At 52.7% G+C, this 57,671-nt stretch carries 53 protein-coding genes (1 of these 53 running past the window's edge); 39 read left to right on the top strand and 14 right to left on the bottom strand.

Features of this window, described 5'->3' with window-relative positions; translation table 11 throughout:
* Window positions 1-1,303, top strand: partial view of a glycogen/starch/alpha-glucan phosphorylase gene (locus EVJ29_RS13680; protein WP_131466197.1) — the 3' portion only. Its footprint begins 1,130 nt before the window's first position; 1,303 of the gene's 2,433 nt are visible here — the last part of the coding sequence; its start codon lies off the left edge, out of view; its stop codon occupies window positions 1,301-1,303.
* A 13-nt stretch (window positions 1,304-1,316) separates the two neighbouring features.
* Here EVJ29_RS13680 and EVJ29_RS13675 read toward each other — a convergent pair whose 3' ends face one another.
* A complete protein-coding gene (locus EVJ29_RS13675) occupies window positions 1,317-2,135 on the bottom strand; it encodes a sulfurtransferase (protein ID WP_236633552.1) in 819 nt (272 codons plus the stop codon).
* 97 nt (window positions 2,136-2,232) lie between these two features.
* Here EVJ29_RS13675 and EVJ29_RS13670 point away from each other — a divergent pair, with 97 nt between their 5' ends.
* The 3 genes from EVJ29_RS13670 to EVJ29_RS13660 all read left to right on the top strand — a co-directional run bounded on the left by EVJ29_RS13670 (window position 2,233) and on the right by EVJ29_RS13660 (window position 5,492).
* Complete coding sequence (locus EVJ29_RS13670; RefSeq protein WP_131466195.1) at window positions 2,233-3,960, top strand: phospho-sugar mutase; 1,728 nt, start codon at window positions 2,233-2,235, stop codon at window positions 3,958-3,960.
* A gap of 126 nt (window positions 3,961-4,086) precedes the next feature.
* The gene (locus EVJ29_RS13665) at window positions 4,087-4,845 is read left to right on the top strand and encodes a transporter substrate-binding domain-containing protein (protein ID WP_071399206.1); all 759 of its coding nucleotides are present in this window, start codon (window positions 4,087-4,089) and stop codon (window positions 4,843-4,845) included.
* Window positions 4,842-5,492 carry an amino acid ABC transporter permease gene (locus tag EVJ29_RS13660; RefSeq protein WP_131466193.1) on the top strand — a complete coding sequence of 217 codons (651 nt, stop codon included), beginning with the start codon at window positions 4,842-4,844 and terminating at the stop codon, window positions 5,490-5,492. The genes EVJ29_RS13665 and EVJ29_RS13660 overlap by 4 nt, the downstream gene beginning before the upstream one ends.
* A gap of 42 nt (window positions 5,493-5,534) precedes the next feature.
* On the opposite strand, the gene EVJ29_RS13655 is transcribed toward EVJ29_RS13660, so the two are convergent.
* Together EVJ29_RS13655 and EVJ29_RS13650 are read right to left on the bottom strand one after the other, a co-directional pair.
* On the bottom strand, window positions 5,535-6,635 hold the full coding sequence (locus tag EVJ29_RS13655; RefSeq protein ID WP_070327880.1) for an ABC transporter ATP-binding protein: 1,101 nt from the start codon (window positions 6,633-6,635) through the stop codon (window positions 5,535-5,537).
* A 104-nt stretch (window positions 6,636-6,739) separates the two neighbouring features.
* Window positions 6,740-7,591, bottom strand: coding sequence for a PucR family transcriptional regulator (locus EVJ29_RS13650; RefSeq protein WP_070327879.1), 852 nt, complete (start codon window positions 7,589-7,591; stop codon window positions 6,740-6,742).
* A gap of 75 nt (window positions 7,592-7,666) precedes the next feature.
* On the opposite strand from EVJ29_RS13650, the gene EVJ29_RS13645 reads away from it, so the two are divergent.
* The 4 genes from EVJ29_RS13645 to EVJ29_RS13630 all read left to right on the top strand — a co-directional run bounded on the left by EVJ29_RS13645 (window position 7,667) and on the right by EVJ29_RS13630 (window position 11,624).
* Entirely contained in the window at window positions 7,667-8,758 is a 1,092-nt protein-coding gene (locus EVJ29_RS13645) for a DUF445 domain-containing protein (RefSeq protein ID WP_131466215.1), read from the top strand.
* A gap of 37 nt (window positions 8,759-8,795) precedes the next feature.
* Window positions 8,796-9,167: a YlbF family regulator gene (locus EVJ29_RS13640; protein ID WP_016510204.1), complete on the top strand. Its 372-nt coding sequence runs from the start codon at window positions 8,796-8,798 to the stop codon at window positions 9,165-9,167.
* Window positions 9,168-9,295: 128 nt separating this feature from the next.
* A complete protein-coding gene (locus EVJ29_RS13635; RefSeq protein ID WP_236633551.1) occupies window positions 9,296-11,071 on the top strand; it encodes an SLC13 family permease in 1,776 nt (591 codons plus the stop codon).
* A 64-nt stretch (window positions 11,072-11,135) separates the two neighbouring features.
* Complete coding sequence (locus EVJ29_RS13630; protein WP_131489972.1) at window positions 11,136-11,624, top strand: hypothetical protein; 489 nt, start codon at window positions 11,136-11,138, stop codon at window positions 11,622-11,624.
* A gap of 35 nt (window positions 11,625-11,659) precedes the next feature.
* Here the strand turns inward: EVJ29_RS13630 and EVJ29_RS13625 are convergent, their stop codons facing one another.
* The 3 genes from EVJ29_RS13625 to EVJ29_RS13615 are packed head-to-tail and all read right to left on the bottom strand — an operon-like array spanning window position 11,660 to window position 13,981.
* Window positions 11,660-11,872, bottom strand: coding sequence for a YhzD family protein (locus EVJ29_RS13625; RefSeq protein WP_269089669.1), 213 nt, complete (start codon window positions 11,870-11,872; stop codon window positions 11,660-11,662).
* Window positions 11,873-11,917: 45 nt separating this feature from the next.
* Window positions 11,918-13,009: a DNA polymerase IV gene (dinB, locus tag EVJ29_RS13620; RefSeq protein WP_236633549.1), complete on the bottom strand. Its 1,092-nt coding sequence runs from the start codon at window positions 13,007-13,009 to the stop codon at window positions 11,918-11,920.
* A gap of 60 nt (window positions 13,010-13,069) precedes the next feature.
* A complete protein-coding gene (locus tag EVJ29_RS13615) occupies window positions 13,070-13,981 on the bottom strand; it encodes a magnesium transporter CorA family protein (RefSeq protein ID WP_131466185.1) in 912 nt (303 codons plus the stop codon).
* Between the two features lie 83 nt (window positions 13,982-14,064).
* Between EVJ29_RS13615 and EVJ29_RS13610 the strand changes: the two genes are divergently transcribed.
* Entirely contained in the window at window positions 14,065-15,024 is a 960-nt protein-coding gene (locus EVJ29_RS13610; protein WP_070327873.1) for an HD domain-containing protein, read from the top strand.
* Between the two features lie 36 nt (window positions 15,025-15,060).
* Here the strand turns inward: EVJ29_RS13610 and EVJ29_RS13605 are convergent, their stop codons facing one another.
* Complete coding sequence (locus EVJ29_RS13605; protein ID WP_131489969.1) at window positions 15,061-16,062, bottom strand: peptidylprolyl isomerase; 1,002 nt, start codon at window positions 16,060-16,062, stop codon at window positions 15,061-15,063.
* A gap of 142 nt (window positions 16,063-16,204) precedes the next feature.
* On the opposite strand from EVJ29_RS13605, the gene EVJ29_RS13600 reads away from it, so the two are divergent.
* Window positions 16,205-16,549, top strand: a complete 345-nt coding sequence (locus EVJ29_RS13600; protein ID WP_131505295.1) for a DUF1878 family protein — start codon at window positions 16,205-16,207, stop codon at window positions 16,547-16,549.
* Here the strand turns inward: EVJ29_RS13600 and EVJ29_RS13595 are convergent.
* Both EVJ29_RS13595 and EVJ29_RS13590 read right to left on the bottom strand, forming a co-directional pair.
* On the bottom strand, window positions 16,536-17,099 hold the full coding sequence (locus EVJ29_RS13595; protein WP_070327870.1) for an HTH-type transcriptional regulator Hpr: 564 nt from the start codon (window positions 17,097-17,099) through the stop codon (window positions 16,536-16,538). The genes EVJ29_RS13600 and EVJ29_RS13595 overlap by 14 nt on opposite strands.
* Window positions 17,100-17,159: 60 nt before the next feature.
* Complete coding sequence (locus tag EVJ29_RS13590; RefSeq protein ID WP_233589624.1) at window positions 17,160-17,516, bottom strand: hypothetical protein; 357 nt, start codon at window positions 17,514-17,516, stop codon at window positions 17,160-17,162.
* Between the two features lie 168 nt (window positions 17,517-17,684).
* Between EVJ29_RS13590 and EVJ29_RS13585 the strand changes: the two genes are divergently transcribed.
* Window positions 17,685-18,020, top strand: coding sequence for a hypothetical protein (locus EVJ29_RS13585; protein WP_071399216.1), 336 nt, complete (start codon window positions 17,685-17,687; stop codon window positions 18,018-18,020).
* Window positions 18,021-18,072: 52 nt separating this feature from the next.
* Here EVJ29_RS13585 and EVJ29_RS13580 read toward each other — a convergent pair whose 3' ends face one another.
* Entirely contained in the window at window positions 18,073-18,501 is a 429-nt protein-coding gene (locus EVJ29_RS13580) for an HIT family protein (protein WP_131441620.1), read from the bottom strand.
* A 132-nt stretch (window positions 18,502-18,633) separates the two neighbouring features.
* On the opposite strand from EVJ29_RS13580, the gene EVJ29_RS13575 reads away from it, so the two are divergent.
* Window positions 18,634-19,686 carry a hypothetical protein gene (locus tag EVJ29_RS13575; RefSeq protein ID WP_131489968.1) on the top strand — a complete coding sequence of 351 codons (1,053 nt, stop codon included), beginning with the start codon at window positions 18,634-18,636 and terminating at the stop codon, window positions 19,684-19,686.
* A gap of 51 nt (window positions 19,687-19,737) precedes the next feature.
* On the opposite strand, the gene EVJ29_RS13570 is transcribed toward EVJ29_RS13575, so the two are convergent.
* A complete protein-coding gene (locus tag EVJ29_RS13570; RefSeq protein WP_070327866.1) occupies window positions 19,738-19,992 on the bottom strand; it encodes a GlsB/YeaQ/YmgE family stress response membrane protein in 255 nt (84 codons plus the stop codon).
* A 168-nt stretch (window positions 19,993-20,160) separates the two neighbouring features.
* Here EVJ29_RS13570 and EVJ29_RS13565 point away from each other — a divergent pair, with 168 nt between their 5' ends.
* Entirely contained in the window at window positions 20,161-20,898 is a 738-nt protein-coding gene (locus EVJ29_RS13565; RefSeq protein ID WP_070327865.1) for an ABC transporter ATP-binding protein, read from the top strand.
* Window positions 20,895-22,025, top strand: a complete 1,131-nt coding sequence (locus EVJ29_RS13560) for an ABC transporter permease (protein ID WP_131489967.1) — start codon at window positions 20,895-20,897, stop codon at window positions 22,023-22,025. The genes EVJ29_RS13565 and EVJ29_RS13560 overlap by 4 nt, the downstream gene beginning before the upstream one ends.
* A 48-nt stretch (window positions 22,026-22,073) precedes the next feature.
* Here the strand turns inward: EVJ29_RS13560 and EVJ29_RS13555 are convergent, their stop codons facing one another.
* A complete protein-coding gene (locus EVJ29_RS13555; protein ID WP_131489966.1) occupies window positions 22,074-23,372 on the bottom strand; it encodes an ammonium transporter in 1,299 nt (432 codons plus the stop codon).
* Window positions 23,373-23,500: 128 nt separating this feature from the next.
* On the opposite strand from EVJ29_RS13555, the gene EVJ29_RS13550 reads away from it, so the two are divergent.
* The 16 genes from EVJ29_RS13550 (at window position 23,501) to EVJ29_RS13475 (ending at window position 40,991) form a co-directional block, all read left to right on the top strand.
* On the top strand, window positions 23,501-23,806 hold the full coding sequence (locus EVJ29_RS13550; protein ID WP_071399222.1) for a MerR family transcriptional regulator: 306 nt from the start codon (window positions 23,501-23,503) through the stop codon (window positions 23,804-23,806).
* A gap of 116 nt (window positions 23,807-23,922) precedes the next feature.
* Complete coding sequence (hemE, locus tag EVJ29_RS13545; RefSeq protein ID WP_070327861.1) at window positions 23,923-24,972, top strand: uroporphyrinogen decarboxylase; 1,050 nt, start codon at window positions 23,923-23,925, stop codon at window positions 24,970-24,972.
* The gene (gene hemH / locus EVJ29_RS13540) at window positions 24,969-25,898 is read left to right on the top strand and encodes a ferrochelatase (protein WP_070327860.1); all 930 of its coding nucleotides are present in this window, start codon (window positions 24,969-24,971) and stop codon (window positions 25,896-25,898) included. Before hemE ends, hemH begins: the two co-directional genes overlap by 4 nt.
* Window positions 25,891-27,276, top strand: coding sequence for a protoporphyrinogen oxidase (gene hemG, locus EVJ29_RS13535; protein ID WP_131489965.1), 1,386 nt, complete (start codon window positions 25,891-25,893; stop codon window positions 27,274-27,276). Before hemH ends, hemG begins: the two co-directional genes overlap by 8 nt.
* Before the next feature lie 84 nt (window positions 27,277-27,360).
* Window positions 27,361-28,254, top strand: coding sequence for a Cof-type HAD-IIB family hydrolase (locus EVJ29_RS13530; protein ID WP_071399224.1), 894 nt, complete (start codon window positions 27,361-27,363; stop codon window positions 28,252-28,254).
* Between the two features lie 71 nt (window positions 28,255-28,325).
* Complete coding sequence (locus EVJ29_RS13525) at window positions 28,326-29,315, top strand: lipoate--protein ligase (protein WP_131441598.1); 990 nt, start codon at window positions 28,326-28,328, stop codon at window positions 29,313-29,315.
* 155 nt (window positions 29,316-29,470) lie between these two features.
* Window positions 29,471-29,944: a PTS sugar transporter subunit IIA gene (locus EVJ29_RS13520; RefSeq protein WP_236633547.1), complete on the top strand. Its 474-nt coding sequence runs from the start codon at window positions 29,471-29,473 to the stop codon at window positions 29,942-29,944.
* A 103-nt stretch (window positions 29,945-30,047) separates the two neighbouring features.
* Complete coding sequence (locus EVJ29_RS13515) at window positions 30,048-31,592, top strand: long-chain-fatty-acid--CoA ligase (protein WP_131489963.1); 1,545 nt, start codon at window positions 30,048-30,050, stop codon at window positions 31,590-31,592.
* A gap of 96 nt (window positions 31,593-31,688) precedes the next feature.
* The gene (locus EVJ29_RS13510) at window positions 31,689-31,991 is read left to right on the top strand and encodes a metal-sensitive transcriptional regulator (RefSeq protein WP_070327854.1); all 303 of its coding nucleotides are present in this window, start codon (window positions 31,689-31,691) and stop codon (window positions 31,989-31,991) included.
* A 12-nt stretch (window positions 31,992-32,003) separates the two neighbouring features.
* A complete protein-coding gene (locus EVJ29_RS13505; RefSeq protein WP_131505293.1) occupies window positions 32,004-34,115 on the top strand; it encodes a heavy metal translocating P-type ATPase in 2,112 nt (703 codons plus the stop codon).
* Window positions 34,112-34,318, top strand: coding sequence for a cation transporter (locus EVJ29_RS13500; RefSeq protein ID WP_131441594.1), 207 nt, complete (start codon window positions 34,112-34,114; stop codon window positions 34,316-34,318). Before EVJ29_RS13505 ends, EVJ29_RS13500 begins: the two co-directional genes overlap by 4 nt.
* A gap of 340 nt (window positions 34,319-34,658) precedes the next feature.
* The gene (locus tag EVJ29_RS13495) at window positions 34,659-35,321 is read left to right on the top strand and encodes a response regulator transcription factor (RefSeq protein WP_070327853.1); all 663 of its coding nucleotides are present in this window, start codon (window positions 34,659-34,661) and stop codon (window positions 35,319-35,321) included.
* Window positions 35,318-36,697: a sensor histidine kinase gene (locus EVJ29_RS13490; protein ID WP_131505292.1), complete on the top strand. Its 1,380-nt coding sequence runs from the start codon at window positions 35,318-35,320 to the stop codon at window positions 36,695-36,697. Before EVJ29_RS13495 ends, EVJ29_RS13490 begins: the two co-directional genes overlap by 4 nt.
* 121 nt (window positions 36,698-36,818) lie before the next feature.
* The gene (locus tag EVJ29_RS13485; RefSeq protein ID WP_131505291.1) at window positions 36,819-37,289 is read left to right on the top strand and encodes a competence protein ComK; all 471 of its coding nucleotides are present in this window, start codon (window positions 36,819-36,821) and stop codon (window positions 37,287-37,289) included.
* An 87-nt stretch (window positions 37,290-37,376) separates the two neighbouring features.
* Entirely contained in the window at window positions 37,377-40,445 is a 3,069-nt protein-coding gene (locus tag EVJ29_RS13480; protein WP_131466155.1) for an efflux RND transporter permease subunit, read from the top strand.
* 135 nt (window positions 40,446-40,580) lie between these two features.
* A complete protein-coding gene (locus EVJ29_RS13475) occupies window positions 40,581-40,991 on the top strand; it encodes a hypothetical protein (protein WP_070327850.1) in 411 nt (136 codons plus the stop codon).
* Between the two features lie 26 nt (window positions 40,992-41,017).
* Here EVJ29_RS13475 and EVJ29_RS13470 read toward each other — a convergent pair whose 3' ends face one another.
* Both EVJ29_RS13470 and EVJ29_RS13465 read right to left on the bottom strand, forming a co-directional pair.
* Entirely contained in the window at window positions 41,018-41,371 is a 354-nt protein-coding gene (locus EVJ29_RS13470) for a hypothetical protein (protein ID WP_131489960.1), read from the bottom strand.
* A 55-nt stretch (window positions 41,372-41,426) separates the two neighbouring features.
* Complete coding sequence (locus EVJ29_RS13465) at window positions 41,427-41,807, bottom strand: truncated hemoglobin (protein WP_070327848.1); 381 nt, start codon at window positions 41,805-41,807, stop codon at window positions 41,427-41,429.
* Between the two features lie 156 nt (window positions 41,808-41,963).
* On the opposite strand from EVJ29_RS13465, the gene addB reads away from it, so the two are divergent.
* The 9 genes from addB to EVJ29_RS13420 all read left to right on the top strand — a co-directional run bounded on the left by addB (window position 41,964) and on the right by EVJ29_RS13420 (window position 57,524).
* Window positions 41,964-45,404 carry a helicase-exonuclease AddAB subunit AddB gene (gene addB / locus EVJ29_RS13460; RefSeq protein WP_131505290.1) on the top strand — a complete coding sequence of 1,147 codons (3,441 nt, stop codon included), beginning with the start codon at window positions 41,964-41,966 and terminating at the stop codon, window positions 45,402-45,404.
* Window positions 45,388-48,990, top strand: coding sequence for a helicase-exonuclease AddAB subunit AddA (addA, locus tag EVJ29_RS13455; RefSeq protein WP_131505289.1), 3,603 nt, complete (start codon window positions 45,388-45,390; stop codon window positions 48,988-48,990). The genes addB and addA overlap by 17 nt, the downstream gene beginning before the upstream one ends.
* Window positions 48,991-49,104: 114 nt before the next feature.
* Window positions 49,105-49,467, top strand: coding sequence for a response regulator (locus tag EVJ29_RS13450; RefSeq protein WP_070327845.1), 363 nt, complete (start codon window positions 49,105-49,107; stop codon window positions 49,465-49,467).
* On the top strand, window positions 49,464-52,022 hold the full coding sequence (locus EVJ29_RS13445; RefSeq protein ID WP_131466146.1) for a sensor histidine kinase: 2,559 nt from the start codon (window positions 49,464-49,466) through the stop codon (window positions 52,020-52,022). Before EVJ29_RS13450 ends, EVJ29_RS13445 begins: the two co-directional genes overlap by 4 nt.
* 137 nt (window positions 52,023-52,159) lie before the next feature.
* Window positions 52,160-52,540 (top strand): YisL family protein, encoded by a 381-nt coding sequence (locus EVJ29_RS13440; RefSeq protein ID WP_070327844.1) that lies wholly within the window; start codon window positions 52,160-52,162, stop codon window positions 52,538-52,540.
* A 101-nt stretch (window positions 52,541-52,641) separates the two neighbouring features.
* Window positions 52,642-53,643, top strand: coding sequence for a class I SAM-dependent methyltransferase (locus EVJ29_RS13435; protein ID WP_131505288.1), 1,002 nt, complete (start codon window positions 52,642-52,644; stop codon window positions 53,641-53,643).
* Between the two features lie 104 nt (window positions 53,644-53,747).
* A complete protein-coding gene (locus EVJ29_RS13430) occupies window positions 53,748-55,241 on the top strand; it encodes a phytoene desaturase family protein (RefSeq protein ID WP_131458099.1) in 1,494 nt (497 codons plus the stop codon).
* Window positions 55,238-56,716: a phytoene desaturase family protein gene (locus EVJ29_RS13425; RefSeq protein ID WP_131505287.1), complete on the top strand. Its 1,479-nt coding sequence runs from the start codon at window positions 55,238-55,240 to the stop codon at window positions 56,714-56,716. The genes EVJ29_RS13430 and EVJ29_RS13425 overlap by 4 nt, the downstream gene beginning before the upstream one ends.
* The gene (locus EVJ29_RS13420) at window positions 56,685-57,524 is read left to right on the top strand and encodes a phytoene/squalene synthase family protein (protein ID WP_131489956.1); all 840 of its coding nucleotides are present in this window, start codon (window positions 56,685-56,687) and stop codon (window positions 57,522-57,524) included. The genes EVJ29_RS13425 and EVJ29_RS13420 overlap by 32 nt, the downstream gene beginning before the upstream one ends.
* The last annotated feature ends 147 nt before the right edge of the window (window positions 57,525-57,671 follow it).

The following is a 57,671-nucleotide window of genomic DNA, read 5'->3' as shown; positions in this document are numbered from 1 at the left end:
CTATCAAATCATTAATGAGATTAATACCCGGTTCTGTAAAGACGTGCTCGTCAATTATCCACACCTTGAACCGCATATGGGTGAGATTGCGATCGTCTCGAACAATTACATTAATATGGCAAACCTTGCCGTTGTCGGATCACATTCGACGAACGGGGTCGCCCGTATTCATACAGATATTTTAAAACAACGCGAGATGCGCCACTTGTATGAAATGTTCCCGCTTCGTTTCAATAACAAGACGAACGGCATCACGCATCGCCGTTGGCTCTTGAAATCAAATCCGCGTCTGTCGAACTTGATCACGGACGCAATCGGTCCGTCATGGATCGAGCACCCGAACGATCTTGAGAAGTTGATGGACGTCTCGAAAGATACGAGTTTCCAGGAGCAAGTGATGGAAGTGAAACAACAAAATAAACTCGACTTAGCGGCTTACATTCAAGATGAGACGGGAATCAGTGTCGACCCGAACTCGATTTTCGATGTTCAAGTCAAACGTCTGCATGCGTATAAGCGTCAGCTCATGAACGCGATGCATATTCACGCGCTCTATCAAAAGATTCAAACAGACCCGACGTTCACGATGGTTCCACGGACGTTCATCTTCGGAGCGAAAGCGGCGCCAGGTTATTATTACGCGAAAGAAGTCATTCGCTACATCAATGCCCTCGCGTCGATGATTAACAACGACAAACGGGCGAGTCAGTTCATCAAGATCGTGTTCCTTGAGAACTACCGCGTCTCGATGGCAGAACGAATCTTCCCGGGCTCGGATGTTAGTGAACAGATTTCGACGGCGAGCTACGAGGCGTCAGGAACCGGAAACATGAAGTTCATGATGAACGGAGCGCTCACAATCGGTACGCTTGACGGGGCGAACATCGAGATTCGCGATGCGGTCGGTGATGACCATATCTTCATTTTCGGATTGACGCCGCAAGAAGTCATGAACTATAAAAAATTCGGCGGGTATCATGCGGCCGACATTTATCATGCCAACACCGAAGTACGTAACGTCGTCGACGGTCTCGTCAACGGGACGTTCGATAAAGTCGGAGAATATCAGTTCCAAGCGATCTTTGATTCGCTTCTCGTCTATAACGATGATTTCCTCGTCTTGAAAGACTTTATGTCCTACATGCAGGCACAGCGACGCGTCGATGAAGTGTTCGCAGATAAGGCGCGTTGGGCGGAAAGTTCAATCGTCAATACGGCCAAGTCTGGTATTTTCTCGAGCGACCGCACAATCACGGAATATGCGAACGCGGTTTGGAACATCAAGCCGACGAGTGTGAAATAAAAAAATCCACCCGTTATGGGTGGACCTTATTTTCTGGATAACTGATCCAGTCAGAGTATGAACCGGGATAGAGACGGACATCGTCTTTACCGAGCGCGTGCAATGCCAAAATGTTCACGCAAGCGGTGACACCGCTGCCGCAATAAAAGATCGGGTTCGGGACATCGAGCACGTTGGCGTAAAGTTCGCGCAAATCGTGAAAGTCTTGAAGCGTCCCGAGCTCCGTGACGGCGTCTACGTATGGGCAGAGCAGGGCGTTCGGGATATGCCCGGCTTTTTTATCGATCGGTTCGTGGCTTCCGTCGTAACGGTCGGCCGTCCTTGAGTCATACAGGTCGCCTGTTGTCGTTGCGGCGCGCACGTCTTCGATCGTGGCGATCATATCGTCGTGGAAATCAGGGACGTATGTCGAAGCAGGGTACGTCGGAACCTCGGTCGTTGTCTCACCAGAGTAAGTGATGCCGGCCTGGATTCCGCCTTCGAGCACGATGACGCGCTCATGGCCGGCCCACTTGAATAACCACCAAGCACGTGCGGCGTATGGGAAACCGTCGTCGTAAATAATGATCAAGTCGTCCTTTTGGATGCCGATGCGTCGGAGCGTCTCCGTCCACGCTTCTTTTGACGGGAGCGGGTGACGTCCGCCGTGAACGGACACAGGGCCTGACAAGTCTTCCATCAAGTCGAGATGGACGGCATTCGGGAGATGTCCTTGACGGTACACGTATTTTCCGTATGAAGCGTCGTTCAATGAATAGCGGCAATCAATAAATCGGATTGAGTCCGTATGGACGATTTGTTTCAATTCTTGGGCACGCATAGTTGGAAACATAGTATCACCTCGAAGTTTCGTTACTCCCATCGTATACAAGATGGAACAAATTGGCGAGTACTTCGATTGAATTTGAACGTCGAAAGGGGAATTGACCATGGCATGGCAACAAACATATGAGCGTTGGAATCAATATGAGGAACTTGAACCTTATCTTCGGACCGAATTAGACGAGATGGCACAAAATGAGACGACACTCGAAGAAGCGTTTTATAAGACGCTTGAATTCGGAACGGGTGGTATGCGCGGTGAGATCGGACCAGGTGCCAATCGAATGAACGTCTATACGATTCGTAAAGCGGCGCAAGGATTTGCCGACTTTATTTCGGCGTCAGGCGAGGAAGCGAAACGGCACGGAGTCGTCATCGCCCATGATCCACGTCACTACTCACCTGAATTCGCGCTCGAGGCGGCACGGACGTTTGCATCGAACGGGATCAAGACTTACTTGTTCCCGAGCTTACGGGCAACGCCAGAACTGTCATTCGCCGTCAGACACCTAGGCGCGTTTGGAGGAGTCGTCATCACGGCGAGTCATAACCCGCCTGAGTATAACGGCTTCAAAGTATATGGCGCCGACGGCGGGCAACTACCGCCGGCCGAGGCGGACGAGCTCGTGTCTTACGTCAACGCGATCGAGGACGAGTTAAGCATCCCGGTCCAAGACGAAGCAACGCTCCGCGCCGACGGGACACTCGTCAACGTCGATGCGTCTGTCGATGCGGCTTACATGGAAGCTCTTCAATCGATTCGAATCCATAAGGACGTCCCAACAGACGCCCTCAAAATCGTCTTCTCGCCCCTTCACGGGACGGGTCGCCGACCGGTCATGGAAGGACTCAAGGCGTATGGGTTTGACCATGTCACGATCGTCGAAGAACAAGCCGAACCAGACGGCGCGTTCCCGACGGTCAGTTCTCCGAACCCGGAAGAGCGGGCGGCGTTCAAGCTGGCGATGGAATATGGTGACCGTGTCAGCGCTGATTTGCTCATGGCGACCGATCCGGACGCCGACCGCGTCGGCTTCACCGTGCGTGACCGCGACGGGGAATGGTTCGTCTTGACAGGGAACCAGACCGGAGCGCTCTTGATGGATTACATCCTATCGCAAAAAGTCGAGACCGGCACGCTGCCAGCGAACGGATTCGTCGCGAAAACGATCGTCACGTCCGAGCTTGGGGCGGCCATCGCCAAAGCGTATGGCGTGCATCTCGAGAACACGCTCACCGGCTTTAAATTCATCGGTGAGAAGATCAAACAGTACGAGGAGTCAGGCGAGTACGAGTTCTTGTTCGGCTACGAAGAGAGCTACGGCTATTTGATCGGTGACTTCTGCCGTGATAAAGACGCTGTCCAGGCGTGCGTGCTCGGCGCCGAGATGGCAGCTTTCCATAAGCAGCAGGGACGAACGTTGTATGACGCGCTCCAAGCGATTTATGAGAAGTATGGCTTTTATGAGGAATCGCTTCAATCGATGACGTTGAAAGGGAAAGCCGGGCTTGAACAGATCGGCCGGATGATGGAATCGTTCCGTGCCAACCCGCCGCAAGAAGTTGCCGGCTACGAAGTCGTCCGCTTCGAGGATTACAAGCTGCAAGTCGCGACCGACCTTCGTCAAAATACGACCGAGGACATCGACTTGCCATCTTCGAACGTGCTCAAATTCGTCTTCGAGGACGGGTCGTGGTTCTGCCTTCGCCCGTCTGGCACAGAGCCAAAGATCAAGTTCTATTTCAGTGTTCACGCGGATAGTGCCGAGATGACGACGGCGAAACGTGAAGCGATTGAACGAGACGTTATGAAGCAAGCAAAAGCAATCGACTGACTAGTGTACCACCGCTCAACTGGGAGCGGTGGTTTTTGTTTGACTTCTTTTAACCTCGTCAGTATGATGAGTATATTGCTCAAAACCATGTAATCATATAAGGATTATCAGGAAGGCGGAAATAACATGAAAAAATCATTAACGGCAGTTCTCGCAATCGGCGCATCGTTCGGGGTGCTCGCAGCTTGCGGTACAGAGACGGACAGTGGATCTGAAGAAACAGTCATCACAGTCGGGACGGAAGCGACATACCCGCCATTCACATACAAAGATAAAGGTGAAATCACAGGGTATGACATCGACGTGTTGAACGAAGCGGCAGAGCGTGCCGGCTATACGGTCGAGTATGAGCCGATGGACTTCAAAGGACTCGTCCCGGCACTCGACGCGGAACGCATCGATATGATCGCGAACCAGATGAGTATCACACCGGAGCGTGAAGAGAAGTATGCGTTCTCGGATACGTACGCGGTGTCAGGTGCACAAGTCATCGTTGCTTCAGATAATGAAGACATCCAAGGCATCGACGACCTTGACGGCAAAGTCGTTGGTTCGACACAAGGGTCGGTCTACGCCCAGATGGCTGAAGAAGCTGGCGCAGAAGTGAAGTTTTATAAAGGTGCGAACCAAGTGCTCCAAGACCTTCAAGTCGGACGTCTCGACGCAGCACTCAACGACCGTCTCTTCATCTTGACGGAGCTCGAGAAGACAGGCTACGACGTGAAAGCGGTCGGTGACGTCTTCAACAAGAGCGAGGCGGGGTACATGACACGCCAAGACAGCGACGTGCTCGATCAGTTGAACGAGGCGCTTGCTGAAATGAAAGAAGACGGAACGATGGCTGAAATCGGTGATAAGTACTTCGGTGAGGACATCAGTCAATGAATGAACTGATCACGACCGTCATCGAGAACCGTTCGGCCTATATCGAAGCCGTACAATTGACGTTGATCGCCAGTATCCTGTCGATTATCCTCGCCTTGGTGCTCGGTCTGATCATCGCGTTACTTTACAGCAGTCCAATCAAAGTGTTGCGGTTGTTCACTCGGACGTACACCTCGTTCTTCCGGGGCACGCCGCTGCTCTTGCAACTGCTCATCTTGTACGTCGGGTTGACCGGGTTCGTCCAACTGAGCGGGATGCAGGCGCTCATCTTCGGATTGGGTCTGCACTTTGCGGCTTATATCTCGGAGGCGTTCCGGGCAGCCATCAATTCGGTCGATAGCGGACAAGTCGAGGCGAGTGTCGCCCTCGGGATCCCGCGGGCGAAACGTTTTAAAGACATTATCTTCCCACAAGCGTTATCACGGGCCATCCCACCGGTGTCGAACTCGGTGATTGATATCATCAAGTCGACGTCGCTCGGGTCGGTCATCGCCGTGCAGGAGTTGACGTACGTCTCAGACCAGATTGCAGCGACGACCTATTTGGTCATGCCGCTCCTCTTGTTCTCGGCCTCGATCTATTGGATCTTGTCGACACTCATTCAAGCGGGGCAGCATCGGCTCGAACGTCGCTATGCGACCCGCTAAACGAAAAATCCCCTCGATTCCAAGAATCGAGGGGATTTTGTATTAACGGATGACGAGCTCTGTCTCAGAGTCGAAGAAGTGTGCTTTCGTCATATCGAGCGCGAGTTCTACGTCGTCACCCATACGGATGTTTGAGCGGCCGTCGATGCGGGCCGTGAACTGGTGTCCACCGAGCTCGGCGTAAAGGTAAGACTCGGCACCCATGAGTTCAGATACATCGATGTGTGTTTGGAATGTGTGTGTTGTCGGAGAATCGATGTAGATCGGCTCATCGTGGATCGATTCTGGACGAATCCCGAGGATAAGCTCTTTACCGATGTAACCACGGTCGCGAAGACCTTTCATCTTGCCTTCAGGCACGTTGATTTCTTCGCCGTTCACGACGAACTTGCCGTCTGCGAGTGTTCCGCGGAAGAAGTTCATCGAAGGCGAACCGATGAAGCCGGCAACGAAGATGTTATCTGGGTTGTCGTATACTTCTTTCGGCGAACCGACTTGTTGGATGATCCCGTCTTTCATGATGACGATACGAGTCGCGAGTGTCATCGCTTCCGTTTGGTCATGGGTAACGTAGATCGTCGTCGTATCGAGACGGTTGTGCAACTGGATGATCTCTTTACGCATTTGTACGCGAAGTTTTGCATCCAAGTTTGAGAGCGGCTCATCCATCAAGAACACTTTTGCGTCACGGACGATGGCACGACCGATGGCAACACGTTGGCGCTGACCACCTGAGAGTGCCTTCGGTTTACGTTGGAGGTATTCTTCAAGTCCGAGGATGCGAGCCGCATCTTGGACGCGACGGTCGATCTCTTCTTTCGGGAACTTCCGAAGCTTCAAACCGAATGCCATGTTGTCATAGACGCTCATGTGCGGGTAGAGGGCATAGTTTTGGAAGACCATCGCGATGTCGCGGTCTTTCGGCGCCACGTCGTTCATGCGTTTGCCGTCGATGATGAAGTCGCCGCTCGAGATTTCTTCGAGTCCTGCGATCATGCGAAGTGTTGTCGATTTACCGCAACCAGACGGTCCGACGAAAACGATGAACTCCCGGTCTTTAATGTGCAAGTTGAAGTCGCTGACGGCTTTCCCGTCACCACCGTCGTATATTTTATCAATGTGATTCAATTGAATTTCTGCCATTGTCGTTAGCCTCCTGAGAATGTGTTCTTGTATAATAGCGCTTACAAGATTGATTATACGATGAAACCGCTTGCACGAGATATGTACACGTTGCACAAAAACAGTTACTCAGATTTGTGCAACGTGACAATCAGTTGGAGTAAACTCGCATCATAAAACTGACGAGCGTCATATCCTGTCAGTTCATAGAGCCGATCGAGCCGGTAATTGAGCGTGTTCCGATGCATGAACAGCGCTTTCGCCGTATGGGACACGTTCAGCGAGTGGGCGAACAGCGCCTCTAACAATTCGACGCTCGTCTTATCGAGTATCGAATACGCCGCCTCGGTCAATTGGAGACGTGTGGCAAAAGTCTCATGGTCTTGTAGCAAGTAATGGTATAATAATTGACTAGCAGGGTAAGTTTTAGTAGGGAGTTTCGCGAACGGGCGCAACGTCATGTGTTGATGGTAAAGCGTCCCCAACACACCGAGCGGCCGCTCACTAAAGATGACGTGCGCTTCGACGTAGCAGTCGCTCGCGCCGGCACGCAATACGTCCTCGAAATCAGACAAGTCGACGAGTTGGTTCATCTCAATGATTTCAACGTGATGTCGCGTCATGACGACAATCTCCGCTTCTGGCATGAAATCGTGTAATATCTCTAAAAATTGCTCGAGCGATTCCCTCTCTTGATAGTGGAGCGATAGTGACAACAGACGGAACGGTTGCGCGATCCGATACGAATCGGTGAGCAGGCGGTTTTGCCATTTTTCTTGACGGGGGTCGGCGGTCGTCAAAAACGGTGTCGCCGACCATTCGAGCAGTTGCCGTTCACGCTCGTTCAACTCGGTTTTTGGCAAGCCGAACACGGTCCCATCCTGTGCTTGATACCAAGCATAGTCTCCGGATGCGTCTTCCGACCGATGGACAACGGTCGGGAAAATCGATTTAATACGATCAAACGTAGTCAACACAATCACCTCTTCAACAATGTATCATATTTCAGAACGGGGGCAGGCAGTTTGGATAGTCTACTAAAAATATTCATCATGATCGCCATTGGGGCGACAATCGGGGGAGTGACGAACTTCCTCGCCATCAAAATGTTATTTCGGCCCCACGAGCCAAAGTATATCGGAAAAGTCCGAGTACCGTTCACACCGGGGTTGATTCCGAAACGCCGCGATGAGCTGGCGACGAGTCTCGGCAAGACGGTCGTGAAACACTTGTTGACGCCTGAAGGGATGCGGAAGCGCCTGCTCGACGAACAAGTGAGCGGCCACATCACCTATTTCGTCCAAGAGGAAGTCCGGACGATGCTCCGTTCGGACAAGACGATCCGTACACTAGTCGAACCGCTTTACCCGGACGCCGAGTCGCGTGTGTTGACGGAAGCGGACACGAAACTCCGCCAAGAGCTCCGGCTCGTGCTCGCTGACGTCAAGTCACGCAAGCTGTACGAACTGCTCGGTGAGGACGGGATGGACCGTGTCCGTGACGTGATCCCGGAAATCGTCGACGCGATGCTCGTCAAATCAGAAGAGTATTTCTATTCGGCGGAAGGAGAGGCTCAGCTGCGGTATATGGTCGACTCGTTCGTCCAACGCCGGCTCGGTTTTATCGCCGGGTTCATTCAAAATATGAACTTCGTCGAGATGATTCGCCCGGAGATTGTCAACATTTTACGTGGCGGGTCGACTCGTTCTGGAATGGCGACGATGATCACGCGCGAGTTCGAACGGTTCAGTGAGCGTACGGTCGACACACTCTTAGATGAGCGGTTAGAAGACCGATTGATCGATGGGGTGACGACAGAAGTCATCACCCGTCTCCCGGTCGGCGAATTGCTCGACCGGACCGTCTATTCGTACACACGAGACGTCGAGACACGCATCGTCGACGATCTCGTCCCGAACGGGGTTCGGCTCGTCATCGAGCGGTTCACCAATCAAATGGAGACGGTGATGGACCGTCTGAAAATCGATCAAATCGTGCAAGAGCAAGTCCAATCGCTCGATACGTCGTACCTCGAGGAGATCGTCTTATCGATCTCGAAACGGGAGTTCCGGGCAATAACATGGCTTGGAGCGCTGTTAGGTGGTATGATTGGGTTGATTCAAGGGTTGATTGCCATCGTTTGATCGGCCACGGCCCTAATAGTATTTAGGAGGACGTCACATGTCACAAACAAACTTGTACGATCATGCTAACCAATTGGAAAAAGCACTTCGCGAATCTGAGGAGTTCACAAATCTCTCTTCATTATACGATCGTGTCAATGCGGATGCAGAAGCGAACCAGTTGTTCGCTGACTTCCGTGATATCCAAATGACGCTTCAGCAAAAGCAAATGCAAGGCGAAGAAATCTCAGAACAAGAGATGATGGATGCTCAAACGAAAATGATGAGCGTTCAACAGAACGAATTGATCATGGAGCTCATGCAAGAAGAGCAACGCATGCATCAACTGGTCACAGAAGTGACAAAAATTATCATGAAACCACTTGAAGAGCTATACGCTCCGATGGTTAATGAAAACGAAGTTCAATAACACCTGTGCGGATGGCTTTCGAGCCATCCGTTTTTTGTTGACCGACTTGTCAAATTCGTTATGATAGCGCTTACATATTATAGGGTATAATAACCTTGTATATCAATTCACAAGAGAGGGTGGGCGTCATGGTCACCTTGTTCATATTAGCGGTCATGATCATCTTTTTCATCGGGGGCTGGTTGCGGGCCGATCTCGTCGCACTCGTCGGGCTGGTCGCGCTCGTATTGACGCAGCAATTGTCGCCTGTCGAGGCGATGGCAGGTTTTTCGAATCCGGTCGTCTTGATGATCGCCGGATTATTCATCGTCGGAGCGGGCTTGTTTCATACAGGACTCGCCGAACGGCTTGGCGCTGGGCTCATTCCTTATGCGAAAGGGAGTGAGGTGCGTCTATTTCTCGTTCTGATGGTCACCGTGACGTTTCTATCGAGTCTCATGTCGAACACGGGGACGGTCGCGCTCTTGATCCCGGTCGTTCTCGCCATGTCGAGACAAACGGGTACGAATCCGGCAAAACTGTTAATGCCGCTCGCGTTCTTTTCAAGCATCGGTGGGACGATGACGCTCATCGGCACCCCACCGAACCTTGTCGCCGCCGAGGCGCTCCGCGGTGCCTCAGGCGGGACGCTCGGTTTCTTCTCGCTACTACCGATCGGGTTCGCCGCCGCCGTCGTCGGGCTGCTCTACTTTTATGTCATCGGGAACCGGCTGCTCGATGCGGGCGAGGTTCGTTCGGTCGTCGTCGCCCGTCTGCCGATGCCCGAGTTGAACATCTACGCGCTCACGCTCACGAAAGGTCATCCGCTCGTCGGGAAAACGCTCCGAGATGTGAAGTGGTCACGTGACGGTTTGATCGTCCTCGGCGAAAAGCGAAAAGGGCTCGCGCATCGACTCGTCACGGCCCGAGCCGATACGGTGCTCTATGAGGGACGTGTCCTCGTTAGCGGGGCAGAAGCGGATGTTCGACGCGTCGCCCGTCAAGAAGGGGTGGTCGTTGAACCGATGGAGCTGAAAGATATCTACGGGAAAGAGTCAGGCGTCGCCATTTTCACCGTCCCGTCTGATAGCCCGCTCATCGGTCACTGTCTCTCGGAAAGTCGGCTGCGGAATGACTACCGCTTGAACGTGCTTCAAGTCATCCGCCCGAACGAAGAAATTGCGATGACACGGCTGAAAGACGTCCCGTTAGAGCGAGGTGATATGCTCGTGGCCCAAGGCGAGTGGGGCGATTTAGAAAAAGCGGGTGACGAGACACACTTGTTGCTCGCGAACGAGCGCGTGACCGATGTCGCCAACCGAGCTGTGTCCGAGCGCCATCAACTCGCGGCCGGTCTCATCATGCTAGTCATGGTCGTGCTCCTCGTCTTCGAATGGGTCGATCCGACCGTTGCCGTTTGGCTTGCGGCCATCGCGATGGTGCTGACGGGAGCGGTCCGGCATATGGACGTTGCCTACGAGTCGGTCCAATGGTCGTCGCTCCTGTTGATCGCCGCCATGATTCCAGTCGGGACCGCACTTGAAAATGCGGGTGTCATGACCTGGCTCGTCACATGGATCAGTGAGTCGTTCGGACGTGCTGGTCCGGTCTGGGTGCTTGTCGCCATCTTCGTCGCAACGATGGTGCTCAGTCAAATCATCTCCAATACGGCGACGGCCGTCTTGTTCGCACCGCTCGCCTTATCGCTCGCCGCGTCACTCGAAGTCAGTCCGGTGCCGCTCGTCGTCGCCGTCGCCGTCGCGGCATCACTCGCGTTTATGACGCCGTTCGGCTCACCGACGAACGCGATGGTGTTCAGTATCGGCGGCTATCGCTTTTTCGATTTCGTTAAAGTCGGTTTGCCGCTACAAATGATTGTCGCGGTCGTCGCGATTTTTTCGATTTTATTCCTCTTTCCATTCTGAAAGAGGAAATTTTTGTTAGTTAACGAATAAGTTGAAAACAACGAACTGATGAGGTGGAGAGATGATGTGGAAACGAATCGGGATCCTCCTGTGCGTCTTCTTCCTGGCGGCTTGCTCGAACGCCAACGAAAAACCGATGCTCGGAGAGGACGCCAAGCTGGCGAAGCGTTACCTCGAGGAGAAAGGATATGAGATTGTTTCTTACAAGGGAGGGGACACGTCACGTTTCGAGAAGGAAGACCTTCTCGATTCACCTGTGCGAGATACTTGGAGCGTCCAGACGACGCCACCGGACGACTATATCGGGCGCGACATTAAGCGAGAGCATTTCGTCGTCCGTAACCATCTGCTCGATGATCAGTACGAGCTCGGACAGACGAACGTCTTGGTCCTAATTGATGACGGGGACATCATCGGCGGGACCTCATTCCCTGATTCAAAGGAACCGCTGATGGGGGCACCTTATTCACTGGATGGGAAGACGGCGGAAGAGCTACATCCGGACGACTATTGGGCATGGCGGGAAGACTGGGAGAAACAATATAGCGAATGAACAAAGCGCCTCGGGTTTCCTGAGGCGCTTCGCTGTTATGAGGCCGTGCCTTTCAGTTTTCCAGGAAGTTTGCACCGTTCGAAATAGATGAGTTGTCCTTGGCGGACGATGCGCGCTCCTTTATGGTCGTGACCGGCCTCATGGAGCATCGCTAGCCCTGTCGCTTTTCCTTCTTCGTCGTTCGCTGCCTCGAATGAATCATTAAGTAAGACTGTGCCGTCATTCTCGAACGCAGTGACTGTGTACATGTTCAAACGGACCCCCCCTTTCTTTCCATTGTACTGAATCACCATTCATTCTTCAAGCGATGGTTTCGTCAGTTCGTCGAACGTGAGCTGACGGGCCGTCTCCGTTCGGGGAATCAAATCGGAGACGGTCATGCCGATTAGACGGACCGGCTCGTTGATTGACATCTCGTCGAACAAGCGTCGGGAAAGCCGTTTGATCTCATCATGGTCATGGGTCGGATGGTTCAGCTTGATCTGGTGACTGCGTGCTTGAAACTCGCTCGTTTTGATTTTGATCGTCACAGTTTGACAACTCAATTCACGGCGGTCGAGCTGCTGCAACACGTCTTCGATCTCAGGGATGACGCGCTCATACACTTCCTCCGGGTCGTCGAGGTCAAAGGCGAACGTCGTCTCCGAGCCGATCGACTTGCGTTCACGGGTCGGGACGACGGGACGGCTGTCACGTCCGTGTGCGAGTTCGTATAACTGGACACCACGGTCATGGCCGAGGATGGCCTTCAACTGTTCAGGTCGCGATTGCTGGATGTCGGCAATCGTTTCAAACCCATGCTTGAACAAAGTCTGGGCGGTCACTTTTCCGACACCGTGCATCGTCGTGATCGACAGCGGGGCGAGGAACGACTCGACTTCGTCCGCGGCGACGATAGTGAGGCCGTTCGGTTTGTCGAACCCGGAGGCGATTTTGGCGACGAACTTGGACGGGGCGACGCCGGCGGAAGCGGTCAGTCCGGTCCGGCGTTTGATCTCGCCGAGAATGTAGCGCGCCACGTAAGGCGCCGACATGCTCATGAGTGAATTCTCGGTGACGTCGAGATACGCTTCATCGAGCGATAGCGGCTCGACAAATGGCGTCACGGACTTGAAGATCTCCATCACGTCTTGGCTCACTTGTCGATATGCCTGAAAGCGTGGCTTGACGAACGTCGCTTGCGGGCACAGGGCGAACGCCCGGCGTGACGACATGGCGCTATGCACGCCGTATTTTCTCGCTTCATACGAACAAGTGGCGACCACTCCACGGCTGTGAGGGGCGCCACCGACGACGACAGGCTTATTTCGCAAGTGAGGGCGGTCGCGTTGTTCGACGGATGCATAGAACGCATCCATATCGACGTGTATGATTAAACGTTCCATCGGCATCTCCTTTCCGTTTCAATCGACTCCTTTCATTATAGCGAACTTTTGTTCGTTTTTTTACTGTTTTGTTCTCTTCCGCTGTTTTTCCATTTGTTTTTGGTTACGGATTTGATTCGGGAATTGTAACAGAGACCCAATCCAATTTTTTTGTTTTAACCAAGCGTAAACTAAGCCCGTGAAGAGAACGATCATGACCCAAGCGAATAGATAGCCGAGCGGCCATTCGAGTTCTGGCATCTGTTTAAAGTTCATGCCCCAGACGGCACCGAAGGCGACGACCGGTGTCGTCAGCGCCGTGAAGACGGTCAACGCCTTCATGATCTCGTTGCCACGAAAATTTGACAGCGTCGAGGCGAGGTCGGTCAAGGCGATGACATCGCCTTGGTAGTGTTCGATCAACGTCAACAGCCGATCGACACGGTACTCAGCAAGGCGATAAGACTTCAGCTCATTCAACTCTATGTCGAGGAACGCCTCTCGTCCCGCCATCAGTAGCTCGCGGTACGGGACGACCGTATCCGACCAGCGTTCAATCTCGCTCCGCAGCCCAAATATTTCGTTCATGAACTCAGGCGGAACTTGACCGCTCATTTGACGCTGTGCCATCATCAAACGTTCCTCGTATTCATCGATCCCGTGGAAGTAATAATCCATCTTTTCGGCGAGCAGGTCATAGAACGCTGCAATCGGTGTGGCATATTGTTTCGCTGCGACGCTATCGCAATACAAATCATCAAACCCGATCGTCCATAAAAAGTCGCGCGTCACGAAATAGTGACCGATTTTCTGCGGTTCGCGTTCGAGCTGCTCATAGTCGAGCGTGAGCGAACCGTACATATAGTCCTGCTCGACGATGATTTTCGTCACTTTGGCCGTCGTCAGTTGTTCGAGCCAATACGTGTACGCCTCCGTATAGTAGTCGTCAACGTGTACGATTTCCTCAGGTCGTGTGTACCAAGTCCAATTCATCCTTCATTCCCCCAATGTTCTTCTCTCATCAAGTATTCCCGGTTTACCGAGAAAGTTGGCATCTAGAGCGAACTTTCGTTAAGATGGAAGTACTGACAAGAAGAGAGGTGCTTTCATTGACGACTAAAATCGGTCAGCTCAAAGTGGGCGACACGTTAAACCAATATGTAATGATCAAACAATCATATCGAGGGCTCGCCGGGAACGGGAAGCCTTATCTGACGCTCGTTTTATGCGATGAGAGCGGCGAGATCGAGACGAAGGTGTGGGATAGCGCCGATACCGAGAAGTACGGGACGAAAAAGATCGTCCACGCCTCAGGAGAAGTCATGGACTATCGGGGCCGGACGCAGCTCAAACTGAAGCAGATCTCGATCATCGAAGGGGAGACGGACATCGCACCGTACGTCCGCTCTGCGCCGATCCCGAAGTCGGAGCTCGAGACGACGATCCGGGCGTATATCGACGCGATCAGTCACGAGGGCATGCGGGAACTCGTGACGACGATTGTCGACCGAAACGAAGAGGCATATTTCACGTATCCGGCGGCGGTACGCCATCATCATGCGGTCTATTCAGGGCTCGCGTTCCACGTCATGTCGATGCTCAAACTGGCCGGAACGATGTGTGACTTGTATCCACAGTTGAATCGGGACTTGCTCGTCTCAGGTGTCGTCTTGCACGATTTGGCGAAAGTCATCGAGCTGTCGGACGCGATCACCCCGGAATATACGCTCGAAGGCAAACTGCTCGGTCATTTGTCGCTCATGGCGTCCGAAATCGAAGTCACGGCCCGCGAGCTCGGGACCGATCGTGAAGTCACGACGCTGTTACAACATCTCGTCTTGAGTCACCACGGGAAGCCGGAGTGGGGCTCGGCGAACGCGCCGCAACTTCCGGAGGCGGAAATGCTGTTCTTCATCGACAACATCGATGCGCGGATGAACATGTTCGATAAGGCGTTCGAAGGTGTCGAGCCAGGAACGTTCACAGAACGGCTCATGGCGCTTGATAACCGGGCGTTCTACAAACCGAAGCTATAAAAAAGGCAGGCATCCCGCGGGACGCCTGCCTGTTGCTTATTGTTCTGTCGACTCTTCAGCCGGTGCTTCTTCTGATGTTCCTTCTTCTTCCGCTTTGAGTGCGTCTTTTACTGCGTCGAACTGTGTTGAGGCTTTCGCGTCTTTCACGTCAACGTTGTATTTTTCGATCAACTCAGCGTAGATTTTGTTGGCGTCGACTGAAGCTGCTTTTTCAGTCGCCAATTCTTCACGGATGCGGTCTTTCTCGTCCTCGAGCTTGAGGTCTTTTTCTTTACGGTCTACGACTTTGATGACGTGGAATCCGAATTGTGATTGGACCGGCTCTGAGACTTTACCGACGACATCTTCTTGGAACGCGTATGCTTCGAATTCAGGAACCATGGCGCCGGCTGAGAAGTAACCGAGGTCGCCGCCTTTTTCGCCTGAACCAGTGTCTGTTGATTTTTCTTTCGCGACGTCTGCGAAATCAGCGCCATCGTTGATTTCTTTGATGATAGCTTGCGCTTCTTCTTCCGTCTCGACGAGGATATGGCTCGCTTGGACTTCAACGTTCTCTTTGGCGAATTGTGCTTCGATTTCTTCGTCCGTCACGTCGACGAGTTCAGACTTCGCAGCATCGACGAGCATTTGGCCGCGGAGTGCCTCTTTGAACTCATCCGTGTCTGTCATGCCAGCCTGTTGAATCGCTTGTTCGAACTCTTCTTTCGAATTGAACTGCTCTTCCGTCTTGCTGAACTCTTCGTCGACTTTTTCTTGCTCGACTTTGTCGCCATACTCTTTTTCAAGAAGTGCGTTCATTGTTTCTTGGAAAGCGAGTTGTGGGACCATACGGTCGTAGCTCATGTCCGCGATTTCACCGCGCGTGATTTCGCCACCTTCGAATGAGACAACAGCTGAGTTGTCAGAAGATCCGCCGCTCGTTGCAGCGTACGTACCGCCTACACCGATGAGAAGCGCGATTGCCGATGCGCCGACAAGGGCACCAGTTGAAAACTTTTTGTTTTGTTTGTTTGGTTCATTCGTCATTCCATTTGACATATATTCCACCCCTAAAAATCTATAAGTTTCTATGTTCGACTATACCACATTTTGTTAATCATGACAGCTGTTCGATTACCTGTGTAGTATCATAGCACAGAAACGTGTCGTATAATGATGAAAGAGAATGTGAAATGATGGGGTGGGAAACGTGTCGCTAGAAGAGAAAATTAATCAGTTGTCTTTTCAGATGGAGCTGTTGCTCGGACTAGTCGATTGGTCGAGTCGGCCGTTTGAATATGAAGTCATCAAAGCAAACTTGACGAAAGAAGAAGTTGCGGACTTCTATAAACTGCTCGACGAAATCAACAATCAACAAAACGAGCAAAGGCGTTACGGCTTGTCGTCCGTAGAGCCTTTGCTCGTCAGTTTCGTCGGGATGTTGCATCCGTCGTTAGACCCTGGGGTCATCTTGGCGGCGTGCGTCAAACAAGGAATCGCTCTCGAAATCACAGAGCCCCTTTACGCGCACGTCAAGCTTCTTTAGTCAGCTCGTCATCTTCGGGACGACGTCCGGCCTCTTCAGAAATCATTTTTGATGTTTCAGCGAAGATGTCCATAAAGTTGTCGCCGTACAGGCGGCGGACGATGGCCGTGATGTCCGTCAAGTCCGGGAACTTCCCATATAACTCCTGCAACGGGAGCGAGGCACGGAACACACCGTTCTCTTCAGGGTCGAACGCATGAATCGTTTCGAGCAAGAGCGCTTCGCCTTCAGGTGTCAACTGTACATAAGTATTACGTTTGTCCGTTTCTTTTTTAGAGAACGTGAGGAGACCACGATCTTCTAATTTTTTCGAAAAGTTGAACGCGGTCGATACGTGCATCACGCCATATTTCGCAATCTCAGAGATTGAGGCGCCACCGAGCGCGTGGGCGATCCATAAAATATGATGCTCGTTTATGTTCAAATCGAAAGGCTTGATCCAGTTCTGCCAGTCTTTTTCGACCGTCTTCCACAATGCTTTACTGAGCTGAATGATTTTATGACTATAGAGCATGGCCTCAGGGCCAGAGAATTCTTTTTCATGTTCCATCTCAATTCATCCTTTCCGGATACAAAGTGACTAAAACGACGGACGATGCCTAAAGACCGGTCAGTCGGTCTTCTTCGCTTTCGCTTCGGTCATATCTGACTGTACGTTTGAAAGCTCGTTTAGGTTTCCTTGGATCTGCTCGATTGAAGGCTGAATGTCTTGTTGATAGCGTTCGACCTCGGCTTTCACTTGATCCGTCAATTCTTTGCCTTGTAACTTACCAGCCGCCACTACTTGTGAAGCATCTTTGGCAACTTTTTGGAATTGTTCTTTCAACGTAGTGATTGTAGACGCCCGATGCTGATTCGATGCGGCATCGTTGGCTGTTCCACGAGCAATCTTTTTCACTGTCGCCACGCCTAAAAACGCTACGACAAAGCCAAAAGCAACCCACTCGCGACGATTGTGACTCGACAATACATTCCCCTCCTCAAGCACGATAATGCTAGAATACATTCTTTTCATATTATTTTACCAAAAAAGAGAGATTAAAAACCTATATCTCAAATAAAATTTTTCAGAACATTCAATTTTGACCGAAAAATCATTTTATTTTAAAATGAGGTCAAAGGAAGGTGACCTCCAGTGGACAAGCAAAAGCGTTGGTTCGATGACATGCTAGACTTGTACAACGCGGCGAAACAACTGGGAGATGACCCTTGGGCACATAAAATAATGGAAGCACTCGAGGCGGGATACGAAGCGTCAGAACAGAACGAACAGACGCGTAAACAAACTTTGCTTGAAAAGCGACTTTTTGAAATCGACACCCGTCTAAATGAATTAAGAAAAGAGTTCGAACAAGCGGAGTCTGTCAAATCTCGTCAGCAACTGTATGAGCATGCGATCAAATTGCAAATAGAACGGGCACAAATTGAAGAAGAGCGGAAGCGGCACTTCAATTCGATCAACTCGTCATGACACACAAGAAAGCGGACCAGGCTCTCGGAGGAGTCTGGTCCGCTTGTTTCGTTCAAACACGTTGTTTGATTTGAGCCGCGAGCGTGTTCATTTCTTCTGGCGTGTACGCATCGTTATGGGTTTCCCATTTCGCGTCGAAGCCGTCTTCGTGGCCGTAGCGCGGGAGCAAGTGAATATGGAAATGGTACACCGTCTGACCGGCGATTTGTTCGGCGTTCGAGAGGACGTTCATCCCGATTGCGCCCGTTTCGCGTTGAATCGCGCTCGCGATTCCCGGTACTGCTTTAAAGACGTCACTTGCGACGTCACTCGGTAGTTCGTAAATGTTTTTGGCATGATGTTTCGGGATGACGAGGGTATGGCCTTTCGTCACTTGGGAAATGTCGAGAAAAGCGACGACGTCATCATCTTCGTACACCTTGTAAGAAGGGATGTCGTTGTTGACGATTTTACAAAAGATACAATTGGCATCGGTATGCATCGTATTTCCTCCATTCATGAAATGACTGATCGATTTCATCATAACACGGAAGTTCAGGCGAAAGAATGATTGTCCTCGTTCTCACGTCATCCTACAATAGAAGGACAAGAGAAAGTGATAGGAGTGGAGAGAATGGCTTATGAACGATCGAAGAAGACGACAAGGCAGCGCAAGATTCGCCTCGTCATCGTCCTAGCCGTTTTGCTCGTCTTAGCGACGGGGGCAATCTATATATGGGGCTATAAGCCGGCGGAGGCGAACGCGCAAATCCACGTTCGATTTAAAGAGGCTCTGTTGACGGAAGACGTCGCTTTCTTTGAGCAGACGGTTGAATATGAGACTGAGCCGCTTACGCGTGCCGAGGCACTTCGGTTCATGCGTTGGCTGAACGAAGAGAAGGCGATTCGAGGTGAGGCGATCTCTGAGGTGGCGGCGGACCGCGCCGATGAACGTCAAGGTATGGAGTCAGTCGGGTTGTTCCGCTTGCTTGATACGGGAGACGGCCGGTTCGGCTTTGCGGATTATCGGATTGAGCTGTTACCGCAAACGTTCGTTGCGACGTCAGACGTGCCGTTGACGAACATATGGGTCGATGGGACACAAGTAGGCCGGATTGATGCGGCGGGCGACAGCTTGACAGTCGAGCGGATGCCAGGCCGGTACGACGTCAAAGCCGTCGCGGTCGTGAACGGGGAGACCGTCACGCGAACGGAGACGGTGACGCTCGTTCGGGAGGAACAGCTCGCTTTCGCGCTACAGCCCGAAGCGAACGAGACGATTGCCGGTCAGTTCGATATCGAGCGGGTCGAGCTGATCGAGATTGAAGTCGAGGCGAGGACCGGGCATTCGCTTGAAACGATTGAGTCGGTTATGAACAAGCGGGAGAAAGCGGTCGTCGAACAGCTCGGTGAACCGCTTGAACGGGACGGCGACGTGTGGCGGTATGACGGCATGGATGTGACATTTGTTAAAAAGAAAGTGAACCAAATCGACATCGATTTGGACAAACGGACGGATGATATGGTCGCCCTCCTCGGTGAACCGAATGAACGAATCGAGACAGAGCTTGGGATCGAGTGGCGTTACGATCGCTCGCTGTTCGAATCGATTTTCACGTTGCTCGGTCTAGAAACGGATAAACGCTTCATCGAACGCGACGGGGCGATGTATTTACTGTTAAGTTGAACGAAAAAAATGGGACCCTCGTGTCGAGGGTCCCGTTTTTGTAGCACTGGATTAGCGCTTTTTGTTCATTGATTTCATAACGAACGATACGATCAAGATCAAGATAATCGCACCAAGAAGTGCTGGAATAATCGCGATGTCAGCGATGATCGGTCCGAAATCAGGGAAGATCAATCCACCAAGCCAAGCACCAATGATACCAGCGATGATGTTACCGATAACGCCGCCTGGTACGTCTTTACCTAAAATAAGACCTGCTAACCAACCGATGATACCTCCGACGATCAAATAAAGAATAAAACCCATGCAAACATTCTCCTCTCTGTTTTGTCCATTGTTCTCAATAACAATTTTATGGAACAATGGAAGTGATGAATAAGTTTTTAAAATGCCTTACAGTAGAGAATATTCCCATGTGACAATTTTTAAAACATATATCACAAAAAAAAGTTGAAAATAAGGGGTGGAGTTTTCATGTTACACGTCGAACACTTGAACGGCGGTTATATAGGTAAACAAGTGCTACATGATGTTTCGTTTGAAGTAAAAAAAGGTGAGCTCGTCGGGCTGATAGGGCTAAACGGTGCCGGGAAATCGACGACGATCAAACATATTTTAGGATTGCTTGAACCGATTTCGGGATCAGTCGAAGTCGACGGAGAAACGTTGCAATCGTCCGAAAAAAATTATCGCAAGAAAATAAGTTATATACCTGAGACGCCGATTTTGTATGACACGTTGACGTTACGTGAACATTTGTTGTTGATGGGGAAAGCGTACGAGATCGACAGCCGTGACCTCGAGATGCGGACGGAACGATTGGCCCGCGACATGCGTATGGAGAAACAGTTGGACTGGTTCCCATCCGTCTTCTCGAAAGGGATGCGCCAAAAAGCGATGATCCTGAGCGCGCTCGTGACGAAGACGCCGCTCTTGATCGTCGACGAACCGTTCGTCGGTCTCGATCCGCTCGCGATCCGTCAACTGCTCCGCCTGTTTGATGAGTATAAACAAGAGTGTGCGATTCTCATGTCGACGCATATCCTCGAGACGGCGGAACGTCACTGTGACCGGTTCGTGTTTCTCCATCAAGGAGTCGTGATCGCGACCGGTACGGCAGCGCAGTTGCGTGAAAAATATGCGCTCCGTCCTGACGCGACGCTCGATGACATTTATGTCGAGGCGATCGAGGCCGAGGAGCGGGCGCAATGAGGGTGTTTAACGCTCGGTTCAGTAGTTGGATGGAAGAAGTCGTGAAGTATAGCCGCTATGTGGCGAACGGGGGTCTCTTGTTCACGCTCTACTTCACGCTCATTTACGGGGGATTCGTCTACAATCAATTTTTAAACGGACTCGACCCGGCGTTTCCGAGCGAATGGGTCGTCGCGCTTGTGTTCTTGCTCTTGCCGCTCGGTCATCGGCCACGGACGTTGCTTCAAGAAGCGGATCAAGTGTTTTTGTTGCCAGAGCTCGGTGATATCCGTTCGTATATGAACGGGGTTCGTCTGTTCAACGTCGTGTTCGCGAGCGTTCGGGCGCTCGTCGCCATGCTCGTCGTCTTGCCGCTCATCGTCCGGACGCAAGCGCTCACGCCGGCAGAAGTAGGCGCCATCGTCGCAGCGAGCGTGTTGCTTTCGGCAGCGGGTCGCCTCGCAAAGCTCGAACTGGTCTCAAACGTGGTGCTCTTCAGTGCGCTCGCGAGTGGAGTCATCATGATTTTTGGTGTCCCGTTATTGACGCCGGTGCCGGCGCTTGTCGCGCTTGTCTTGCTTCATCTAAGACGACACGACCGCATCCCGCTCCTTGATTGGCTCACGCTCGAGCAGAAGAGCAAGGCGCAGTTCGACCGTGTCATCAGTTGGTTCGTCGACTTGCCGGCGATGCGGGAGGAAGTGAAGGAGAGAAGTGTCATCGTACGAGCGCTCGAGCGTTCGGTGCTCAGACGCGCGGATGCCGCACGTTATGTCTATGGCTTACGTGTCATCCGTTCGAAAGACTCGCTCGACCTCGTGTTCCGCCTTTCTGTCGTGGCGTTCATCGTCATGTGGCTGTCGGGTGGCTGGTATGTCGGCTTGGTCGTCCCGCTGTTCGTCGGTTTGACGGCACTCCAACTCGTGCCGCTCTTCAAACGACTCGATACGATGTCGATCGCTTCATGGTTGCCGATCACGCGTCTTGAACGGTTGGCGGGTTACAAATGGTGGATGAACCGCTTGCTGATTGGTCAGTTGGTCGTCCTGACGCTCGGGTCGGTCGCTTTCGGTGCTAGAGTTGACGCGGTCGCGGGAGTCGTGCTCGGCTATCTTGTCATCCGTTACTATTTAGGGCGGTTGAAATGAATAAGGGACACCCTTCCACGCGCGTGAAGGGTGTCCCTTTGACTGCTGTTATTTTTTTGGTGACATGACCGACACGCTCGAGCCGAGAATCTTCGGCAGACGAGCCGGAGTGTCAGTTTCCGCATCGATTTCACCGTACGCCGATACACCGTGCTCGGCGATATCGAGTCCGACGTCTTCTTGCTCCTCAGTGACACGGAGACCGATCGTCACGTCGAGTAGTTTTAAGAAGACATAGCTTCCGCCTCCGGCGATGACCATTGCGATCAAGACACCAAGCGCCTGGACGCCGAGTTGTGACAAACCGCCACCGTAGAAGAGGCCGGCCGAACCGATGCCGGTGATCTCGACGAGACGCGGTGATGCGAAGAACCCGAGTGCGAGTGTTCCGATGATGCCAGCGACACCGTGGACTGAGAAGGCACAGAGTGGGTCATCGATATACTTCGCCATGAGGATGCTCGTGCCGTATGTTGCGATGGAAGCGAGGGCGCCGATGACGACAGCGGCCCATGGTTCGACAAAGGCACAAGCGGCTGTGATGGCGACGAGCGCCCCGAGGACACCGTTGACGACTGAAGGGATGTCGGCCGTCTTCTTGTGGATCATGACGATGGCGAGCGCGCCGAGCGCACCGGCAGCCGTAGCGAGCATCGTCGTAAGTGCGACATAACCGAAGAATCCGTCAGCGACCGACATCGTCGATCCCGCGTTGAATCCGAACCAACAGAGCCAAAGGACGAGTCCGCCGACGACCGTCAAGACGTGGTTATGACCGGCGAGTGATTCTGTTTTCCGTCGTGGTTTCAAGATGATCGTCGCCATGAGGGCAGCCATCCCACCTTGAAGATGGACGACGGCTGAGCCTGCGAAGTCTTGCATCCCCATTGAGCCGAGGAGTCCACCCGCCCAAACCGAGCGAGCGACGATCGGATAGAGAATGGCGACGAAGAAGATACCGAATAAGACATAGGCCGACAGTTTAGCCCGTTCCGCAAATCCGCCCCAAGCGATTGCGAGCGCAACGGCGACGAATGACAATTGGAACAAGAATTTAATGTCGAGCGAGACGTTGGCCCAGTCGAGGCTCGTGAACGATCCGTTTAAAAAGAATCCTTCAGTCCCGAACCAGCGTGTACCATCCCCGAATGAGAGGCCGAACCCGACGGCCCAAAAGGCGAGTGCCGCCACAGAGAGGCTGATGATTTGTTTGACAGCGACATGCCCGGCGTTTTTAGCCCGGAGCGTCCCGGTCTCGAGTAAGCCGAAACCAAGTTGCATCGTCAAGACGAGCAGTGCAGCGATGAGTACGAACAGCGTGTCCATATAATACATAATTTCTTCCATGTTGCGATTCCTCCTTTTAGCAAGTGTGATTTCAAAAGTTGGTTTCAGTTTAAGACGAAATGAACGGGTTGGATTGCAATTTGTCAGATTATCTGACATAGTTTTTTTGAGAAGGGAGATGGCGGACGATGGACTACAAGTCGAAGAAAGTGATTGGAATGGGCGTTATTACCGAACTGACCGGACTTTCTGAACGACAAGTGCGCTATTATGAGGCGAAAGGACTCGTCTTCCCGGAGCGGACAAAGGGAGGCTCGCGTAAATATTCTTTCCATGACGTCGAGCGATTGATCGACGTGGCGTCAAAGCTTGAGGACGGATGGCGGATTCAAGACATTAAAGAGCGCGAAAAACGTCTATCGACGAGACAGCGTGATGAATTGATCCGGGGTCAGCTCAATTCGGCGTTCCGCACGTATCCGACAAAGAAATGACACAATGAAAACACAATGAAAATGCTTCACATTAGCATTATTCTAATTAATTTCTGTATAATGTTTTTGAGTTCACATACCTATAGAAGAAGAGTGTAGGAGAATTATAGAGGGGAATGACGCGACGTATGAACGATACTATTTTGAAGGCGTTTCGAGGAGAGGCGACAGACTATGTGCCGGTCTGGTATATGCGCCAAGCCGGACGCTACCAACCAGAATATCGTGAGATCAAGAAAACGAGGACGTTGTTCGAAATCACACACGATTCAGAACTATGCGCCTACGTGACGGAACTCCCGGTCAAGCAACTCGGAGTCGACGCGGCCATTCTGTACAAAGATATTATGACGCCACTCCCGTCGATGGGCGTCAACGTAGAAATTAAGAGCGGGATTGGCCCGGTCATCGATAATCCGTATCGGACGATGGAGGACGTCGAGCGCTTAAAACCGCTGAATGTTGACGACATCTCGTACGTGCTCGAGACGATCCGTTTGCTCCGAGAGCGTCTTGAAGTGCCGCTCATCGGATTCTCGGGAGCACCGTTCACGCTTGCGAGCTATATGATTGAAGGCGGTCCATCGAAAAGCTATCATCGGACGAAAGCACTCATGTATGCTGAGCCGGACGTTTGGAACGCGCTCATGGACAAACTTGGAGACATGGTCATCACGTACGCCAAAGCGCAAGCCGAGGCCGGTATCCAAGCGTTCCAATTGTTCGATTCATGGGTCGGGACGCTCAGCCGCAAAGATTATGTCCGTTACATTAAACCGACGACTGAGCGCATCTTCACTGAATTGCGCACACTCGACATCCCGCTCATCATGCACGGTGTCGGAGCGAGCCATCTTGTAGAAGAATGGCAAGATCAGCCAATCGACGTCGTCGGGCTCGACTGGCGCTTGTCGGTTCAAGAAGCGCGCGATCGCGGCATTACGAAAGCGGTGCAAGGAAACTTGGACCCGTCGTTCTTGCTGGCACCATGGCCGGTCATCGAGGAGAAAGTGAAAGAAATCCTCGATGAAGGGATGAAACAACCGGGCTACGTCTTCAACTTGGGACATGGGGTGTTCCCAGAAGTCGACCCGGCCGTACTCGTCAAATTGACGGCATTTATCCATGACTATTCACGTGAAAAAATGGGAGGCAAATCATCATGAAAACAGTCGGATTACTCGTAATGGCTTATGGAACACCATATAAACCGGAAGACATTGAACGATATTATACGCACATCCGTTACGGACGCAAGCCGGCACCGGAAGCGCTCCAAGACTTGACGGAACGCTATGAGGCGATCGGGGGCGTATCTCCGCTCGCGAAGATCACGATCGACCAAGCGGAGACGCTTCGAGACATTTTGAACGAGCGTCACGCTGGTGAAATCGACTTCAAATTATATATCGGTCTCAAGCACATCGAACCGTTCGTCGAGGATGCGGTCGCGCAAATGGCGAACGACGGCATTAAAGAAGCGGTCTCAGTCGTTCTTGCCCCTCATTATTCGTCATATAGCGTCAAGTCTTACAACGGACGCGCCCATGAAGAAGCGGCGAAATACGACATCGAGATCCGTTCGGTCGAGTCGTGGTACGATGAGCCGAAATTTATCAATTGGTGGGCTGAAGCGATCAAAGAGACGTTCGCGAACTTGCCGGTCCCAGCCGAAAAGGCATGCTTGATCGTGTCGGCGCATAGCTTGCCAGAGAAGATTTTGGCCGGTGGCGACCCGTACCCGGATCAGTTGAAAGAGACGGCAGATAAGATCGCGCAAGCTGCTGGTGTCATCAACTATGAGGTCGGTTGGCAGTCTGAAGGCAACACGCCGGATCCTTGGATCGGGCCGGACGTCCAAGATTTGACGGCTGAACTTCACGAAAAACATGGCTACGAGGCGTTCGTCTATACGCCGGTCGGTTTCGTCGCTGACCACCTTGAAGTGCTCTTCGACAACGACGTGGAATGTAAAGTCGTTTGTGACCGCCTTGGCGTTCACTATGCACGTCCAAATATGCCAAACGCAGAGCGGAGCTTCATCGAAGCCGTCGCAGATCGGATGGAAAGCGTGATCGTGCATCATGCGTAATTTGACGATTGTCGGTGGTGGGATCACAGGTCTCACCGCCGCTTTTTATGCCGAGCGTTATTTGCCGGAAGACGTGTCAATCACGCTGTTAGAGGCCAATGACCGGTTGGGCGGAAAAATCGATACGTTTGAGACCGGTGAATTCGCAGTCGAGCGCGGCCCCGACTCTTACGTGTTCAGGAAGACGGCGATGACCGAGTTGATCCATGACGTCGGTCTCGGGGACGAGCTCGTCCGGAACGGGGTCGGCCAAGCGTACGTCTTGCATCATGACGGGTTACATCCGATCCCGAAACAGACGGTGATGGGCATCCCGCTCGACGTCGACGCGTTCAAGCAGACGTCGCTCTTGTCAGAAGACGAGCACGCGGCATTGCGGGCCATGCTGGTATCGCCCCCAGACATCATTCCCCCAGAGACGGACGTCTCACTCGGCCTCTATCTTCGAGAACGGGTCGGAGATCCGATTGTCGACCGATTGATCGAGCCGCTATTGTCGGGTATTTATGCCGGCGATATCGACAAGATGAGTGCGCTGTCGACGTTCCCGCAGTTTATCGAAGGTGAGAAGAAGTACGGCAGTCTATATGAAGGGATGCGCCATCTTCGTCCCGAACAGCGTGTCGCTGAAGTCGGCGCGAAGAAAGTCGGACAGTTCGCTTCGCTCCGGCGAGGTTTGAAGTCGCTGACGGACCGTCTCGCGGAACGGCTCGAGCGGACAGAGGTGATCTTGAACTGTTCGGTCGAACAAGTCGAGGAGATCGAGACAGGCTATCGTCTGCTCACGAATCGTGGCGATATGGATTCAGAGCGTCTCGTACTGACGGTCCCGCCGCGTCTCATTCGTCAGTTCTTACCGAAAGTCGACAGTGATTTCTTGGCCGATATGAAGCCGCATGCGACCGCGACGTGCTCACTCGTCTTTAAAGAGACAGACATCGAGCTCCCGTTCGTCGGTACGGGCTTCGTCACGAGCCAAGAAGCGGACGTGATGATCACGGCGTGTACGTTCATCGATCAAAAATGGCCACACGCCGTGCCGGACGGCTATCACGTTCTCCGTGTCTTCCTCGGTCGTCCGGGTGCTGACGAGATCGTCGATGCACCGGATGAGGACATCGTGGCGACAGCGCTCCGTGACTTGGGCGGTTTGATGAACATCAAAGCCGCACCGCTCCAGGCGGTCGTCAGCCGGCTGCGGGACGGATTGCCGCCGTACGCGGTCTTCCACGCCGACCGGGTGCGAGCGCTTCGGGCCGAGATGAGCCGAGTTTATCCTGGCGTGCTGCTCGCGGGGATCGCCTACGACGGGATCGGCATGCCGGACTGTATTAAGAGCGTCCACGAGCAGATCAAACAGTTAGCAGAACTTGGTTAAGGATTTGTGAAGAGAGGTGTCGGATTTTTCCGTCGGCCTCTCTTTTTGTTATAGTTAGAAGCGAAAGAGAAAAAGAGGGAGTGGATGTTGATGACAACGTATAAACTGTTCGTATCCGATATGGATGGCACGATTCTGCACAACCACACAAAAATCGCACCGGAGACGGCTGAAATCGTCCGCGCCGCCGAAGAACAAGGGATTCGCTTTGCGATTGCGACGGGACGCAATTACTTCAACGCGAAAGAGATTCTCGATGAAGCCGGTCTCACGTGCCCGATCGTCTCGTCAAACGGGGGCCGCGTCTTGACCGAAACGGGAGAAGTGCTCCATGAAATCGATTTGACGGTTGAAGAAGCGCTCGAAGTCGTGTCGGTGCTTCATCAAGACCATAAGTATTCAGACATTTTCTACGAGATGTATTCGGAAGCGGGACTTGTCGCAAGTCGCCTCGATTTGATCGATGCGACGATGGAAAACTTGAAGCAAAACGGTGACGACCGGTCGCTCGAGATGTATGAGTTCTTCCGGAAGCGTTATTACGTCAACGAAGACGTCCGTCTCGTCGAGGATATCGAGGACTTCATCAAAAACGAGGCTGGCCGCGTCTATAAATTCATCGCGTTCTCAAGTCATTTTGAGAAGATGTCATCACTATGGACTGAAATCGATGAGCGTGTCGACGGGGTATACGTCACGTCATCAGGGAACGACAACATCGAAGTGATGGCGAACGGGGCCGACAAAGGTCACGGTGTCAAAAAATTAGCCGAGCACTTCGGTGTCGATTTGTCAGAAGTCGTCGTCATCGGTGACAACTTGAACGACGTGCCGATGTTTGAAGTCGCCGGCAAAGCGATCGCGATGGGCAACAGTCACGACGACTTGATCGCGATCAGCCACCACGTCACGGAACGTCATGATGAGTACGGCGTCGCGAACGCGCTGAAGCGCATTATGAGCGGTGAGTGGAAGTAAACAAGTTGTAGAGCGGGTGATTCGTCTCGTATAATACAACTAACGAACATCCGATTAGGAGGAAACCGACTGTGAAATTTATCTTTAACCCGGACATCCGGGACCCAAAACTCAACTTGGCGGTCGAGGAGTATATCCTCAAGCATTTGAACGTCGAGCATGAGGACTACTTCTTGTTCTATATTAACGGCCCGTCGATCATCATCGGCAAAAACCAGAACACGTCAGAAGAAGTCAACTTGAAGTATATCGAAGAGAACGGGATCGACGTCGTCCGTCGCTTGTCTGGCGGCGGTGCCGTCTATCACGACGAAGGTAACTTGAACTTCAGCTTTATCACGAAAGATGACGGCAATTCGTTCAACAACTACAAGAAGTTCACACAGCCGATCGTCGATGCGCTCAAACAACTCGGTGTCGAAGCAGAATTGACCGGTCGTAACGATATTCAAGTCGGCGAACGGAAAATCAGCGGGAACGCCCAATTCACGACGCGCGGTCGCATGTTCAGCCACGGGACGCTCATGTTCAACTCGAACATCGAGGAAGTCGTCAACTCGCTCAACGTCTCGGAAGAGAAGATGCGCTCAAAAGGCATCAAGTCGGTCCGGAGCCGGGTCGCCAACATCACGGAATTTTTAGAGGAAGAGATGGAGATGGAACGGTTCGTCGAGGCGCTCCTCCACTCGATCTATGATGGTCAAGACCCGGAACGTTACGTGCTCCGTGACGAGGACTGGGAAATCGTTCAAGACATCTCGAAAGAACGCTACGCGAACTGGGACTGGAACTTCGGGAAGTCACCGAAGTTCGACGTCGAATCGAAGCGTCGTTTCCCGATCGGCACAATTGACGTTCGTTTGAACGTCAATAAAGGGACGATCACAGAAGCGAAAATCTACGGCGACTTCTTTGGCGTCGGTGATATCCACGACGTCGAGCAAGCACTCGTCGGGACGCGATTCGAACGAGCCGCGATTCGGGAACAATTGTCACACCTCGACGTCAAGCATTACTTCGGTAACGTCGACTTAGAAGAACTGGTCGATCTCATTAGCTGAGGCGATTTTGCAGGAGGATGGTCTGTTTCAGAGACCATCCTTTTTGGCGTTTTCGTGAAACCTTATGTGTAGCGTTGCGAGTCGTTGCGGGAAGGCGTATCATAATCAGTGCAAGCGCTTTCGTTAATTGAGATGAGCCAATAGGAGGAATGAAGATGTGCCGTTTCATCACAGAATGGATGGACACGAACTGGATGTGGGTGACCGATCAACCGACGTTCGAGCGAGCCATGCTCGCGATTGGTCTTGAGCTAGAAGGAAAAGGGATAGTCGATGATACGTTCGCGCAAGTCATCATCGAGCAGGAGCGCACGATCCCGTCCGGAGTGACGGACGTCGCCATCCCGGTCGCTGTCATCGACGTGCCGAACCAGGTCTCAAAGCGCGATGGCATCACGCTGCTCCACTTGAACCGTCCGTTCGACGTGCGGACGATCGCCGGGGAATCGGTCTGTGCAGAAATGATCTTTACCATCACAGCGACGACTGACGAGAAGAAACAGATGTTCCATAAGTTGATCGATGATCTGCTCATGGACGACGAAGCGTTGCAAGCGCTCGTTCACGTCCAAAGCCGGGCCGGACTATATCATTTACAGATGATGGATTTGAAAGCGTTTTCTTCCTGAGATGTTTCATGTACAATAGAGATAACTGAAAAAGAGCGCGGTTGCCGTGCTCTTTTTTACGGCTCAAGAGTGAATCGTCATTCATTTCTAAAGGGGGATTACCATGGCAAACTTAGTCACAGCGTTACAAGGGGTTGTGGCCGCGCATCCAAATAAGGCGGCCTATGTGTTCGGGGAGGACACGGTCAGCTACGAGCAGTTTTTCGGACAAGTCCAAGCGATGGCATCGACGCTTGAACAGAAGGGGATCGACAGAGGGGACCACGTCGCGCTCGTCCTCGGGAATAGCCCGGCGTTCTTGATTTCTTATTTTGCGGTCCTCGCGCGAGGGGGAATCGTCATTCCGATCAACCCTACATATACGCCGGACGAGATGGCTTATATTTTACTCGATGGAGACGTGAAAGCGATCGTCGCCTTGTCGCCGCTCGTCGCGCAAGCCGAAACGGCGCTCACGAACTTGCCGCAGTTGAAACTTGTCATCTCGGTACCGTATGCGGATGTGCCCGCAATCGAGCGCACAGGGGATATCGAATTTATGGCGTTTTCAAAAGCGTTCGCCTCGGGCGTGACAGCGCTAGTCGAGGTCGATGAACAAGACGTCGCCGTCATCTTATATACGAGCGGGACGACAGGTAAACCGAAGGGGGCGCTGTTGACCCACCTCAACTTGTTCTCGAACGCGCACTCAATCGGAGAATATCTCGAGATCACACCGGACGATAAGGCGCTCGCGGCGCTACCGATGTTCCACGTCTTCTGTTTGACAGTCATCGTCAACGCGCCGCTCCTGCGCGGGGCGACGATCATCATCTTGCCGAAGTTCTCGCCGCAAGACGTATTCGATCTCATTCCGAAGCATCAGGTCAGCATTTTTGCCGGTGTGCCGACGATGTACAACTTCTTGTTACAAACGGCGCTGAAAGTACCGGCTTACGCGTCGGCGCTCAAGCACGTCCGCGTCTTCGTCTCGGGCGGGGCGAGCTTACCGGTCCAACTGCTCGAATCGTTTGAACAAAAATTCGAGTGTAAGATCCTCGAAGGGTATGGCCTGTCAGAGGCGTCGCCGGTCACTTGTTTCAACCCGCTCCACGGGGAACGGAAAGCGGGATCGATCGGTCCGTCGATCATCCACGTCGAGAACAAAATCGTCGACGAGCTCGGTGAAGAAGTCGGTGTCGGCGAAGTCGGGGAACTGATCGTCCGCGGTCCGAACGTCATGAAAGGCTATTACAAACTGCCTGAGGAGACGTCGATGACGCTTCGGGACGGATGGCTCTATACGGGCGACTTGGCGAAACGTGACGAGGACGGATATTTTTACATCGTCGACCGGAAAAAGGATATGGTCATCGTCGGTGGTTATAACGTCTACCCGCGGGAAGTCGAAGAAGTGTTATACCAACACCCGGGTATCGTCGAGGCTGCCGTCATCGGCGTGCCCGATGCCGAGCAAGGTGAAGCGGTGAAGGCGTTTATCGTCACCCGCGATGAGCTTTCGGTCGACGAGATCCGCGCGTTCGCGGCGACGAAACTTGCCAAGTATAAACAGCCGAGCCACATCGAGATCATCGATGAGTTACCGCGAAACACGACCGGTAAGATTTTGCGGACGGTTTTGAAAAGCGAGGCGTTTCAACGCAACTGAATCAAGCAAGGGCGACACACAATTGTCGCTCTTTTTTTATTTCATACGTTTGACACCATTACGGGGTAGGGGTATATTAGACGTGAGGTGATAACAATGGATGAATTCTTGCACGAACAGCCGCTCGTCCCGCGCGAAGACGCCGAGCGAGTTGCGCTCAGTAAGCGGCTGCGCCGGATCGAAGGCCAAGTCCGTGGGATTCAAAAGATGGTCGAGAGCGACCGATATTGCGTCGATATCTTGACGCAGACGTCGGCTATTCAAGCCGCGTTAAAGCAAGTCGAGATGCAGCTGCTTGAGCGTCATATGCGTAAATGCTTGGTCCATGCGAGTGAAACGGAAGATATGGATCCATACATTGACGAATTGATGACAATTGTCAGCCGCATTAAAAAGTAAGGAGGTGCTCGTATGAAGACTGTCGAACTGTCGATTCAAGGAATGACATGCGCCGCATGCTCAGCCCGAATCGAGAAAGTATTGAATAAGATGGACGGGGTCGATGCGACCGTCAATTTGCCGCTCGAGACGGCGACAATTCGCGTCGAGGACGGCATCACCGAAGAGGAGCTGATCGCCCGGATCGAGAAGATCGGCTACGGGGCGGAACGAAAAGTCGAGCTCACACCGAGACATGACCTCCGCCCACTAGAACGGAAAGTGCTCATTTCGGCGCTTCTTTCGGCGCCGCTCTTACTCGTCATGATTACCCATATCCCTGGGTTGATGTTCCATGCCGATTGGCTCATGAACCCGTGGTGGCAATTCGCGCTCGCGACACCGGTCCAGTTTTGGATCGGGGCCCAGTTTTATCAAGGGGCGTATAAGAGCCTGAAGAGTGGGGCGGCCAACATGGACGTCCTCGTCGCGACGGGGACATCCGCCGCCTACTTCTATTCCGTGTTCGAAATGCTCATCCATCCGACGAACCCGTCCCTTTACTTCGAGACGAGCGCTGTGTTGATCACGCTCGTATTGCTCGGGAAATGGTTGGAGGCACGGGCGAAAGAAAAAACGACAGATGCGCTCAAATCGCTTCTGTCGCTGCAGGCGAAAGAAGCAATCTTACTCGTCGACGGGGAAGAACGGTCGGTGGCGATCGACCTCGTCAACGTCGGCGACGTGATCGTCGTCCGTCCAGGTGAGAAAGTGCCGGTCGACGGTAAAATCATTGAAGGTGAGACGGTCATCGATGAATCGATGTTGACCGGAGAATCGATCCCGTCTGAAAAAGGTGTCGGTTTTGATGTCGTCGGTGGGACGATCAATCGATCGCATCGCTTCTTGATGGCGGCAGAGCGTGTCGGCAGCGAGACGATGCTTGCGCAAATCGTCCGTGTCGTCGAACAGGCACAAACGGATAAAGCGCCGATTCAACGGCAGGCCGACCGAATCTCCGGCGTGTTCGTGCCGATTGTCGTCGCCATCAGTGCCGTCACGTTCGCCGTTTGGTTGTTCGGGTTTAATGATCTCGATATGGCGATTCGGTCTTCAATCGCCGTCCTCGTCATCGCTTGTCCGTGTGCGCTCGGACTTGCGACCCCGACATCGATCATGGTCGGGACCGGCCGTGCGGCTGAACAAGGCGTCCTCTTTAAAGGGGGCGGTCAACTCGAATCATTGAACGGTGTCGATATCGTCGTGTTCGATAAGACGGGGACGCTCACGAACGGGACGCCTGAAGTCGTGGCGACGTTCGGGGACGAGTCGTTTTTACAACGGGCGGTCATGGCCGAACGTCAGTCGACGCATCCACTTGCGGAAGCGATCGGTCGTGGCGTCGGCGTCGGGCACGTGGAACGGGTCGAAGAGTTATCGGGCCGAGGATTGAAAGCGGTCGTTGATGGGAAAGAGCTTCTTATCGGTTCGGTCCGGATGATGCGCGAGGCCGGATTCACGTTGCCTGATTGGGACATGCAAGCGATGACGCCGGTTTACGTGGCGAGTGAATCTGAAGTCGTGGCGGCGTTCGGTCTTCAAGACCGGTTGAAAGAAGGTAGCCGGGCTGTCGTGCAACGACTTGCGACGACGAGACAAGTGTATGTCTTGACGGGAGACCGAAAAGAAGTCGCGCTCGACGTGGCGCGTGAACTAGGCATCGCTGAAACGAACGTCATTGCCGAGGTGTTGCCCGTCGAGAAGGCAGACCACATCGAGGCACTGAAACAACGTGGCCGCGTCGCCATGGTCGGTGACGGGATGAACGATGCGCCTGCGCTCGCCGTCGCGGACGTCGGTATCGCCTTCGGCAGCGGGACGGACGTCGCTTTAGAAGCGGCGGACGTGACGATCATGGGTCGAGATATCGAAGGCGTGGATCGGGCGATCGAGATGAGTGCGCTCACGATGCGAAACATCCGTCAAAACCTATTTTGGGCGCTCGCCTATAATAGCTTCGGTATACCGATTGCCGCGGCCGGTTTGCTCGCTCCATGGATTGCTGGGGCAGCGATGGCGTTCAGTTCGGTTTCGGTCGTATTGAACGCACTGCGATTAAAAAAACAAGGAGGACATTCCAAATGAATGAAACAGTCTTGAAAGTAGAAGGTATGACATGTAACCATTGCAAGGCAGCGGTTGAAGGGGCTTTGACCGAGTTAGAAGGCGTCGAGTCGGCCATCGTCTCGTTACAAGATCACCGAGTCGATGTCATCCATAACGATAAGATTTCCGTCAAAGTGATGATCGAAGCTATCGAAGAACAAGGTTACGACGTCAACGCATAACGACCGAATCCCGCCTGTGAGGCGGGATTTTTTTGTGATGTTCTCATGCTAAAAACTATGATATAGTATAGATGATAATGAGAATCGGTATCAGCGGGAAGGTGGGGTTACGATGGAACTCGTCATGATCAGCGGCGTGTTGGCGTTACTTAGCGGGGGGACGGCCTTCCTCGCTCAACAATTGCGGACACGGTCGACACGGTAAGGAGGGGAAACCCTTCTTTTTTTCGTTAACTTACGCGATTGACGGTACATCCAGCCGGTTCAAAACGAGTGATTTCCCATCATTCGTCGACAATTGTTTGATATGATGTTAAAAAATGCTGCAGAGGTGACTAAAATGTACACGATCTATTTAGTCGATGATGAGGTCAATTTAAACAAAATGCTCGTCACGTATTTAGAGCAAGAAGGCTACCAAGTCCGTTCGTTCACGGATGGTGTATCAGCCCAAGCCGCGATTCAAGACGAACCTGACTTATGGGTGCTCGATATTATGCTGCCGGACCTCGATGGCTTTCAGTTGTTGAAGCAAATCAAGGCGACGAACGCCAATACACCGACGATCTTCATTTCGGCCCGTGATGAGGACATCGATAAAATCATCGGACTGGAGATGGGTTCGGATGACTACATCGCCAAACCGTTCTTACCGCGCGAGCTCGTCATCCGGGTCAAAAAATTGATCGATCGGGTGTACGGGTCGAAATCGAACGAACATATCGAGTACGGGGAATACACGATTTATCCGGACAAACGACTGATCAAGCATGCTGCGGATGATATCGATTTGACGTCCAAAGAGTTCGATTTATTGTTGCTCTTCCTCGAACATCCGGGCTCGGCGCTGTCGCGTGAGCAAATATTAGAAGGTGTTTGGGGTCGCGACTATTTCGGCTCAGACCGTGTCGTCGATGACTTGGTCCGACGCTTACGGAAGAAGTTGCACCGACTCGAACTTGAGACGCTGTATGGGATCGGTTATCGACTCGTTAAGCCATGAGACTTCACGATCTTAAGCCGAAACGGCTCATGTGGAAAATCTGGGTATTGATTTTGCTCATCATCGTCACCTTGGCGTTGATGATCTTGTTGACGGTCCGCTCCTCGATCACGCAGTTCATCGATGAACAAGTGTATGAGACGCTTCAAGATGTCGATTATTACCTCGGAAATACGAACGAGCTCGAAAATATTCCGAGCAACCCGATCGAGTACGATCGGCGTCAACAAGAATCACGTTCGGTCAATCAGCTTATCTTTTTGCCGAACGGACGCATCATTTACGGCTCGGCCCCGCTCGAGCTGACGAATCGGATGTATCAAGAGGCGCTCGAACAGACGAGCGAGGTCGCCAAATATCAGACGACGATCGATGGGGAAGACGTCTACTATACGATTCGTCAAAACGAATATGACGGTGCCCTCATCTACCAGGCGTCGTACGCCTGGGACGCTTATCGCCGTGAGCTCGTCTCGACATTGTTCTGGCGTATCTCGATTTTAATTGGTGTCATCAGCCTCCTATCACTCATCCCGGCCCTTTGGATGTCTAGAGAGTTGACGAAGCCGATCGTCGAGATGGAACGGGCCGTTGAGAAAATATCGAACCGCCAATGGGAGACGGTGTTACCACTCGCCAGGGAAGACGAGCTCGGACAATTGGCGCGGTCGATCGACGCGATGCGCCAAGAACTGCAAGAGCAAGATTTGGCGCAACAGGCGCTCTTACAAAACATCTCTCACGATTTGAAGACGCCGATCATGGTCATTCGCGGCTATGCTCAGTCGATCGGGGACGGCATCTATCCGACCGGAGACTTGAAAGGGTCGGCCGAAGTCATTGATGAAGAAGCATCGCGTCTCGAGAAAAAAGTGGTCGACTTGTTATACGTCACCAAGTTGGAGTATTTCAAAGGGCAGGAGATGAAGCTTGATCCGATCAACCTCGATAAGTTGGTCGAACTGCTCATCGACCGCTTCAAGCTCCGAGGTAACCTCGAGTGGACGTTGACCGGATACGCGGGCGAGATGCTCGGTGACGGGGAACAGGTTCGGGTCGCGCTCGAAAACGTGCTCGACAATGCGATTCGTTACGCCGAGTCGACGATTCAGGTCGAGCTCGAACGAACGGATGCAGGAATCGACATCGTCATCAAAAACGATGGACCGTCAGTCGATGAAAACCTTGATCTGTTCCATCAATTCTCCCGTGGGAAGCAAGGCAAGTTCGGTCTCGGCTTGTTTATCGTCCAACGCATCGTGACCCTCCATGGAGGGACCGTTACCTTGGGTAATACGAACGACGGAGTTGCTGTCCAATTCCACTTCCCCCACCTGAAAGACACACAAAAATTAAAAACGGATGACAGATTTTAAAAACCAGCCTGCGAACGGCTGGTTTTTTTAGTGGGAAATGTCGACGAGCCGTTTGCACACGTTTAAGGAACTTGTTATGAATAACGTGTAAGTCATATTATACGTTTTGGAGGAAGAACAGATGACACAGTTGACGAATGATACAAGAGCGTTGGTTCCGGTATTTAATGAGTACGGTGAGGCCGAGACACTCGTCTATCAGCCTGATGGCGTGCACCGTCTGAAAGGTTCTCCGATTCACTTGCTCGAATCGGCTTGTCTCTATTATGGATCGAGTATCCAAGGGCGAATTGAAGCGGCCCGTCACGTGCTTGGTCCTCATCGAAAAACCCCTGTCGTCATGGATTGGCACGCCGATGCCGTCTTTTTCCCGACAATCGCCAAAGAGAGTCCTGATTGTGCGTGGATCAATTTTCAACATGTCACGGGCATCAAAAAGTTTGGCGACGGGACCCGGATTCAATTTCTGACCGGGGAATCGATTCAAGTCCCTGTCTCCGATCATACGGTCCAACGGCAGAAGCAGCGGTCGATTGAATTATCTTATGCGTTCCAAAAACGTTTCCATAGTAGCACATTGCATCACGTTTAAGGATTGAAAACCGATTCAAACCCCTCTATGATAAAGGAGAATAGTTCATATGTGTATTTGCACATTATCCGAAAGCGAGGGGTCAATATGTTTTTTCAGAAAATGATTGAGCGAGGAAAATTGATAATTGTATTTTTACTCGTTGCAATCGTCGTCGGGGTACTCACGTTTTTCCAGCTCCCGAAACGTGAAATCCCAGAGACTAGCGTCAATATCATTCTCATTCAGACCCCATATCCAGGGGCGACCGCTGAGACGGTCGAACGGAACGTCACGAACATCCTTGAAACCGAGTTAAGAGGGCTTGAAGGGGTGGAGAACGTATCGTCGCTGTCGGCGTCGGAGTTCTCGAATATTACCGTCGAGTATGAAGACGGATTTGATCAAGGCGAGCTGCAAGCGAACGTGAGGCAGGCGATCTCAGACGCGGCGCCTCGGTTACCTGACAACGCCTTAGCACCGACGGTCAACGATTCGATCGGTCAGCTTCCGGTCGCATCGTACTTACTGACGTCGAGCGATCGCGAGTCGCTTGAAGCGGTTCGAGAACAGGTCGAACGGCTAGAAGACCGATTGCTACGAACAGATGGTGTGACCGGGTTCACGATCAAAGGGCTCCCGGAAACAGAATTCGTCGTCTCACTGGATTCCGAAGCGCTTGGGGAACGCCAACTCGCATTCCCAGACGTCTTGACGGCAATCAACGAAGAATATAAGACGACACCGCTCGGTCGCCAATCGACGGACGACGGTATTTATCAATTGGCGATCGATAACTTGACGAACGTCAACGACATGGATCAAGTCATCGTCGGTTCTGTCGACGGTGATCCCGTCCGCCTTGCCGATGTCGGTACGGTCGAAGAGACGACAAAAGCAGTCACCGACCTCGTCTCACTCGACGGCGAACCGGCAATCTCGCTCACGGTGACAATCGAGCCAGGTCAAGACATCCCGACGCTGCAACAACGCGTCGATGAAGTCGTCGCTTCTGAAGTGGGAGACTTAGACGGGGTCGAACTCGTCACTTATTACGATCAAGCGAAAGCGGTCGATGCGATCTTCTCGTCACTTACGAAAGAATTCATCATCGCCATGATCGCAGTTATCGTCGTCACGACGATCGGGTTGACGTTCACAGGGTCACTCATCGTCAGCTTGGCGATTCCGTTGTCCTTCTTGATCGCACTCATCCCGCTCCGCTTCACGGGAGTCGATTTGAACCAAATCTCGATCATTGGGGCGATCATCGCGCTCGGTATTCTCGTCGATGACGCGATCGTCGTCAACGACAACATTTTGCGTCGCTACCGGAAAGGCGATACAGCCATGGTCGGTGCCGTTCGCGGAACGAAAGAAGTCTGGGGATCGATCGTCACGTCGACGCTCGCCGTCGTCTTCGCGTTCTTACCGCTGACACTTTTGTCAGGCGCGAACGGGAACTTTATCCGAGCGTTACCGACAGTACTCGCGTTGTCGGTGCTCGCATCGATGGTCATCAGTTTGACACTCGTGCCGATCGCACAGTATTGGTTGAACCGGAAGAAAGTGAAAGTGTCGAAGCGGGAGCCAGGCTGGCTCGGCGGACCGCTCAACCGTCTCAGTAATTTTTATGCGGATCGGTTGCTCCCGGTCGTCGCTAAACGGCCGTGGACGTTCGGATTGGTCGGATTTGTCATCACGACAGCACTATACGGGCTGATTCTGTTGACACCGTTCGAGTTCTTCCCGGCTGCGAACCGACCAGAAGTCGTGACGAGCGTCACGTTCCCGGTTCAAACCGACTTAGAGGAAACAGAACGTCGTCTCCAACAGATCGAAGCCGAATTCCAACAGATTGACGGTGTTACCGAGACCGCCATTTTCGCTGGCGGTGGGCTTCCGAGCTTGTTCACCGGTGGACTCAATCAGTCGGGTGACAATGCAGGACAAGTCGTCGTCCGAGTCGACAACGAACAAATCGATGCGATTCAGTTGATTGATGAGTACACATCGCAAATACGTGAAAACTATCCGGACGCTGAAATCTTCTTAGATACGCAGCAGCAGGGACCACCAACGTCTGCCCCGGTAGAGTTCACAATGCGCGGTGAAACGATCGAAGAACTTGTCGCGGCACGCGATACGGTCAAGGCAGACCTCGAAGAAATCGATGGCGCGCTCGTGCTCGACAACATTAAAGAACCGTTCCAGACACTCACGTACGAATTGAACCGAGAAGCGATGGCTGCTTCTGGAGTGACCGCGAAAGCAATTAGCGATCAGATCCGGTTAGTCACGGACGGCATCCCGATCGGTACGTTCGACGATGGTGTCGAACAACGCGATGTGAAAATCGTCGTCGATGCGGCCGCAAACCGCGAGGCGCTCGCCCTTGACGAGATTCTCGTCCCGGTCGACACGGAAGCCGGTCCGCCGGTCGCCCCGCTCAGTACGTTCGTCACCGAAACGACGACTGAACAGATCCAACAGATTCCGCGTGAGAACGGGGAGCGGATCGTCACGCTTCAAATCTATGCGACTGAAGGGATGGACGAAGATGCGTTCAAACAAGACGTTGAACGGATTCTCGATGACGCAAAATCAGACTTGACGAGCGATGGCATCTCGTTCGAACAGTCGGGAGCGAGCGATACGCAAAATGAGTTCTTCGTTGAACTCGCGACGTTGTTCATCGTCGTCTTGTTCTTGATTTTCTTAATCATCGCATTCCAGTTCAATTCACTTTCTTTACCGCTTCTCGTCTTGTTCACGATTTACTTGGCGATTGCCGGTGCGGTCGTCGGGCTGTTCATCACGCAGACGCCGTTTAGCTTCATGGCATCGATGGGGATGGTCTCACTTGCCGGAATCGTCGTTCGAAACGCGGTCGTCTTGTTCGAATTCATCGAGCAAGGAATTCGCAGTGGAATGTCCGTCACGACAGCGGTATATGAGGCAGGACGTGCACGGATCCGTCCGATTCTCCTGACGGCGTTGACGGCGGTCGTCGCGTTACTACCGGTCGCGTTCGGTGAAGACCCGCTCTTCAAACCGCTCGCCATCTGTATCGTGTCGGGAATTCTGTTCTCGACCGTACTGACACTCGTCCTTGTTCCGGCTTATTACTTGATCTTGGCGAAACGTCGCCATCGGGATAAACCGTTCACGGATTGATCAGCAAGCGAATCGGCGCCCGGTCCAAGGTAGGACCGGGCGCCTGTTTGTTTGTCTCGTCAAGACTGATGTTTTCGTCAGATGTTGTATGGGTATAATATGAAGAGATACTTCAGCATATTGGAGGGAATATAGATGAACGATTCATACACTTGGTTAAATCGTCGTAAGATTCGTCCGGCCTATAGCGCGACCGGTGCCCGCACATGGACGAGCGAACGTGTCGTCCGACCGGATGCCGCTCGTGGAAAGACGGTAACAGACGTCAAGCGGGTTCGCCGGCCTTACACGGATGAATATGGAAACCGCCGCTATACGACAGGACGTGTCGTCGTGACGGACGCGGCCCGCAAAGCACGGGCGAACGGTCACGGTGAGACGGCCGTTCAACTTGAATTGTCGGTTCCGACACCGTACGAACGTGTCAAAAAGATGCTTCCGACGAAGAAAATCCTCGTGCCTGCGATGGCTGGAATCGCCGTCGCCGGAGGAATCGCCGGAGTGATTTACGCGCTTCGCAAGAAAAAACGAAACAAGAAACAATAAAAAAAATCGCCCGCGGGCGATTTTTTTTATTTGAGTCGATCGGCAAGGATCCGCTTGAGCTGTTTCTCGCCGAGTTTTTGCATCTCTGCTTCGTTCTCTTCATCGTAGGCATCATCTGTGAAACGCCCGACAAATTCGACTTTCCCGTTTCCAAGTTCACGGAACACGAGGTTTTTACGGTCGTGATAAAAGACGACGCGATACTCCCGTCCGTTCTTCTGTGTATAGTTGAACACACCTTTGATGTGGTCCATGTTCTTTTCTTCGGGTAAATCTTCTTCCTCATCCTCTTCAAGGACTTCGGCGAGGACTGCCGTAGGTTCTACTTCTTCCGTTTCCTCTTTAGCTGAAACGGTCTCTTTTTTCTCTTCTTCTGTCATGAAAACCGACCTCCTTTGCTTACTTTCCTATCATACCCGCTTTTTTAAATGATGACTACTCAAAATGGTGCGAGCAGACGCGGATGACGTTTGACGACGACATGATCAGACGTTGAAACAATTGTCGCTTGATCGCTTCCGGTGCGTCGACCGTCTTGAGCGCTTGTTCCATGCACCCGAGCCAATGACCGGCGTGTGTTTCTGAGATCGGATGATCGCGGTGGATCATCGCCAAATTGCCGCCGCCACGGCGTTCCGTATACAGTTTTGGTCCTCCGAGCAGTTGCGTCAGAAATTCGAACTGATGTTGTTTTACCCGGTCTTTGTCGTCTGGAAACAGTGGCAACAGTACGGGATCAGCGTAAACGAGTTCGTAAAAAGCGTCGACGAGCTGTTGGACGCCGCGTTCGCCTCCGAATTGTTCATATGCACTCATAGTATTCCCCCTCATACGTTCAGTCTAATCGATTTTCGAACGAATGGGATACTAGAAGGTTGTGTTTTTTTCTTACAAGGTAGCCGGCAGGTTTCCCTCTACAAACAGCAGGCGATACGTCATAATAAAAGAAAAAGGGAAGGGGTGTTCGCCTAAATGACGGTCACTTTTCATGTCGGACGATCGGGTAGCGGTAAGAGCGAGCGGATGATCAATCAAGTCATTCAAGAGCTAAAGCGCGATCCGAGCGGCCCGACCATCTATATGCTTGTCCCAGACCAAATGTCGTTTGAAATGGAACGGAAGATGGCGATGACGGACGGTTTAAACGGATCGACGCGGATTCAAGTGCTGTCGATGCGTCGTCTCGCATTCTTGATCATGCGCGATCACGGTGTCGCGACCGAGCAGTTTTTAGACCAGACAGGGACCCATCTTTTGTTACGGCGTGTCGTCGAGATGAACGAGGAACGGCTGACGCTGTTCCGACGCACGATGAACCAGTACGGGTTTTACGAAGAGCTGAACGAGTTGATCACGATGTTGAAACGCGGCCTCGTCGAGCCGGAGCAGTTGCTTCGCCTGAGCGAGCAAGACCAACATCGGGCCTTGAAGTTGCAAGACCTCTCCATCCTCTATGAAGGCTTCTTGACGATGACGGCCGGCAAAACGCTTCACGCCGAAGACTACTTCAAAGTGATGTTGCAGTTGTTACCGGAAGTCGATTTAACAGGGACTCACTTTTATGTGGACGGGTTCAACGAGTTTTCGGAACAAGAGCTCGCGGTACTCGTCGCTTTAGCCGAGAAGGCGCCGCTGGACGTCTTGTTGACGGTCGACCCAGACTCGCTCTATCGTCCGCACCCGTTGTTCGGACCGACACAGCGGACGCTGATGCGCTTTAAAGAGCTGCTCTCAGAACGTCAACTTTCGTCGACGGATGAACTGTATCATGGGGTGCATCGCTTTAAACATCCGAGTCTCGCTTATCTCGAGGCGACGTTCGGGCAAGTGACGGCAGCGCCGTATACGCGGCCGGAAAATCAAGTCGCCTTGAATGCAGCCGTCGACCGGACCGTAGAAGTAGCAGCCGCTGTACGCGAGGTCACACGACTTGTCCGCGAAGACGGCTACCGCTTCCGAGACATCGTGTTCATCTCAAGGTCACTTGAAGAATATGGAGATTTGGCGTCACAAGCGCTTCAAAAAATGAACTTGCCGTTCTTCCTGGATGAACGGCAGCCGATGCTAGATCATCCGGTCGTCGAGTTGTTGAAGGCGACGATCGAAGTCGCGCTCCGCGGCTACCGGGAAGAAGCTATATTCCGCGCGTTGAAGACCGAGTTGATCGTGCTCGACCGAGATCATCGGCGTACGTCTGTCGATCGGCTCGAGGCGTTCGTGATTGAGCGGGGCATCAAACATTATCACTGGCATGACGAGTGGCAATTGAAACGCCGGGCCGAAGATGAGGCCAAGTTGACGGGGGAAGAACTCGATACGGAGACAGCACTCAACGCCTATCGTCAAACCGTCGTCGAAACGTTCGATCCGCTCCTCACCGATTTGAAAGCGGCCAAGACGATGCAGGCTTACACGCACGCCATTTACGCTTTTCTAGACCGAATCGACGTCTCGTCATGCCTTGCCCATTGGCGCGAAGAAGCACTTGAGGCATCACGCCTGATTGAAGCAAGAGAACATACACAAGTATGGGACGCCGTCCTCCATCTTCTCGAGCAACTCGAGGCGGCTGCGCCGGAAGAGACGCTCTCGACGGAACTGTTCCTGCAAATGATGGACACCGGCCTCGATAGCCTACGCTATGCACTCGTCCCGCCGTCACTCGATCAATTGACGGTGACCGATTACGTGCGGGGGCGTTTGATTGATAAAAAAATCGTCTTCTTGCTCGGTGCCAACGAAGATCAAATCCCGCTCGTCGCGACGCAATCGAAACTGTTGACGGACCACGATATGGACTTCATGCATGAGAACGGTGTCCGGGCGGGGAAAGCGACCGAGCACTTGTTTGACGATGAGACGTACTACTTGTATAAAGCGTTGACGGCGCCAAGCGACCGGTTGTACGTCAGTTACGCACTCGTCGACCGGAGCGGGAAAGCGATTCAACCGGCGAGTTTCATCGCCGACGTCAAGGCGAGACTCGGTAACGGCAAGGCCATCAAGACCCACTTCGCAGAAGCGGGAGAGCATCGCCCGACAGATCAGCTCGCCTTCATCACGAACGTGAACCAGACAGCGGCCGTGACGGCGCTCGAGTTGCAACGGCTCAGCCGTCACTACCCGATTCAAGAGACGTGGTTCACGGTGTACAACGAACTGTTGAAGCACCCGGAAGGACGCGAACGAATCCGACTGTTGACGAGCGCGCTGTTTTATCAAAACGTTCCCGAATCCTTGCCGGAGTCGGTCGCGAAGTCACTTTACACGAACTCGATTCGGGCGAGTGTGTCCCGCCTCGAGACGTTCCAAGCCTGCCCGTTTCGTCATTTTGCGAACTACGGCTTGCGTCTGAAAGAACGACGGCTCTATCGGCTCGAGGCACCGGACATCGGTAACTTGTACCACCGGACGATCGAGCATATGTCTCAAACCGTCAAGATGGACGGGAAAGAATGGCGTGACGTGTCGCCCGACCAATGTGCGACACTCGCGGAGTCGGCTGTCGAACTCGTCACACCGGAGATTCAAAATGCGATTTTGATGAGTTCGAACCGCTACGGTTACTTGAAGAAAAAGCTGACGGACGTCGTCAGTAAGACGGCCGAAGTATTGATCGAGCAGTCGAAACGTGACGGGTTCGATCCCGTCGCGTTCGAACTAGCGTTCGGGAGTGGCAACTTCCCGCCGGTGTCGTTCACGCTCAGCAACGGGGCGACGTGTGAACTTGTCGGCCGGATCGACCGGGTCGATACGGCACAGGTTCATGATCAGCTGTACGTCCGCATCGTCGATTATAAGTCGAGCAAACGGGAGATCGACTTCGCTGAGATTTATTATGGTTTGGCGATGCAGATGCTCATCTATTTGAAAGTGTTGATCGAGCAAGCAGATGCTTGGGCGAAAGGTTCCGTGGAACCTGCAGCCGCGCTGTATTTCCACGTCCACCGACCGCTCGTCACACCGGCCGAGACAGATGCCGAAACCGAGCGGAAAGTGCTCGAATCGTATCAGATGCAAGGGTTGCTCGTCGACGATCCAGCCATCCTAGAGGTGATGGACAAGACGGCGAAAGGGGAACAGAAAAAATCGATCGTCATTCCGGTCAAATATAAGAAAGACGGGACGCTCGATGCGAACACGACGAAAAAAGTCGTCTCACCTCCTCAGCTCGAGCAGTTGATGGACCACGCGCTCGACCTTGCCGAGACGAGTGTGGAGGCGATGTATGATGGGAAAATCGGTGTCGAGCCTTATGAATATAAAGAGCGGCGTCCGTGCCAGACGTGTCCGTATCAAAGTGTCTGTCATTTTGACGAGGCGCTCGCCAACGAGCCCCGTCAGCTGAAAAAGTTAGATAAAGAAGAAGTTTTGTTTAAATTAGGAGGTGACGCCGATGAAGTGGACGAGTGATCAACAAGCAGCCATCGACGCACGGGGGTCTCATGTACTCGTCTCGGCGGCAGCCGGTTCAGGGAAGACGGCCGTGCTCGTCGAACGGCTCGCAAGCCGTTTGCTCGATGAAGCGGACGAGTTGACGGCGGACCGTATGCTCGTCGTGACGTTCACGAACGCCGCCGCGGCCGAGATGAAACGACGGATTGCTAAAGCGCTCGATCAGGCGCTGCGGGAACATCCGGAAAACGACTATATACGAAAACAACGGCAAATGCTGAACCGGGCGCTCATCACGACGATTCATTCATTCTGCTTAGAAGTCATTCGTGAGAATTACTACTTGCTCGACCTCGATCCGGCCTTCAAGATCGCCGAGGAGCGGGACTTGGTGCTCTTGCAAGACGATGTGCTCGAAGACGTGCTCGAAGAACAGTACGGTCAAGAAGATAGCTCGTTTTTCGCACTCGTCGATGCCTATACGTCGGACCGTGGCGACAGTGAAATCGAAGAGCTGATCCTAGGTTTGTATCAATACGCGCGAACCCTTCCGGATCCGGAATCGTATTTAGATGAGCTGGTCTCCCTTTATCAGTTTGAAGGCGACCCTGACGAGGAACGGCTGCTCGTCGAATTCGGGCAGTTGCTCTGGGTCGATATTGAAAAGGCACTTCGGCAACTCCGGCGTGTAGCGATCGAACTCCGGCTTGCCGGTTACGAGGCGCAATCGGAAAATGTATCCAAAGCGATTTTCCCGTTCCAAAACATCGACGAAGACACGCTCAAATGGAGCGAACTCGAGACGGCGTCCCGAGCGGTCAAATTCGGGACGATGAAATCGGTCCAGAAAAAAGACGAGCATCACATCTATCACACGGTGTTGAAGCCGGCCTATGACCAAGCGAAAAAACGGCTTGTCGATGCGGTCGGTCAAGCGAGTGTCAGCGGAGCTGATCATTTAGACGTCTTGCTGTCGCAGCGTCCGCTCGTCGAGACGCTCGTACGTACCGTCCGGACGTTCGGGGCCGCTTACGAGCAAGCCAAGCGGGACCGCGCTTTCGTCGACTTCAGCGATCTCGAGCATTACGCGCTCGCCATACTACGGGACGGGGATGCCCCGTCCTCGGTCGCATCGCTCTACAAACAGCGATTCGCCGAAGTATTGGTCGATGAGTATCAGGATACGAACGAGATCCAAGAGACGATCATCGGACTCGTCAGCAATGAGAGTGAACAGCTCGGCAACTTGTTCATGGTCGGGGACATCAAGCAATCGATCTACCGGTTCCGGCACGCCGAGCCGAGGTTGTTCATCGAGAAAGCGACGCGGTTCAAACAAGCCGGTTCGGGGCAACGGATCGACTTGTCTCAAAACTTTAGAAGTCGCTCCGAAGTGCTGCACGGAATCAATGACCTATTCATTCAGTTGATGGACGAAGAAGTGAGTGAGATCGAGTATGACGAGGCGGCACGTCTCGTACCGGGTCGGGCGTATGAAGAACTCGAGGCAAGTCCTGAACTCTTGATCGTCAACGGAGAAAGCCGGGACTTATCGAAACAGGAGCTTGAAGGCCGTGCCATCGCCACACGTATATTAGAGCTCGTCTCTGGGGATGAGCCGTTCAAAGTGACGGACGAGGCGACCGGATTGCTTCGTTCCTGTGAGTACCGTGACATCGTCATCTTGGTCCGTTCGAAAAAAGAGCGGGTCGAGCAGTTGATGGACATTTTGACACAGTATAATATCCCGGCTTATACCGATTCGGACGGTGGCTACTTCCAAGCGACGGAAATTCGAATGATGTTGTCGCTCTTGAAGTTGATCGACAACCCGCTCCAAGACATCCCGCTCGCCGGGGCGCTCCGGTCACCGATGTTTGGTTTCACCGATCAAGAGCTGGCCAAGATTCGCTTAGAGTCGGAAGCGTCGTTTTTCGATGCACTCAAGGCGAAAGCAGACGATGACGACGAGCTTGGATTGAAATGTGGGGACGTGCTCGATCAGTTGTCGGAATGGCGTACGTTCGCCCGCAACCACAGCTTGTCGGAGTTGATTCAGCAAGTGTTCAACGACACCGGGTTTTACGATTTTGCCGGCGGACTGCCGGGCGGGAAAGGGCGTCAAGAGAACTTGAAGGCGCTCTATGACCGGGCCCTCTCCTATGAACGGAGCGGCTACCGTGGGTTGTATCGCTTCTTGCGGGTCATGGACCGGCTTCAAGATAACGGTGAAGATCTATCAGAAGCACGTTCACTCGGAGAAGAAGAGAACGTCGTCCGCATCATGACGGTCCATAAATCGAAGGGGCTCGAGTTTCCGGTGACGATCGTCGCCCAACTCGGCAAACAGTTTAATAAACGTGATCAAATGCAGCGTATCATCTTCCATAAACGATACGGCATCTCCCTCGACGCGATCGATGTCGTCACACGGACGAGAACCGAGACGTTCGTGAAAGAGATGATCCGTCGCGATCTCGATGCGACGATGAAAGCCGAAGAGATGCGCGTCTTGTACGTCGCGCTGACCCGGGCAAAAGAAAAATTGATCTTAGTCGGTACGGTCGCAGAACCGGTTAAACAGATCAACCAATGGCTGCAGGTCGAAGCGACGGGTGAGACGTTGTCCGCTGACGCACGACGCGAGGCGAAGACGTATCTGGACTGGGTCGCGCCGGCGCTCCTCAAACTAGAAGGCGCGGTACCATTTATCGAGGAGATGGGCTTACCGGTCTTTTCGCCGATACGGGAAGCGACGAACTGGACGTATCGCATCATCGGACAAGACGATTTGGCGGAAGTGGCCACACTCCAAGCGATGATGGCCCAGCTTCATCATGTGCAACAGTTCGAGGCGATTGATTTTCCAGTCAAAGACGAAGAAGCGACGATTCAAGTCGTCAATCGAGCCTTTTCGTACAGCTATCCGGCCCAAGCCGCGACCGAGACGGCAGCGAAACAGACGGTGACGGAATTGAAACGAGCGATGCAACTCGAGCAAGCGGCGTTCGAAGACACGTTCCGCCCGAGCGATACCCCGTATCGGGAGCCGAAATGGAAGCAGACGAAGCAGACAGGTGCCGAGCGCGGGACGACGCTACATCTCATCTTCCAATTATTTGAGCCGACTGAACCGCTCGACATACAAATCGACCGGTGGGAAAATAATGGGATGCTCGGTCCGGTCGAGGCGGAGACGGCACGGCTAGCGCTGCCTGAAATCGAGTCGTTCTTCAACTCGGAGATCGGTCGGGCGCTGTCTGAAGCGCTACAAGCCGGGCGAGGATGGCGCGAGCTGCCGTTCACGTATACGGTGCCTGCGGAGCGAGTGAATCCGACGGCGACGTTCACGGACGAGCACGTGTTGATTCAAGGGATCATCGATTGCCTGTTCTTCGATGGTGAGACGTATGTCCTGCTCGACTATAAATCGGACTCGGTTTTGTTCGCGAGCGCGTCGCGAGAAGAGGCAAGACAGTTGCTTCGTGACCGCTACGCTGTTCAGCTGTCGCTCTACCGCGAAGCGATCGAGGCGATTTGGAATATCCAAGTCGGGACGACGGTCATTTATTCTTTGGAATTGCAGGAAACTGTTGTACTATAATGTAGACGATATGATTGTAAAGGTGTACGGTTATAAACCGTGCATCTTTTATTTTTGTGATTACGAAATAGATTAGGTAAAATAATGGAATGAGATAATAATGGAGGAAACGTCATGGTGAAAATTCTACTAGCAGAAGATGAAGAAGTATTGCGCATGCTCGTATTAGATACGTTAGAAGATGAAGGATACGATATTGATGAAGCGCCAGACGGTCTTGAAGCCTATCGGCTGATCGAACAGAACGAGTACGACCTCGTGATTGTCGACCATATGATGCCAGGAATGACAGGTCTTGAAGTCATTGAGAAAGTGAGGAAGTTGCCGGGACGTCAACATACGAAAGTGATGATGTTGACGGCGAAGAGCCAACAATCTGACCGTGATTGCGCGAATGAGATTGGGGTCGATTATTTCATTTCGAAGCCGTTTAGTCCGCTTGAACTTGTGAAGATCATAGGAGGCATCGTGAAGTGAATAAATGGTTTAAACAAAAACTAGGACGTGACATCATGACCGTCCTATATTCGTTCCTCGCGCTCGCGCTCGTCGGATCGATGATCATGTACGTGCAGATGGAAACACGGGTCAGAGAGAATGAAGCCCGTCTCCAACAAGTCGATGAACGAATCAACCGATTGAATACGCTTTGGGACGAATGGCAGAGCGCGCAGTATGACTCACGGGGCTACTTGCTGTTCGGTGATGCGGAGGCGCTCGAGCGGGCCCAAAGTAAAGAAAATGAGTTCCAACAAGAAATCAACTGGTTCAAGGGTGCTGTCGAATCAAAACAAGGTGAGATCTTCGCAGCCGACCTACAAACCTTTCACGATTTTTACTTCGATGTGATCATGCCGGTCACGGCGGAATATGGTCAACTACGAGCGTCCGGGGAAATCACCGAGAATACGATTGACCCTGAAACCATATTGGCGTTGCCGACGGCCGAACGGTTGATTGAACAAGGTACCGTGCCGTACAATCCGGAACGCGGCATCGATACACTCGGTCCGATCCAACAGATCGAATCGTCACTCATGGACTACAAGGCGTTGATGAACAGTGAGAAAAACAGAGTGTACGCCGACTGGAAAGTGAACAATGATGTCTTACAGTTCTTATGGATTGCGAGCATCTTCTCGTTCGCGGCGTTGATTTTACTATTCGTCCAACCGTTCTTGCGTCGTCAGTCCCGTCTGATTTCTCGCTTGTCGGTCGCATCTGACCGCTTACTGAAAGGTGAGATCGTCGACTTGAGCGATCAAATGGAGCGCGAAGACGAGATCGGGACGATGTCCCGTTCGTTCAATAAGATGGCGGAGACGCTCCGTGAAAATGAACGTCACTTGATTGAGAAGAACCATGAGTTGCAGGCACAACAAGAAGAATTGATCGCCCAGCAAGAAGAGCTGCAAGCGCAGCAACAAGAGCTTGAAGAGATCTTGGAGCAGACGCAACAGAACGAACAGCACTTGGCGTACCGAAACGAATTGACCGAGACGCTCGCGGCTCGCGATTCGTTGACGGCTTACCCGGAGATCATCGAGAAACTTGTCGCCATTACCGATTCAGAAGTCGGGGCGCTCGTCTTCCTCGATGCGACAGGCTCGTTCTCTATCACGAGCCACGGGCTGAACGAGACGTTGTCGCGTAAATTGCTCGATAGCGAGAACTCCGTGTTGACGCGGGCGATGACGTTGCGGACGACGGTCCATTCGTCGAAACAAGTCGCAAGCGACCATCCGCTACCGTATCCGTACTACATGTATGAGACGGCCGTACCGGTCCACGACCCGACCGATGATTCAATCATCGCCTTCATCTATCTTGTCCGTTACAAAGACCGCTTCACGCAGACGCAAATGGGCGATATCATGTCGTTCGCACGTCAGCTGTCATTGTCGTTACTCCGGATGCGTCTGTTTGAAGAGATGACCCGTGAAAAAGGCAAGACCGAACGGATCCTCGATTCAATCCGTGAAGCTGTCATTTACGTCGAACATTCGACCGACGACGTGTTCGTCAACCGGCCACTTTACGAGATGTTCCCAGAGCTCGATGCGATCACATCGAGTCAGCTCGCGGAATTGTCTTGGAACGAGTGGCGGGAGACGATCGCGACGACGGTCGACCAAGACGATGACTTCATGACATATACAGACCGTCTGTTCACAGACGACTTCCCGCACGACAGTGTCAGTTTCTCGATCCGTAAAGGGGAGATGAACTTACAGATGTATGCCGAGCGGATTGTCGTCGGCGGTTTGTCGAAAGGGACGCTGCTCGTCTTCCGTGATATTACGAGTGAGACCGAGGCTGAGCGCTTGAAGAGCGAGTTCATCTCGACGATCTCGCATGAGTTGCGGACACCGTTGTCTTCGATTTATGGGTTCACCGAGCTCATGGTCAAGAAACAGTTGCCGAACGAGAAACAGGCGAAATATTTGCAGACAATCCACGCTGAGACGGAGCGGTTGACGCATCTCGTCAACGACTTCCTCGACGTACAGCGCATGGAATCAGGTAGCCAAATGTATGACCGGGAACAGCTCGATATCGAGCCGGTCATCCAAGACATGATGACGTTCTACGAAGCGTCGTCATTGAAACACAAGTTCGAGCTTGTCACGGTCGACGACCGACCGTACGAACTGTTCGCAGACTGTCAGAAGTTCAAACAGCTGATGAGTAACTTGCTCTCGAACGCCGTGAAGTACTCACCGCGTGGCGGGAAGATCACGGTCGAGCTCGCCCATCACGACCAATCGATTTCGATTAAAGTGAAGGATCAAGGGATCGGCATTCCGAGCGACGCCCTCGATCGTCTGTTCGATAAGTTCTATCGGGTCGACAACTCGGATAGTCGTGAAATCGGCGGCACGGGACTGGGTCTCCCGATCTGCCAAGAGATCGTGCGCGGTCACGCCGGTCAAATCCATGTCGAGTCCGTCCAACATAAAGGCTCGACGTTCACCGTTGTGATTCCGAGCTTCGAACACGCTATTCGGGAAGAAGAACAAACGACGGCTTGATCAAAACAAGAGGAGGAGACGTGCCGTTCAATCGTGACAGGCACGTCTCTTTTTTGTGGTGTAAATGCGGGCTTGACCGAAAAGTGGCTTGTTCGTGTACAATAGTAGTTGTACATAATAAAAAGGGGGATTTTTAAATGCCATTGACAGCATTTCTACACACGCACGTCACGAGTTGGATTTTATTACTCGTCTTGTTCGCTGTCGCCTACATCGGCTACAAGAACGGAAACAAGAGCGGCAAGATCGCGCATATGGCGTTTCGGCTCATGTTGCTCATCGCGTTCGGCACAGGACTTTATTTGTACTTGCAACTGAACGGAGGCGGCATGTTCTACCACGTGAAAATCACGGTTGGATTGCTCGCACTTATCTTCGGTGAGATGACGCTCATTCGTTTGAAAAAAAGAAAACCATCGGGCGCTATGTTTGGCGGCTTCGTAGCACTGTCACTCGTGACGATCTTTATCGGTTACGCGTTACCGTACGGTCAGTCGTTCTTCAGCAACTTTATTTGAGTCACATCCCACTTCACACATCGAAGTGGGAATTTTTTGTTTGTCCGCAAATTATTAGGGGAAAATAAAAAAATCAGTGATAACGATGATGAGGTGAAACAATGGATCAACAAATGAATGAATGGTCGCGTGTATTACATGCGCGTAGATGGATGAAGCAAACCGAATCGTTCTTGCCGTTATGGCACGGCTATATCGGCTACAAATACGGATTGTTCGACGCGCTTCAAGGCGGGGCGAGCTTCGCTGAAATGACGCTGCGCTTGAAGCAACCGCTCACGAAACTCGCACTCGAGCGTTGGCTAGAAGTCGGGGTCGCCGTGCGCCATTTGAAGAAGAAAGGGTGGCGCTATTTTCCGACGCGTAGCTTGAAGTATCAGCTCTCGCTCAAAGACGAGCGCAGCATCGGATTCATGCTTCAAGAGATGATGGAACTTCATATCCCGGCACTCATCGCCTACCCAGACTTTTTAGAGTCCGGCAAACAGAAGACGTTCGACGGTGCGACACACGGGAAAGTCGTCGCTCAAACGTCGACACTCGTCGAAACAGTCGCTTTCCCGGTCGTCCAACAGCTGCTCCGCCAAGCGGACGTCAAGACGATGCTTGATATCGGATGCGGCCACGGGGGCTATTTGCGAAAACTCCATGATCTTGAGCCGGATTGGAAGTTGACCGGCATCGACCTCGAACAAGAAGTCGTCGAAGAGGCACGTGAGCAAGATGAGACGGGGGAGATTCGTTACGAAGTGGCCGATTTCATGGAATGGGATCACGACGAGCGGTTCGATGCCGTCATGATGAACAATATGCTTTACTACTTCTCGCCCGAGCAGCGGATCGGACTGTTAGAACGGATGCTCAGTAATCTCGATACGGCAGGTGTCGCCGTTCTCGTCACACCGCTCGCGGAGTCACCGCTTGGCGCCCGCTTCGCTTCGGCGTTCAACGCGTTCATGACGCTCCACGATAACCTCCATCCGCTCCCGACGACTCGTCAGTTGCGCCGGCAATTGGAACAGGTCGGCTTTGAGAAAGTACGTTTCATTCCGTTTATACCGGAAGGATCTTGGTATATCGTCATCGCCGAACGAGGAGATTGAAACGTCCAGCGCACAGTGAACCGATTCAGATTTGAACTTGTGTCCAGTCATTTCTATAATAGAATAGAAGCATAAGAGACTTTTCACATAGGGAGTTGTTCAACGTGTCGGAAAAAAGAGTCGCAGTGATCGGTGCTGGGCCAGGTGGGCTTGCTGCCGCAATGATCTTGTCGAGCCGTGGTGTGGATGTAACCGTATTTGAGAAACAACCGTTTGTCGGTGGACGGACGTCACGTCTGCAAGTCGGGGAGTTCGCGTTCGATCGTGGCCCGACTTTTTTGAATATGCCGTATATTCTTGAAGAGATGTTTGAGGAGACGGGACGGGATTTGGCTGATTATGTCGATATGAAGCGATTAGAACCGATGTACGATCTTTACTTTGATCGCGGACAAAGCGTGCTATCGATGACGACCGACCGTGACCAGATGCGTCAATCGATTGAAGAGATGTTCCCCGGAAACGGTGAAGGGTATGACCGGTTCATGGCCGACCAGGCGGTCAAACTATCGAAGCTCATGCCGGTGCTCCAGACCGCCCATGATAAGCTGACGGATTACGTGTCGACACGCGTCTTGAAGGCGCTGCCGTTCCTCTCGATCGGAAAATCGCTATACGACGTTCTGTCTGAATACTTTACGAGTGAAGAACTCAAATACTCGTTCACGTTCCAAGCGAAGTACCTCGGGATGTCGGCTTGGGACTGTCCGGGCGGGTTCTCGATCTTGTCGTATATGGAACACGCTTACGGCGTCCATCACCCGATCGGCGGGGTGAACCAACTCTGTTCGGCGATGGCCCGTGTCATCGAGGAGGAAGGCGGGACGATCCGGTTAGGTGAAGCGGTCGACCGTCTATTGCTCGACGGGAAACGTGTCAACGGACTCGTGGCGAACAACGTCCATTACGCGTTTGACGAAGTCATCGTCGGAGCGGATTTTGCCCATGCGATGACGACGCTCGTACCGAGCGATACGCTCACGCGCTGGAGTCCGAAACAGCTGAAGAAGAAGCGCTATTCTTGCTCGACGTTCATGCTCTACCTCGGACTCGATCGCGTCTACGATGAGGTCGGCCACCATTCGATTCACTTTGCGGATGATTATGAGCGCAACGTCAAAGAGATGACGCAAGACTTGAAGCTGAGCGAGGATTTCTCGTTCTACGTCCAAAACGCGTCACGGATCGACCCGACGCTCGCGCCAGCCGGCAAGTCGTCGCTCTACGTGCTCGTACCGGTGCCAAACAATCTGTCAAACCTTCCTTGGGACACGCTCGAGGAAAAGATGACCGAACTCGTCTTAGACGCACTCGAGACACGTTCGCCTTACCGGAACGTCCGCGACCATATCGAAGTGATGCAGGCGCTCACCCCGAACGATTGGGAAGCGTTTGGAGTCTATGAAGGGGCAACGTTCAACCTGGGACATAACTTGTCGCAAATGATGTACTTCCGTCCGCACAATCAGTTCGAAGAGCTCGACCACGTCTGGCTCGTCGGCGGTGGGACGCATCCAGGTAGCGGACTGCCGACGATTTTTGAATCGGCACGAATCACGGCCAACTTGCTTCGGGACCGGGCGGGTGTCGGACGATGAACATCAGTTTCGTTGGTGCCGGTATCGGGTCGCTTTACGCCGCCTTGTTGTGGACTCATAAGCATCCGTCGACCCAAGTGACGATTTATGAGAAAGAGGACCGGGTCGGTGGGCGGCTCAACTATGTCGAGTTCGAGAACGGTGCTCGCATCGATGAAGGACCGACAATCGTCTTGTTGCCGAGCAAGCTGAAGAGCCAACTGCAAGAAGCTGGGTTTCCCGAACAGGAACTCGAACTGCTCGAAGTCGATCCGCTCTATCGCCTCCGTTACGAAGATGGGACGACGTTTCACAAATATCACGACATCGATCGTCAAGCCGAAGAGATTGAACGATTTTTCGGCGAAGGCGACTCGTTCCGTCGCTACATGGGGCAAAAGCGCGAGGAATACAAAATCGGTTTTGACACGTTTTTAAACCGAGGCTATAAAGGCAAGACCGACTTGTTCGAGCCGAGACTGCTCATGTTGCTCATGCGCCTGAAAGCGTATGAATCGGCTCATGAGAACATGAAGCGGTTCTTTAAAGATGAGCGGCTCCGGGTCGCCTATAGTCTGCAGACGCTCTACATCGGCGGCAATCCTTATGAGACGCCGTCCCTGTACGGCTTGATTCCATATCGCGAGCAAGAGGAAGGAATCTGGTACGTAAGAGGAGGATATTTCTCGCTTGCGACGAAGTTAGAACAAGAGCTGAAGAAGCGGGGCGTCACGTTCAAGCTGAACTCGCCCGTAGACCGCGTCCGCGTCCAAGACGGCCGTGCTAACGCCGTCGTCGTCGATGGCGTCCCTCATCCGTATGATGCGGTCATCGTCAATGGAGATTTCCCGCTCATGGAACGTCTGATCGATGGAATCAAGCCGAAAGCGTACGAACCGTCGAGCGGCACACTGCTCCTCTATTTCACGGTGGACGGCGAGATTGAACTCCCGGTCCATCAGTTCGATTTGCCAAACGACTTTGCCGGGTCGATGCGTACGATCTTTGAAGATGGTAAACTGAGCAAGTATCCGGCGATGTATACGTTCAATCCATCGCTCATCGATTCGACGCTCGCACCAGTCGGGACGAGTGTGCTTTATGTCCTTGTGCCGGTACCGCGCAAGTTAGAGCGACAAGATTTTGAACAGAGCGGGGCGATTGAACGTCTCGTGTCCCGGATCGAAGGGATGGTCCCTAAATTTAGAGACCGTGTCATCGAGATGAAAGTCCGGACACCGATGGACGCTGAACGGTTCGGGTTGTTCGAAGGCGGAAGTTTTGGGATTGCCCCGAAACTTTCACAGTCGGCCGCATTCAAGCCGCAAGCCCGACCATACGCTCAAATCGAGCGGCTCTATGCCGTCGGTGCCTCCGTACATCCATGCGGTGGTGTCCCAATCGTGATGATCGGCTCACAGTTGTTAGTGAAAAGAATGGAAGAAGAAATGGGGGCATTGTACCATGACGAGGCAAGAAGCGTATCGTCAATGTGAAGAAGTGATGAAGAAAGGCTCGCTCACGTTTTATCGAGCCTTCTCCCTGCTGTCAAAACCGGACCGCCAGGCTGTCGCCGCGGTCTATACGTTTTGCCGGACGTTAGACGATGCTGTCGATGAGTCAGAGTATCCTGAGGAAAGTTTGACCGCATTTCTGGCGGAGTTCGACCGCTTTTTAGCCGGCAACGACCCAGACGGCGCTCTTTGGATTGCTTTACGCGACGTTTGGCAGCGCTATGACATGGACGTCGAACCGTTCTTTGAGTTAGCGGAAGGCATGAAGTGGGATTTACATAAGACACGCTACACGACACTTGAAGAGACGGAACAGTACGGTTATTATGCGGCCAGCACCGTCGGTTTGATGTTGTTACCAATCCTTGTCCCGGACGCGAATATGGAAGCGCGGCAACAACTGAAGCAAGGCGCGATCGACCTCGGTATCGCCATGCAGTTGACGAACATCCTTCGCGACGTCGGTGAGGACTTGGACCGGGACCGGATTTATGTACCGCGCACGCTCTTAGCGCAACACGCGATGTCAGAGACCGATCTGTTCGAACGGAAAGTGACGCCTCAGTTCGTTGAAGTGTGGGAGACGATGGCCACCCGAGCGGAGACGCTATACCGCAGTGCCCGTGAGACGCATCACTTGTATCCGGCGACGAGCCGAAAGCCGGTCCAAGCAGCGGCACTCCTCTATGAAGGCATATTAGACGCGGCCCGAAGTAACGACCATGATGTCTTTACGAAGCGCGCTTACGTATCGACACTTCAAAAAGGAAAGCTGTTAGCGAGACTTTGAAAGAGACCCGATTGCGAGAGTGATATGCTCCCCAATAGGTAGACAGATGAAATAACAAATCTGTTTATCTATTGGGGAGTGTTTTTTTATGGCGAGAAGTCGGCATTCGATTGAACAAAAACTGAGTGCACTACGTATGCTGGAAGA

The organism is Exiguobacterium sp. SH4S7 (assembly GCF_004336795.1).
Taxonomy (GTDB): Bacteria; Bacillota; Bacilli; order Exiguobacteriales; family Exiguobacteriaceae; genus Exiguobacterium; species Exiguobacterium aurantiacum_A.
This window is presented reverse-complemented; position numbering and strand designations above follow the sequence as displayed.

Bases quoted from the DNA above. Each gene is read 5' to 3' on its own strand.
- EVJ29_RS13565 (WP_070327865.1), top strand. From the start codon at position 20,161: ATGTTACACGTCGAACACTTGAACGGCGGTTATATAGGTAAACAAGTG.
- EVJ29_RS13475 (WP_070327850.1), top strand. From the start codon at position 40,581: ATGAACGATTCATACACTTGGTTAAATCGTCGTAAGATTCGTCCGGCC.
- EVJ29_RS13670 (WP_131466195.1), top strand. From the start codon at position 2,233: ATGGCATGGCAACAAACATATGAGCGTTGGAATCAATATGAGGAACTT.
- EVJ29_RS13610 (WP_070327873.1), top strand. From the start codon at position 14,065: ATGGAAGTACTGACAAGAAGAGAGGTGCTTTCATTGACGACTAAAATC.
- hemG (WP_131489965.1), top strand. From the start codon at position 25,891: ATGCGTAATTTGACGATTGTCGGTGGTGGGATCACAGGTCTCACCGCC.
- EVJ29_RS13450 (WP_070327845.1), top strand. From the start codon at position 49,105: ATGGTGAAAATTCTACTAGCAGAAGATGAAGAAGTATTGCGCATGCTC.
- EVJ29_RS13485 (WP_131505291.1), top strand. From the start codon at position 36,819: ATGACACAGTTGACGAATGATACAAGAGCGTTGGTTCCGGTATTTAAT.
- EVJ29_RS13530 (WP_071399224.1), top strand. From the start codon at position 27,361: ATGTTGATGACAACGTATAAACTGTTCGTATCCGATATGGATGGCACG.
- dinB (WP_236633549.1), bottom strand. From the start codon at position 13,009: ATGGAACGTTTAATCATACACGTCGATATGGATGCGTTCTATGCATCC.
- EVJ29_RS13555 (WP_131489966.1), bottom strand. From the start codon at position 23,372: ATGGAAGAAATTATGTATTATATGGACACGCTGTTCGTACTCATCGCT.
- hemH (WP_070327860.1), top strand. From the start codon at position 24,969: ATGAAAACAGTCGGATTACTCGTAATGGCTTATGGAACACCATATAAA.
- EVJ29_RS13480 (WP_131466155.1), top strand. From the start codon at position 37,377: ATGTTTTTTCAGAAAATGATTGAGCGAGGAAAATTGATAATTGTATTT.
- EVJ29_RS13440 (WP_070327844.1), top strand. From the start codon at position 52,160: ATGCCATTGACAGCATTTCTACACACGCACGTCACGAGTTGGATTTTA.
- EVJ29_RS13580 (WP_131441620.1), bottom strand. From the start codon at position 18,501: ATGCATACCGATGCCAATTGTATCTTTTGTAAAATCGTCAACAACGAC.
- EVJ29_RS13500 (WP_131441594.1), top strand. From the start codon at position 34,112: ATGAATGAAACAGTCTTGAAAGTAGAAGGTATGACATGTAACCATTGC.
- EVJ29_RS13660 (WP_131466193.1), top strand. From the start codon at position 4,842: ATGAATGAACTGATCACGACCGTCATCGAGAACCGTTCGGCCTATATC.
- addA (WP_131505289.1), top strand. From the start codon at position 45,388: ATGAAGTGGACGAGTGATCAACAAGCAGCCATCGACGCACGGGGGTCT.
- EVJ29_RS13640 (WP_016510204.1), top strand. From the start codon at position 8,796: ATGTCACAAACAAACTTGTACGATCATGCTAACCAATTGGAAAAAGCA.
- EVJ29_RS13495 (WP_070327853.1), top strand. From the start codon at position 34,659: ATGTACACGATCTATTTAGTCGATGATGAGGTCAATTTAAACAAAATG.
- EVJ29_RS13515 (WP_131489963.1), top strand. From the start codon at position 30,048: ATGGCAAACTTAGTCACAGCGTTACAAGGGGTTGTGGCCGCGCATCCA.
- EVJ29_RS13550 (WP_071399222.1), top strand. From the start codon at position 23,501: ATGGACTACAAGTCGAAGAAAGTGATTGGAATGGGCGTTATTACCGAA.
- EVJ29_RS13465 (WP_070327848.1), bottom strand. From the start codon at position 41,807: ATGAGTGCATATGAACAATTCGGAGGCGAACGCGGCGTCCAACAGCTC.
- EVJ29_RS13645 (WP_131466215.1), top strand. From the start codon at position 7,667: ATGATCGCCATTGGGGCGACAATCGGGGGAGTGACGAACTTCCTCGCC.
- EVJ29_RS13420 (WP_131489956.1), top strand. From the start codon at position 56,685: ATGACGAGGCAAGAAGCGTATCGTCAATGTGAAGAAGTGATGAAGAAA.
- EVJ29_RS13595 (WP_070327870.1), bottom strand. From the start codon at position 17,099: ATGGAACATGAAAAAGAATTCTCTGGCCCTGAGGCCATGCTCTATAGT.
- EVJ29_RS13505 (WP_131505293.1), top strand. From the start codon at position 32,004: ATGAAGACTGTCGAACTGTCGATTCAAGGAATGACATGCGCCGCATGC.
- EVJ29_RS13655 (WP_070327880.1), bottom strand. From the start codon at position 6,635: ATGGCAGAAATTCAATTGAATCACATTGATAAAATATACGACGGTGGT.
- EVJ29_RS13630 (WP_131489972.1), top strand. From the start codon at position 11,136: ATGTGGAAACGAATCGGGATCCTCCTGTGCGTCTTCTTCCTGGCGGCT.
- EVJ29_RS13635 (WP_236633551.1), top strand. From the start codon at position 9,296: ATGGTCACCTTGTTCATATTAGCGGTCATGATCATCTTTTTCATCGGG.
- EVJ29_RS13520 (WP_236633547.1), top strand. From the start codon at position 29,471: ATGTGCCGTTTCATCACAGAATGGATGGACACGAACTGGATGTGGGTG.
- EVJ29_RS13675 (WP_236633552.1), bottom strand. From the start codon at position 2,135: ATGTTTCCAACTATGCGTGCCCAAGAATTGAAACAAATCGTCCATACG.
- EVJ29_RS13470 (WP_131489960.1), bottom strand. From the start codon at position 41,371: ATGACAGAAGAAGAGAAAAAAGAGACCGTTTCAGCTAAAGAGGAAACG.
- EVJ29_RS13510 (WP_070327854.1), top strand. From the start codon at position 31,689: ATGGATGAATTCTTGCACGAACAGCCGCTCGTCCCGCGCGAAGACGCC.
- EVJ29_RS13490 (WP_131505292.1), top strand. From the start codon at position 35,318: ATGAGACTTCACGATCTTAAGCCGAAACGGCTCATGTGGAAAATCTGG.
- EVJ29_RS13570 (WP_070327866.1), bottom strand. From the start codon at position 19,992: ATGGGTTTTATTCTTTATTTGATCGTCGGAGGTATCATCGGTTGGTTA.
- hemE (WP_070327861.1), top strand. From the start codon at position 23,923: ATGACGCGACGTATGAACGATACTATTTTGAAGGCGTTTCGAGGAGAG.
- EVJ29_RS13625 (WP_269089669.1), bottom strand. From the start codon at position 11,872: ATGTACACAGTCACTGCGTTCGAGAATGACGGCACAGTCTTACTTAAT.
- EVJ29_RS13435 (WP_131505288.1), top strand. From the start codon at position 52,642: ATGGATCAACAAATGAATGAATGGTCGCGTGTATTACATGCGCGTAGA.
- EVJ29_RS13615 (WP_131466185.1), bottom strand. From the start codon at position 13,981: ATGAATTGGACTTGGTACACACGACCTGAGGAAATCGTACACGTTGAC.
- addB (WP_131505290.1), top strand. From the start codon at position 41,964: ATGACGGTCACTTTTCATGTCGGACGATCGGGTAGCGGTAAGAGCGAG.
- EVJ29_RS13605 (WP_131489969.1), bottom strand. From the start codon at position 16,062: ATGTCAAATGGAATGACGAATGAACCAAACAAACAAAACAAAAAGTTT.
- EVJ29_RS13665 (WP_071399206.1), top strand. From the start codon at position 4,087: ATGAAAAAATCATTAACGGCAGTTCTCGCAATCGGCGCATCGTTCGGG.
- EVJ29_RS13575 (WP_131489968.1), top strand. From the start codon at position 18,634: ATGGCTTATGAACGATCGAAGAAGACGACAAGGCAGCGCAAGATTCGC.
- EVJ29_RS13560 (WP_131489967.1), top strand. From the start codon at position 20,895: ATGAGGGTGTTTAACGCTCGGTTCAGTAGTTGGATGGAAGAAGTCGTG.
- EVJ29_RS13425 (WP_131505287.1), top strand. From the start codon at position 55,238: ATGAACATCAGTTTCGTTGGTGCCGGTATCGGGTCGCTTTACGCCGCC.